The 55,217-nt window shown below is 65.2% G+C and carries 47 protein-coding genes; 28 read left to right on the top strand and 19 right to left on the bottom strand.

From position 1 onward, the window contains the following. Nucleotides 1–576 precede the first annotated feature (576 nt). On the top strand, nt 577–1,035 hold the full coding sequence (gene gvpU / locus GGR62_RS19460) for a gas vesicle accessory protein GvpU (RefSeq protein WP_184409484.1): 459 nt from the start codon (nt 577–579) through the stop codon (nt 1,033–1,035). Between the two features lie 39 nt (nt 1,036–1,074). On the opposite strand, the gene GGR62_RS19455 is transcribed toward gvpU, so the two are convergent. Both GGR62_RS19455 and GGR62_RS19450 read right to left on the bottom strand, forming a co-directional pair. After that, entirely contained in the window at nt 1,075–3,579 is a 2,505-nt protein-coding gene (locus GGR62_RS19455; RefSeq protein ID WP_184409483.1) for a prolyl oligopeptidase family serine peptidase, read from the bottom strand. 113 nt (nt 3,580–3,692) lie between these two features. Beyond that, nucleotides 3,693–4,580 (bottom strand): alpha/beta hydrolase, encoded by an 888-nt coding sequence (locus tag GGR62_RS19450; protein WP_326520279.1) that lies wholly within the window; start codon nt 4,578–4,580, stop codon nt 3,693–3,695. Nucleotides 4,581–4,973: 393 nt separating this feature from the next. Between GGR62_RS19450 and GGR62_RS19445 the strand changes: the two genes are divergently transcribed. The 11 genes from GGR62_RS19445 to GGR62_RS19395 all read left to right on the top strand — a co-directional run bounded on the left by GGR62_RS19445 (nt 4,974) and on the right by GGR62_RS19395 (nt 17,092). After that, the gene (locus GGR62_RS19445; RefSeq protein ID WP_184409485.1) at nt 4,974–5,864 is read left to right on the top strand and encodes a LysR family transcriptional regulator; all 891 of its coding nucleotides are present in this window, start codon (nt 4,974–4,976) and stop codon (nt 5,862–5,864) included. Nucleotides 5,865–6,442: 578 nt separating this feature from the next. Further along, nucleotides 6,443–7,714 carry an allantoate amidohydrolase gene (locus GGR62_RS19440; RefSeq protein WP_184409481.1) on the top strand — a complete coding sequence of 424 codons (1,272 nt, stop codon included), beginning with the start codon at nt 6,443–6,445 and terminating at the stop codon, nt 7,712–7,714. After that, nucleotides 7,704–8,960 carry an alanine--glyoxylate aminotransferase family protein gene (locus GGR62_RS19435; RefSeq protein ID WP_184409480.1) on the top strand — a complete coding sequence of 419 codons (1,257 nt, stop codon included), beginning with the start codon at nt 7,704–7,706 and terminating at the stop codon, nt 8,958–8,960. Before GGR62_RS19440 ends, GGR62_RS19435 begins: the two co-directional genes overlap by 11 nt. Next, nucleotides 8,957–9,847 carry an allantoinase PuuE gene (gene puuE, locus GGR62_RS19430; RefSeq protein WP_184409479.1) on the top strand — a complete coding sequence of 297 codons (891 nt, stop codon included), beginning with the start codon at nt 8,957–8,959 and terminating at the stop codon, nt 9,845–9,847. The genes GGR62_RS19435 and puuE overlap by 4 nt, the downstream gene beginning before the upstream one ends. Next, nucleotides 9,844–10,239: an oxalurate catabolism protein HpxZ gene (gene hpxZ, locus GGR62_RS19425; protein ID WP_184409478.1), complete on the top strand. Its 396-nt coding sequence runs from the start codon at nt 9,844–9,846 to the stop codon at nt 10,237–10,239. The genes puuE and hpxZ overlap by 4 nt, the downstream gene beginning before the upstream one ends. Further along, entirely contained in the window at nt 10,236–10,727 is a 492-nt protein-coding gene (uraD, locus tag GGR62_RS19420; RefSeq protein WP_184409477.1) for a 2-oxo-4-hydroxy-4-carboxy-5-ureidoimidazoline decarboxylase, read from the top strand. The genes hpxZ and uraD overlap by 4 nt, the downstream gene beginning before the upstream one ends. Further along, nucleotides 10,724–12,145, top strand: coding sequence for an FAD-dependent urate hydroxylase HpyO (gene hpyO, locus GGR62_RS19415; RefSeq protein ID WP_184409476.1), 1,422 nt, complete (start codon nt 10,724–10,726; stop codon nt 12,143–12,145). Before uraD ends, hpyO begins: the two co-directional genes overlap by 4 nt. Continuing rightward, nucleotides 12,115–12,474: a hydroxyisourate hydrolase gene (gene uraH, locus GGR62_RS19410; RefSeq protein WP_326520278.1), complete on the top strand. Its 360-nt coding sequence runs from the start codon at nt 12,115–12,117 to the stop codon at nt 12,472–12,474. Before hpyO ends, uraH begins: the two co-directional genes overlap by 31 nt. A 104-nt stretch (nt 12,475–12,578) precedes the next feature. After that, the gene (locus GGR62_RS19405; protein ID WP_184409474.1) at nt 12,579–13,052 is read left to right on the top strand and encodes a DUF1456 family protein; all 474 of its coding nucleotides are present in this window, start codon (nt 12,579–12,581) and stop codon (nt 13,050–13,052) included. 642 nt (nt 13,053–13,694) lie between these two features. After that, nucleotides 13,695–16,196, top strand: a complete 2,502-nt coding sequence (gene hrpB / locus GGR62_RS19400) for an ATP-dependent helicase HrpB (RefSeq protein WP_184409473.1) — start codon at nt 13,695–13,697, stop codon at nt 16,194–16,196. Between the two features lie 464 nt (nt 16,197–16,660). Next, nucleotides 16,661–17,092: a hypothetical protein gene (locus tag GGR62_RS19395; protein ID WP_184409472.1), complete on the top strand. Its 432-nt coding sequence runs from the start codon at nt 16,661–16,663 to the stop codon at nt 17,090–17,092. Nucleotides 17,093–17,446: 354 nt separating this feature from the next. Here the strand turns inward: GGR62_RS19395 and GGR62_RS19390 are convergent, their stop codons facing one another. Together GGR62_RS19390 and GGR62_RS19385 are read right to left on the bottom strand one after the other, a co-directional pair. Next, a complete protein-coding gene (locus tag GGR62_RS19390) occupies nt 17,447–18,019 on the bottom strand; it encodes a pseudouridine synthase (RefSeq protein ID WP_184409471.1) in 573 nt (190 codons plus the stop codon). A gap of 327 nt (nt 18,020–18,346) precedes the next feature. Then, complete coding sequence (locus GGR62_RS19385; RefSeq protein WP_184409470.1) at nt 18,347–19,201, bottom strand: class I SAM-dependent methyltransferase; 855 nt, start codon at nt 19,199–19,201, stop codon at nt 18,347–18,349. 232 nt (nt 19,202–19,433) lie between these two features. On the opposite strand from GGR62_RS19385, the gene GGR62_RS19380 reads away from it, so the two are divergent. The 4 genes from GGR62_RS19380 (at nt 19,434) to GGR62_RS19365 (ending at nt 22,877) form a co-directional block, all read left to right on the top strand. Then, entirely contained in the window at nt 19,434–20,405 is a 972-nt protein-coding gene (locus GGR62_RS19380) for an aldo/keto reductase (RefSeq protein ID WP_184409469.1), read from the top strand. Between the two features lie 117 nt (nt 20,406–20,522). Continuing rightward, nucleotides 20,523–21,551, top strand: a complete 1,029-nt coding sequence (locus tag GGR62_RS19375; RefSeq protein WP_184409468.1) for an NADP-dependent oxidoreductase — start codon at nt 20,523–20,525, stop codon at nt 21,549–21,551. A gap of 72 nt (nt 21,552–21,623) precedes the next feature. Next, nucleotides 21,624–22,427: a 2,5-didehydrogluconate reductase DkgB gene (dkgB, locus tag GGR62_RS19370; RefSeq protein WP_184409467.1), complete on the top strand. Its 804-nt coding sequence runs from the start codon at nt 21,624–21,626 to the stop codon at nt 22,425–22,427. Between the two features lie 147 nt (nt 22,428–22,574). Continuing rightward, entirely contained in the window at nt 22,575–22,877 is a 303-nt protein-coding gene (locus GGR62_RS19365; protein ID WP_184409466.1) for a hypothetical protein, read from the top strand. A 186-nt stretch (nt 22,878–23,063) separates the two neighbouring features. On the opposite strand, the gene GGR62_RS19360 is transcribed toward GGR62_RS19365, so the two are convergent. The 6 genes from GGR62_RS19360 to GGR62_RS19335 form a co-directional block, all read right to left on the bottom strand. After that, entirely contained in the window at nt 23,064–23,480 is a 417-nt protein-coding gene (locus GGR62_RS19360) for a hypothetical protein (protein ID WP_184409465.1), read from the bottom strand. Nucleotides 23,481–23,935: 455 nt separating this feature from the next. Continuing rightward, entirely contained in the window at nt 23,936–24,364 is a 429-nt protein-coding gene (locus tag GGR62_RS19355; protein ID WP_102580170.1) for an organic hydroperoxide resistance protein, read from the bottom strand. A gap of 105 nt (nt 24,365–24,469) precedes the next feature. Beyond that, nucleotides 24,470–24,931 (bottom strand): MarR family transcriptional regulator, encoded by a 462-nt coding sequence (locus GGR62_RS19350; RefSeq protein WP_184409464.1) that lies wholly within the window; start codon nt 24,929–24,931, stop codon nt 24,470–24,472. Continuing rightward, nucleotides 24,928–25,419 carry a hypothetical protein gene (locus tag GGR62_RS19345; protein ID WP_184409463.1) on the bottom strand — a complete coding sequence of 164 codons (492 nt, stop codon included), beginning with the start codon at nt 25,417–25,419 and terminating at the stop codon, nt 24,928–24,930. The genes GGR62_RS19350 and GGR62_RS19345 overlap by 4 nt, the downstream gene beginning before the upstream one ends. A 198-nt stretch (nt 25,420–25,617) precedes the next feature. Then, nucleotides 25,618–26,712, bottom strand: coding sequence for a cell division protein ZapE (gene zapE / locus GGR62_RS19340; RefSeq protein ID WP_184409462.1), 1,095 nt, complete (start codon nt 26,710–26,712; stop codon nt 25,618–25,620). 79 nt (nt 26,713–26,791) lie between these two features. Continuing rightward, entirely contained in the window at nt 26,792–27,454 is a 663-nt protein-coding gene (locus GGR62_RS19335) for an alpha/beta hydrolase (protein ID WP_184409461.1), read from the bottom strand. Between the two features lie 66 nt (nt 27,455–27,520). Between GGR62_RS19335 and GGR62_RS19330 the strand changes: the two genes are divergently transcribed. Next, the gene (locus GGR62_RS19330) at nt 27,521–28,402 is read left to right on the top strand and encodes an EamA family transporter (protein ID WP_184409460.1); all 882 of its coding nucleotides are present in this window, start codon (nt 27,521–27,523) and stop codon (nt 28,400–28,402) included. Nucleotides 28,403–28,477: 75 nt separating this feature from the next. On the opposite strand, the gene GGR62_RS19325 is transcribed toward GGR62_RS19330, so the two are convergent. Next, nucleotides 28,478–29,803 (bottom strand): GTP-binding protein, encoded by a 1,326-nt coding sequence (locus GGR62_RS19325; protein ID WP_184409459.1) that lies wholly within the window; start codon nt 29,801–29,803, stop codon nt 28,478–28,480. 60 nt (nt 29,804–29,863) lie between these two features. On the opposite strand from GGR62_RS19325, the gene GGR62_RS19320 reads away from it, so the two are divergent. Further along, the gene (locus GGR62_RS19320) at nt 29,864–30,241 is read left to right on the top strand and encodes a MerC family mercury resistance protein (RefSeq protein WP_184409458.1); all 378 of its coding nucleotides are present in this window, start codon (nt 29,864–29,866) and stop codon (nt 30,239–30,241) included. 677 nt (nt 30,242–30,918) lie between these two features. On the opposite strand, the gene GGR62_RS19310 is transcribed toward GGR62_RS19320, so the two are convergent. After that, complete coding sequence (locus tag GGR62_RS19310) at nt 30,919–32,637, bottom strand: ExeM/NucH family extracellular endonuclease (RefSeq protein WP_184409456.1); 1,719 nt, start codon at nt 32,635–32,637, stop codon at nt 30,919–30,921. 276 nt (nt 32,638–32,913) lie between these two features. Beyond that, nucleotides 32,914–33,432: a c-type cytochrome gene (locus GGR62_RS19305; protein ID WP_184409455.1), complete on the bottom strand. Its 519-nt coding sequence runs from the start codon at nt 33,430–33,432 to the stop codon at nt 32,914–32,916. A 279-nt stretch (nt 33,433–33,711) separates the two neighbouring features. On the opposite strand from GGR62_RS19305, the gene GGR62_RS19300 reads away from it, so the two are divergent. From GGR62_RS19300 to GGR62_RS19285, 4 genes are read left to right on the top strand one after another with little or no spacing between them, the layout of a single operon-like run. Then, nucleotides 33,712–34,356 carry a DUF4198 domain-containing protein gene (locus GGR62_RS19300; RefSeq protein WP_184409454.1) on the top strand — a complete coding sequence of 215 codons (645 nt, stop codon included), beginning with the start codon at nt 33,712–33,714 and terminating at the stop codon, nt 34,354–34,356. Nucleotides 34,357–34,381: 25 nt separating this feature from the next. Further along, complete coding sequence (locus tag GGR62_RS19295) at nt 34,382–34,693, top strand: DUF3649 domain-containing protein (protein ID WP_184409453.1); 312 nt, start codon at nt 34,382–34,384, stop codon at nt 34,691–34,693. After that, nucleotides 34,690–36,306, top strand: coding sequence for a PepSY-associated TM helix domain-containing protein (locus tag GGR62_RS19290; protein ID WP_184409452.1), 1,617 nt, complete (start codon nt 34,690–34,692; stop codon nt 36,304–36,306). The genes GGR62_RS19295 and GGR62_RS19290 overlap by 4 nt, the downstream gene beginning before the upstream one ends. Then, a complete protein-coding gene (locus GGR62_RS19285; RefSeq protein ID WP_184409451.1) occupies nt 36,303–36,638 on the top strand; it encodes a DUF3325 domain-containing protein in 336 nt (111 codons plus the stop codon). The genes GGR62_RS19290 and GGR62_RS19285 overlap by 4 nt, the downstream gene beginning before the upstream one ends. Nucleotides 36,639–37,061: 423 nt before the next feature. On the opposite strand, the gene GGR62_RS19280 is transcribed toward GGR62_RS19285, so the two are convergent. After that, nucleotides 37,062–37,682, bottom strand: coding sequence for a TetR/AcrR family transcriptional regulator (locus GGR62_RS19280; RefSeq protein WP_184409450.1), 621 nt, complete (start codon nt 37,680–37,682; stop codon nt 37,062–37,064). Between the two features lie 128 nt (nt 37,683–37,810). On the opposite strand from GGR62_RS19280, the gene GGR62_RS19275 reads away from it, so the two are divergent. The 4 genes from GGR62_RS19275 (at nt 37,811) to GGR62_RS19260 (ending at nt 45,061) form a co-directional block, all read left to right on the top strand. Then, nucleotides 37,811–38,974: an isovaleryl-CoA dehydrogenase gene (locus GGR62_RS19275; RefSeq protein WP_184409449.1), complete on the top strand. Its 1,164-nt coding sequence runs from the start codon at nt 37,811–37,813 to the stop codon at nt 38,972–38,974. 10 nt (nt 38,975–38,984) lie between these two features. Then, complete coding sequence (locus tag GGR62_RS19270; protein WP_184409448.1) at nt 38,985–40,595, top strand: carboxyl transferase domain-containing protein; 1,611 nt, start codon at nt 38,985–38,987, stop codon at nt 40,593–40,595. A 251-nt stretch (nt 40,596–40,846) separates the two neighbouring features. Continuing rightward, nucleotides 40,847–42,874, top strand: coding sequence for an acetyl/propionyl/methylcrotonyl-CoA carboxylase subunit alpha (locus GGR62_RS19265; protein ID WP_184409447.1), 2,028 nt, complete (start codon nt 40,847–40,849; stop codon nt 42,872–42,874). Between the two features lie 102 nt (nt 42,875–42,976). Beyond that, nucleotides 42,977–45,061 carry a S9 family peptidase gene (locus tag GGR62_RS19260; RefSeq protein ID WP_184409446.1) on the top strand — a complete coding sequence of 695 codons (2,085 nt, stop codon included), beginning with the start codon at nt 42,977–42,979 and terminating at the stop codon, nt 45,059–45,061. A gap of 210 nt (nt 45,062–45,271) precedes the next feature. On the opposite strand, the gene GGR62_RS19255 is transcribed toward GGR62_RS19260, so the two are convergent. Further along, the gene (locus GGR62_RS19255) at nt 45,272–46,432 is read right to left on the bottom strand and encodes a putative peptide maturation dehydrogenase (protein WP_184409445.1); all 1,161 of its coding nucleotides are present in this window, start codon (nt 46,430–46,432) and stop codon (nt 45,272–45,274) included. A 78-nt stretch (nt 46,433–46,510) separates the two neighbouring features. Here GGR62_RS19255 and GGR62_RS19250 point away from each other — a divergent pair, with 78 nt between their 5' ends. Then, nucleotides 46,511–46,822: an NHLP-related RiPP peptide gene (locus tag GGR62_RS19250; RefSeq protein WP_184409444.1), complete on the top strand. Its 312-nt coding sequence runs from the start codon at nt 46,511–46,513 to the stop codon at nt 46,820–46,822. 27 nt (nt 46,823–46,849) lie between these two features. Here the strand turns inward: GGR62_RS19250 and GGR62_RS19245 are convergent, their stop codons facing one another. The 4 genes from GGR62_RS19245 to aceB form a co-directional block, all read right to left on the bottom strand. Continuing rightward, the gene (locus tag GGR62_RS19245; RefSeq protein WP_184409443.1) at nt 46,850–49,342 is read right to left on the bottom strand and encodes a putative peptide modification system cyclase; all 2,493 of its coding nucleotides are present in this window, start codon (nt 49,340–49,342) and stop codon (nt 46,850–46,852) included. Between the two features lie 3 nt (nt 49,343–49,345). Continuing rightward, the gene (locus GGR62_RS19240) at nt 49,346–50,410 is read right to left on the bottom strand and encodes a GGDEF domain-containing protein (protein WP_184409442.1); all 1,065 of its coding nucleotides are present in this window, start codon (nt 50,408–50,410) and stop codon (nt 49,346–49,348) included. A gap of 295 nt (nt 50,411–50,705) precedes the next feature. Continuing rightward, nucleotides 50,706–52,001: an isocitrate lyase gene (aceA, locus tag GGR62_RS19235; RefSeq protein WP_184409441.1), complete on the bottom strand. Its 1,296-nt coding sequence runs from the start codon at nt 51,999–52,001 to the stop codon at nt 50,706–50,708. A gap of 192 nt (nt 52,002–52,193) precedes the next feature. Next, entirely contained in the window at nt 52,194–53,810 is a 1,617-nt protein-coding gene (aceB, locus tag GGR62_RS19230; protein WP_184409440.1) for a malate synthase A, read from the bottom strand. Nucleotides 53,811–53,929: 119 nt separating this feature from the next. Between aceB and GGR62_RS19225 the strand changes: the two genes are divergently transcribed. Then, on the top strand, nt 53,930–54,886 hold the full coding sequence (locus GGR62_RS19225) for a LysR family transcriptional regulator (protein WP_184409439.1): 957 nt from the start codon (nt 53,930–53,932) through the stop codon (nt 54,884–54,886). The last annotated feature ends 331 nt before the right edge of the window (nt 54,887–55,217 follow it).

Raw genomic sequence — 55,217 nt, 5'->3', positions numbered from 1 at the left:
CGGTGAATCGTGATGTCTTCATGGAAATCTCCTCAGGAAAGGTTACGAGAAAATTCCACTTTTGACGTCTGCTGATCTGAGGGGGGATTACCCTTCGACGCGGTTTGATTTTATCGGTGCCCCTCTAATGAAGAGACGGGCGTGAGTGGCGAGCGATCAAGGCTAACAAGTGTCAGAAAAACCATATCTAGTCGCGAAATTTCATCAGAAAATTTCATCCCTTGAGGCCTATACCAGGCCGTGGCGGACTGCTAAGGACATCGCCAAGCTGTGCCGCTACTCCCCGATGGCTCGGAACGAACGTTGACTGACAGCCCCAATCAAGCACCCGCGCGAGCAAAGAGCTTGTGCAACAGCACAAGCTAGCGCTGAGGATCAAGACTCCAACCAGAGCAAGCCGACTGGGGAAACATGTCATAGACTCAGAGCATGCTCTCCAAGGCGACCATGGCGGACTCAACCACGCCGATCACCGGACAGGACGCATTTGCTTTCTTGGGCATGCGGGGCGATGCGTAGGTACGTCGCTGCGCTTACTTCAACACACGCGTTACACCTTTCACCAAGGAGAGCCACATGACAGATCAAGACGACAATCAACCCAAGCTGGAAGACGTCAAGCTGGCGTTCGACGGCCAGAGCCTGGATTGGTATCTGCAGAAGCTGGTCGCGACCGTCAACACCTCGAACGTGCAGTTCGGCATTACGCTCTTTGTCGAAGGCATCATCATTTCAGGCCAGCTTGTCAGCGGGAAACAGTACTTCGAGGCGTTTGCGCAGGAATTTTCTGCTGCCTATCCAGGCAACGCCGAAGAAAAAGAAGATATCCGTCGCGCGTTTGCCAGCCACGCCAGCATCTACGACACGGAAGAGGACGCTCAGCAGAGCAGCACACCTCCGCAGTTCCTTCACCTGATCGAGTCGCGTTGCTTCTCGCCCGGCGGCCAGCCCCTGCCCAGCAACCGTGGTGTGCTGTGGCGCGGCAAGGTGAATGCCGTTTCCGGCTTTACCCTGGGATCGCTGTCGGCGGATTGAGCCTGGCAAGCTCCGCTTTGGTGTGAGGTGCTCGTCATCTCACATTTTCTGCTTACTGCCCGCATCGCGTGGCGCGGCGTTTTTCACGTAGCGGTCGAACCAGTCCAGCATCTCGGCGACCACGTCTTCGGTGGATTCGCGTGCGGTGTACCAATGCGGTTCGAACGGCAGCAATACCAGCCGCGCAGTGCCGCCGTTGCCACGGATCGCCTGGAACAACCGTGGTGCCTGGGTAGTTTCGGTCCCGGGGTTGGCGTCGTCCATGCCGTGCACGATCAACAATGGTTCGTTGATCTTGTCGGCGTGGAAGAACGCAGACGCCTGCGCATAGACCTGCGGCGCGGCCCAGAACGAACGGCGCTCGTTCTGGAAACCGAATGGCGTCAGCGTCTTGTTGTAGCTGCCGCTGGTGGCGGCACCGGCGCGGAACAGGTCGGTCTGTGCCAACAGGTTGGCCGTCATCAGCGCGCCGTGGCTGTGCCCGGTGACGCCGATGCGTTGGCGATCGACCACGCCCAGTTCAACCGCCTTGTCCACCGCAGCGGTGGCGTCGTCCACCAACTGCTGCAGGTAGGTGTCGTAAGCGGTCTTGGGGTCTCCCACAATGGGGAAGGCGGCATCGTCGATAATCGCGTAACCGGCCAGCAACAGCACCTGGTAGTAGCTTAGGCGGGTGAAGTCGCGCTCGCTGGCGCCGCTGACCTGGCCGGCCTTGGAAGGGTCGGCGTAGTCGAGAGGATAGGCATACAGGATCGCCGGCACGCGCGTGCCTTCTTTGTAGCCGGGCGGCGTGTACAGGGTGAACGACAGCTCCACGCCGTCCTTGCGCTTGTAGGTGACCAGCCGCTTCTTGATCTGCCGCACCAGCGGAGTCGGATCCGCAAAGTGGGTAAGCGGCGTGGCGGTCGAGGCAAGGGCCGCCTCGCCGGTAGCCGCCGTCGGCAGCGGCTGGCCAAGCGTGCGCACATACACGTTGGGCGGGTCGGTCAGCGACTGGTGCCAGGTCAACAGACGCGACACATCGTCGCCCGCAAAACCGAAGAACAGCTCGTCCACGCTGGCATCGCTGCGGAACAGCCGCTGGGTCTTGCCACTGGTCAGCTCATAGCGATCCAGAAACGGCCGGTCGCCCGCCGGCGAGGCGCCTTGGCCGCTCAGGAACAACGCACCCTGCTCTTCGCGCAGTACGGCTTGGCCGTTGGACAGCACACGCATCTTCGGCAGGCCCGGATCTGCGTACAGGTCGTCGGTGGAAAGGTCGAACAACACACGTCCGGCAGTGCCGGGGCGGTCGGCATTCAACAAAGTGGTGCGACGCCAGTGGCGGTTTTCGTCGTACTCGTCCAACAGCGCTTGGCCGCCTGCAGCAAACCAGGACAAGCCGGCATACCGCTGCTGCACGCGCGTGAGTTCACGCGGTTTGGCAGTGAACGGTGCAGCCAGCGTCATCAACTTGTCGCGTGCGGGCACGCTGGTTTTCCAATCGCCACCATCGAGCGCTTCGGCCCAGACCAGCGTGGCTGGTTGGTTGGCGCGCCAGGAATACGCACGCGGGCCAATCGACACACCTTGCACCGGCACCCGGTCGGCAACCGGCAGATTGGCCAGCATGCGCTCGCTGCCATTGGCCATATCCAACACCGCCACAGCGTGAGCGAAACGTGCGTAGGTAGTGACGTAGGAGTACGGCTGCTTCAACCGTTCCACCAACACGTGGCGGCCATCGGGCGCGCCATCCACGTTGCTGTAGACCGCAGGCGTACCGAGCTTGCGCTGGCTGCCGCTGGCCACATCCACCGTGAGCAGCTGGGAGGTGGCGTAGTAGGTGAATAAGGCCTCGTCTTCGGGGCTGGAGAGCGTATCGCGCGCTTCATAGGTGCTGCTTTCGCCCTTGCCCTGGATGGTTTCCTTGACCTCCGGGCCAGGCGGCACCGCGGCCTTGCGCGGGGCGGCGCCCAGGTCTTGCGGTACCGTCTTCAGCAGCAGGGTGTCGCTGCCGCCCAGCCACTGGATCTCGCCACCCAGCACTGGGTTGAGCTGCACACCGTCGATCCTGCGCACGTTGCCAGTGGCCACCTCGCCCACCCATAGCTCGACGCGGTCCGCGGCTGTGTTGTTGAAGGCGAAGCGGCGCCCGTCCGGCGACCACACCGGCGATGCCGGACAGGCACCAGCCGGCAGGCGCACGGCGGTCTGCTTGCCGCTTGCAACATCCACCAGGCTGAAGCCTTCCAGGCAGGAACGAATGCCGTAGCCGTTGGACATGTCGTGGCGGCTATGCGTGCGCGGCTCCACACGTACACCGGCCAGCTTCAGATACGGCTCGGCAACGCGTGCGATCGGCGGGTACTGGGTGCGCTGCACCAGCAACAAGGTCTTGCCGGTGGGGTCCAGGCGCGGCGATGGATTGAGCGGAGCGCGTAACACGCTCAGCAATGGCTCCGGTGGCTGCCGGTAACCGCCATCGGGCGTACCGGCAACCGCAGACACCGGCAAAAGGCTGGCAAGCACCAGTAACCCGCTCCATCGGTACGCGCTGAGCATCTCGGCATTTCTCGGGGAATGATCCCAGTAACCTAGCACGCCGACACAACGACTCAGATGCGCGCGGACGCAGCCCTGTCGCCGCGTCCGCAGTCCGCGTGCAAACGACGCAGTTACGCCGATGACTTGAGCGTGCGCGACAGGAAGTCGTGGATGTAATCCGCAATCTCCACCGCATGCGTTTCCAGCGCGAAGTGACCGGCATCCAGCAGATGCACTTCGGCAGCCGGCAGGTCCTTGCGATACGCCTGCGCACCCGGCGGAATGAAGGCGGGATCGTGCTTGCCCCACACCGCCAACAGCGGCGGCTGATGCTTGCGGAAGTACGCGTGGAAGGCCGGATAGGCCGCGACATTGCTGCGGTAGTCGAGAATCAGGTCGAGCTGGATCTCTTCGGCGCCCGGGCGCGCCATGTATGCGATGTCCAGGGTGTAGCCATCCGGCGACAGCCTGCTCGGGTCGGCACCGGTACCGTACTGCCAGTCGCGAATGGCCTGCGGCAGCAGCGAGGCACGGCATGCATCGCGGTTGGCTGCGGTTGGCTCACGCCAGTAGGCCTTCCACGGACCCCATTGGTCGCTGAAGCCTTCCAGATAGGCGTTGCCGTTCTGGCTGATGATGGCGCTCACCTTGTGCGGGTTTGCCGCCGCCAGGCGAAAGCCGACCGGCGCGCCGTAATCGAAGACGTACAAACTGTAGCTGGTCAGCCCCAGTGCTTCGGTAAAGCCTTCGATGACCTTGTAGAGGTGTTCGAACGTGTAGTCGAAGCGTCCACGCGGTGGCGCGGTGGTGTTGCCGAATCCCGGCAAGTCGGGCGCGATCAAGCGGTACTGGCTTGCCAGCAGCGGCAGCAGATCGCGGAACATGTGGCTGGCGCTCGGAAAGCCGTGCAACAGCAACAGCACCGGCGCATCTTTGCGTCCTGCTTCACGGTAGAACACATTGACCTCGCCGACCTGTTGGGTTTTGTAGGCCACGTGCAGGGTGTCATCGTTCGACATGGTATCTCCTTTGCTCGACGTCTTCTGTTTGGAAAGCTCGCTTGCACCGACAGCGCCCGCGCCCAAGGCGACTGCGGTACCCACGCATGAGGCGAGCAATATCCTGCGGCGACTCGGGTCTGCTGCCGCGTTGCGGGCGTTGGCCGCGTTGGGTGAATCGGGGTGGGCCATGACAAATCCAGTAGGAGATCAGTGACCGGCAATGCTAGGTGGCGAGCGGCATCACCAGAACCACCAACCGGATCAATTCACCATTGCTGTCGCTGCAATGCTGTATGCCTTGCCGGATAGCACCAACGCGAGCAAAGGGTGGAAGTCGCGTGGCCGCGACAGTCGGACTGCTACTCTCGCACCACACTTGATCGTGAGACGTCCGTGGATCGCATCCAGGAAATGACGCTGTTCGCCGCGCTGGCAGAGCAAGCAAGCTTTGCCGGGGTTGCGCGGCGTCTGGGCATTTCCACCGCAACGGTCACCCGCGCCATCGCGCAGCTGGAAAGCCGCCTGGGCGTGCTGCTGGTCGTGCGCACCACACGCAACATGCGGCTCACCGAGGCCGGGCAGCAGTACGCCATCGACTGCCGACGCCTGCTTGCCGATCTGGACGATGTCGAACACAGAGCGGCAGGGTTGCATGCGCTTCCCAGCGGCTTGCTGACGGTGACGGCGCCGCAGATGTTCGGCGCGCTGCATGTCACGCCGGTATTGACCAGCTTTCTCGGTCGCTATCCGTCGATGACCGCGCGCGCCATCCTGGTCGATCGCGTCGTGCCGCTGCTGGACGAAGGCATCGATGTGGCGGTACGCATCGGCGCACTGCCGGACTCATCACTGACTGCCATCCCGGTCGGCAGCGTGCGCCGCATGGTCTGCGCCTCGCCCGGCTATCTGGCAGAACACGGTGCGCCGCAGCAGCCGGACGATCTCCCGCAGCACGCCACCATCTCGACCTCATCGGCCGAACGCTCGCACAAATGGCCGTTCCGCATCGGTGGGCGCGAGCATCTGGTCGAAGTGGCATCCCGCCTCCACGTGACCTCGTTCAATGCCGCCATCACCGCCGCAGTGCAGGGCTGGGGACTGACGCAGGTGCCGTCCTACCAGATCCGCGAACACCTTCAGGGCGGCAAGCTCGCTTGCGTACTTGAGCCCTTCGAGATCGCGCCAGAGCCGGTGCATGTCGTCTATGTGCAGGGCCGCCGGGGTTCTGCCAAGGTGCGTACGTTTGTCGACTATTGCGTGGACGCACTGCGACAGGACCTGGATGTCGACAGCAGCGTTTGAGCTGGCGACTCGAAGGCCACCTGCCCATCAAAAGCAGCGCTCGGGATTGATCGTGTGTTGCGATGACATGCGATGCATGTGCATCCATGTTGCCTGCGAGGCTCGGCAGCAACGGCGACGAACGGGAGATACGCAGGCATAGGGCGCTTTGGCGACGCGCAACCGACCACACACGCCTTTGCTACGCCTGCACCGCAAGCGCGGTCCGGGCACGGAGCGTGGGTTGGGGCAAGGGCTGCGGCCACTCAGTAGTCTGGACCCAGCCACTCTCGTCCACCTCTGCCGGTCACCTTCTCCCGGCGGGAGAAGGAACCAAAAGCGCAGCCACCGGCTGCCCCGTCGCATTTTTTGCAACGCACGACCCTAAAAAAACTGCTTTGGGGTGACGGGGGCGATTCGTATAGTCGATGCAACGCCGCCGCCCCCTGCGCACGTGCGTGTCGCCCCCTTCACCGGGAAACCCATCGCCCGGCGTTGCCTCACCCTTTCCACACCGCCTGCGGAGGCTCCATGCACCAGTCCCTGTGGCATCGCGGTCCTGGCGGCACCGGCAGAACAGAACATCCACCCGGCGCTACATGCTGAGCGCGCAGCGTCCCTCACCCGCCAGCGCCTCGGGCGCACGCGCAGTCGCGCGCTGCGATGCGTTGGGCCTTCCGCCCTACAGCGACGCGCCGAGCGGGCTGTTCCGCGCCTGGCTCAGCCCGGCGCATCGCGCCGCCACCGCGCAGGTGAGCGCGTGGATGCGCGAGGCCGGCATGCAGGTGCGACTGGACGCGGCGGCCAATCTGATCGGTCGCTACGAAGGCGCACGCGCCAACGCACCGGTGCTGCTGATCGGCAGCCATCTGGACAGCGTGCGCGATGCCGGCTGCTATGACGGCCCGCTCGGCGTCCTGCTCGGTATCGAATGCGTCGCCGCGCTGCATGCGTTGGGGCGGCGCCTGCCGTTCGCCATCGAGGTGATCGCCTTTGGCGACGAGGAAGGCTCACGCTTCCCCGCCTCGATGTTCTGCAGCCGTGCGGTCGCTGGCACGCTCGACCCGGCCACGCTGGCCGTCACCGATGCCACCGGCACCGACGTGGCCACCGCGCTCGCCGACTGGGGCCTGGAGATCGCGCACATCCAGCAAGCCGCACGCGCGCCCGGCAGCGTGCTGGCCTATCTGGAAACCCATATCGAACAAGGCCCGGTACTCGAGGCCAACGGCATGCCGGTCGGCGTCGTCACCGCGATTGCCGCGCAGCGACGCTTCGCCCTGCGCTTCGACGGGCGCGCCTGCCACGCCGGCACCACCACCATGACGCTGCGCCGCGATGCATTGTGCGCAGCCGCCGAAGCGCTATTGGCGATCGAACGCATCGCACGCGCCGGCAGCGCCGGTCTGGTCGCCACCGTTGGCAAGCTGCAGGTCGCACCCGGCGCCACCAATGTGGTGCCGGGCCGGGTGGACTGCACGCTGGATGTACGCGCCGGCGATGACGCCAGCCGCGATGCGGCGGTGCTGGAGATCGAGCACGCGCTCGCACAGATCGGCGCACGCCGCGGCATCGCCATCGCCATCGACCCGTTGCAGACACTCGCTGCCAGCCCTTGCGCACCGGCATTGGTGACGCGTCTGGAACACGCCGTCGCCGCACAAGGCATCGCGCCACGCCAACTGGTTTCCGGCGCCGGCCACGACGCGATGGTGATGGCCGCGCTGTGCCCCACCGCGATGCTGTTCGTGCGCTGCGCCGGCGGCATCAGCCATCATCCGGACGAACACGTCGACCCGGCCGACGCCGAGGTCGCCCTGGCGGTCATGCGCCACTTCATCGAACACCTGGGAGACCCCCTTGTCACCTGATCTGCGCCACCTGCACACCTTCGGCGAACTCGACCCGCCACAGCGCCTGTTGATGGGCCCCGGCCCGGTCAATGCGCACCCGCGCGTACTGCGCGCGATGGCGGCCGATCTGCTGGGCCAGTTCGACCCGGAAATGACCACCTACATGAACGAGGTGATGGCGCTGTACCGGCCGTTGTTCGGCACCGAAAACCGCTGGACCTTCCTGGTCGATGGCACCGCGCGCGCCGGCATCGAAGCGGCGCTGGTATCGCTGGTGCAGCCGGGCGACCGCGTGCTGGTGATCAACTTCGGCCGCTTCGGGCTGTTGCTCACCGAAATCCTGCAACGCCTGGGTGCCGACGTGCACAGCGTGGATGCGCCCTGGGGCGAGGTGGTGCCGCTGAGCGCGATTGCCGACGCCATCGAGCGCGTGGCACCCAGGCTGGTGGCTACCGTGCATGGCGACACCTCCACCACCATGGCGCAACCGCTGGATGGCCTGGGTGCGCTGTGCCGCGCGGCCGGCGCGCTGAGCTACGTGGATGCCACCGCCACCATCGGCGGCATGCCGATCGCCAGCGACCGCTGGGGCGTGGACGTGGTCACCGCCGGCCTGCAGAAATGCCTGGGCGGGCCGTCCGGCTCGGCGCCGATCACCATCTCCAACGCAGCGGCCGAGGCGATCTTCGCGCGCCGCCATGTCGAACGCGGCATCGTGCGCGAGGACATCGTCAATGGCAGCGGCCCACGCATCGCGTCGAACTATTTCGACCTGGCGATGATCATGGATTACTGGTCGGACAAACGCCTGAACCACCACACCGAAGCCACCACCATGCTCTACGGCGCACGCGAATGCGCACGCGTGGCGTTGCAGGAAGGCCTGGACGCCCGCTTCGCCCGCCACGCCGCCGCCGGGCGCGCGGTGAGCGCCGGCATCCGCGCGTTGGGGCTGGAGGTCTTCGGCGACGATGTGCAGCGCATGACCAACGTCACCGGCGTGGTGATTCCGCACGGCATCGACGGCGATGCCGTGCGGCGACGCATGCGCGAGGATTTCGAGATCGAGATCGGCACCGCGTTCGGGCCGTTGCAAGGCAGGATCTGGCGCATCGGCGCGATGGGCTACAACGCGATGAAGCACAAGGTGCTGATCACCCTGGCCGCGCTGGAAGCGGTGCTGCGCGCCGAAGGCTACGCCTGCACACCGGGCCTGGCGGTGGAAGCCGCATTGGCCGCCTGGCATGCGGAGCCACATGCATGAGCACAGCGCGCGACCTGGTCGGCTATGGCGCCACCCCGCCTGCGGCGCAGTGGCCCGGTGGCGCACGTGTCGCGGTGCAGTTCGTCATCAACTACGAAGAGGGCGCGGAACACTGCGTGCTCAACGGCGATGCCGGCTCGGAAGCCTTTTTGTCGGAAATGGTCGGCACGCAATCGCAACCCGGCGCACGCGCCATGGCGATGGAAAGCCTGTACGAATACGGCAGCCGCGCCGGCTTCTGGCGGTTGCATCGGCTGTTCGCCACGCGCAACGTGCCGGTGACCGTATTCGGCGTGGCGCAGGCACTGGCCTCCAATCCAGACGCGGTGGCCGCGATGCAGGCCGCCGGCTGGGAAATCGCCAGCCATGGGCTGCGTTGGATCGACTATCAACACGTGGATGAGACCACCGAGCGCGCGCATATCTCAGAAGCCATCGCGGTGCACACTCGCGTCACCGGCAGCCGCCCGCTGGGCTGGTACCAGGGCCGCACCAGCCCCAATACCGCACGCCTGGTTGCCGAAGAAGGCGGCTTTGTCTACGACGCCGACAGCTATGCCGACGATGTGCCGTACTACGACCATCGCCACGGCCGCGCGCAGTTGATCGTGCCGTACACCCTGGACGCCAATGACATGAAATTCGTCGCCTACAACGGCTTTGCCGATGGCGAGCCGTTCTTCCGCTATCTGCGTGACAGCTTCGAGCAACTGCGCAGCGAAGGCGGGCGTATGCTCTCGATCGGCCTGCACGGGCGCATCGTCGGCAAGCCGGCGCGCGCGGCCGCACTGGCGCGCTTTGTCGATCACGTGCTGGCCAGCGGCGATGCCTGGATTGCGCGCCGCATCGATATCGCACGGCATTGGCAGCAGGTGCACCCGGCATGAGTATCTCCATAGCCGACATCGACCTGCCCGAGGTGATCGCGCAAGTGACCGCCGCCTTCCACGCCTACGAGAGTGCGCTCATGCGCGACGACATCGCCGCGATGGACGCGCTGTTCCACGCTGCGCCCAGCACGGTGCGCTACGGCGTGGGCGAAGTGCTGTACGGCATCGAAGCGATCCGCGCGTTTCGCAGCGGCCGCGGCGGCTCGCCGCAACGCCAGCTCATGCACGTGGAAGTACACAGCTACGGCCACGACTGCGCCACCACGCATGCCGAATTCATGCGCGAAGGCAGCAGCGCGCGCGGCCGCCAGAGCCAGAGCTGGGTGCGCTTTGCCGATGGCTGGAAAGTGGTGGCCGCGCACGTTTCGCTGCAAGGCACGCACGCATGAGCGTGATCGATGCCAATGTGCTGGACGATGCAGCCTTCGTGGCGCGTTACCACGCGCTGTTCGAACATTCGCCGTGGGTGGTCGAGCGTGCCGCGCAACGGCGTCCGTTCGCCGAGGTGTATCGCGGGCTGATGCAGGTGGTGCTGGATGCCTCGCCGGAGGAGCAGCTCGCCTTGATCTGCGCCCACCCGGAGCTGGCCGGCAAGGCGGCGATCGACCGCACGCTCACCGCCGCATCGGCGGCCGAGCAGGCCTCGGCCGGATTGGACCGGCTCAGCGAAGACGAGTTCCAGCGCTTCCACGCGCTCAATCGCGCCTATCGCCACCGGTTCGGATTTCCGTTCGTCATCTGCGTGCGGCTGCACGACAAGGCCGGCATTCTGGCCGCGCTGGAACGCCGGCTGGCGGCCTCGCGCAGCGAAGAGATTGCCACCGCCCTCGCCGAGATCGGCAAGATCGTGCACCTGCGCCTGGAGGCACTGCCATGAGCCTGGCCCAACTCGAACGCGAGCTCCACCACGATCTGCAACGCCTGGCCCACGGCGGCGACGCATGGACGCAGCCGCGCGTGCATCCGGCCGGGCATGTCTATGACGTGGTGATTGTCGGCGCCGGCCAGAGCGGCCTGGGCGCGGCGTTCGCGCTGCAACGCGAGCGCGTGCACAACGTGCTGGTCATCGACGAAAACCCAGCCGGGCAAGAAGGTCCGTGGGTGACCTACGCACGCATGCAGACCTTGCGCACGCCCAAGCAGATCACCTCGATCGACCTGGGCGTGCCGTCGTTGACCTTCCGTGCCTGGTGGGAAGCGCAGCACGGCGTCGCCGGCTGGGACGCACTCGACAAGATTCCGCGCGGCAGCTGGATGGACTATCTGCGCTGGTACCGTGCGGTGCTGCGCCTGCCGGTGCGCAATGCCACGCAGCTGGCACGCGTGGAGCCGGACGTGGCGCCGGGCATCCACCGCCTGCATCTGGCAATGGGCGCACCGCTGCTGACGCGCAAGCTGATCCTGGCAACCGGCATCCAGGGCGGCGGCCAATGGATGGTGCCGGACTGGATCAGCCGCGCCCTGCCCGCGCAGCGCTATGCGCACACCTCCGGCCCGATCGACTTCGCCGCGTTGGCCGGCAAGCGCGTGGGCATTCTCGGCGGCGGCGCGTCCGCGTTCGACAACGCCTGTTTCGCGCTGGACCAAGGCGTTGCCAGTGCCGAGGTGTTCGTGCGCCGCAGCGCATTGCCGCGCATCAATCCATTCCGCCACATGGAACAGGCCGGCATCATTCCGCGCTTTCCAGCACTGCCCGATGCGGACAAGTACCGGATGATGGCCAGCTTCTTCGCGCACAACCAGCCGCCGACCAACGACACCTTCCAGCGCGCCTGCGCGCACGCCGGCTTCGCGCTGCACCTGGGCGCTCCGTGGCTGGAGGTGGCCGAACGCGAGGGCGAGGTGGTGGTGCGCACGCCGCAGGGCGAGCACCGTTTCGATTTTCTGGCGGTGGCCACCGGCCTGGTCACCGACCCGCAGCTGCGCCCGGAACTGGCCGCGCTGTCCGGGCGCATCGCCTGCTGGGCCGACCGCTATCAGCCACCGCCGGGCCAGGCCAATCCGGTGCTGGATGCGCACCCGTATCTGGGGCCGGGCTTCGAGCTGCTGCCGCGCACGCCCGACGACGCCGCGCTGTTGCACGGCTTGTTCGCGTTCAACTATTCGGCGCTGATCAACCACGGCCCCTCGGCCGCGGCGCTGTCCGGACTCAAGGTCGCACTGCCACGACTGGCCCGCGCAGTGGCCGATCAACTGTTCCTGGACGACCGCCAGGCCATCGTCGACAGCTATCTGGCCTACGACCAGCCCGAATTCGTCGGCCAGTGGCCGCAACCGACCCAGGCGGTGGCATGAGCACCCTATCCACGCACGTACTGGATACCGCCAGCGGCCGCCCCGCCGCAGGCATCGCAGTGCGCCTGTTCGCCGGCACCACCCTGCACTTCGACGGCGTCACCAACCAGGACGGGCGCTGCCCCGCACTGGCCGCACTCACGCTGCAGACGGGACGCTACCGGCTGGAATTCGAGGTGGCCGGCTATTGGCGCGCAGCCGGCCTGGCGCTGGCCGACCCACCGTTCCTGGAACAGGTGCCAATCGCCTTCGGCATCGCCGATGACGGCCATTACCACGTGCCGCTGCTGCTCTCGCCGTACGGATATTCCACCTATCGCGGCAGCTGAGCGGCCGCCGGTTCGGCAACGGATCGGCCCTGCAAACGCCGCGTTGCGCATCGCCCCCGTAGAATGGCGCCTTTCCGGCGACAGGCCGGGGCCCCGGAATTGCCATGATCCACAACGATGTACTGCGCAGCATCCGCTACATGCTCGACCTCAGCGACGACAAGGTGGTGGAAATCGTCCACCTGGCCGACCCGGAGTTCGCGCTCGACAAGCCGCAGGTACAGACCTGGCTGAAGAAGGAAGACGAGCCCGGTTTCGAGCCCTGCACCGATGCGATGCTGGCGCGCTTTCTCGACGGCCTGGTGTTGCGTTTCCGTGGCCGCGACGAAAGCCAGCCGGTGCGCCCGCTGGAAACCCGCGTCGGCAACAACCTGGTGTTGAAGAAACTGCGCGTGGCTTTCGAGCTGAAGGACGTGGACATGCACGCCATCTTCGCCAGCGCCGGCTTCCCGCTGTCCAAGCCGGAACTGTCCGCGCTGTTCCGCCAGCCCGGCCACAAGAATTTCCGCCCCTGCGGCGACCAGCTGCTGCGCGCCTTTCTCAAGGGCCTGACCGCCCGGATGCGCGAAGCGGGGTGATGGTGAGATTGGCTTAGAGCAGCTAACAAAACCTGGCGAGCGAGCGCCTGTCAGTGAGTGCAGTGGTTTTGTCGGCCGTATCTTGGTGGATGCCGTCAGAAGTCCAGATCAAACACGGAGTGGGTCGAATGCGCGGTGCCCTCACCGCTCGCGGGACACGCCGTGAACCCGTCCCTGGGGACTCGGTGGCGGCATCCATGCCGCCACACGGTCCCGCAAGCGGCGAGGACACCGCACCAGAGACTCCGCTGGTTGCTGTGTTTAAACCCATGCATGCCGACCATCTCGACTGGCCCTTGCCCGCCCAGCCAGGCCGCAGATGGCCGGCCTGCAGTAGGCTGACGCAAAGTCGTTTTGTTAGCCGCTCTTAGCCGTCTAACGACGCGGCGAGTGGAAGTCTCGGTTGTTTGGTCTCTTGAAATGGGTGGTCCGTGCGGATAGCCCCGTCGTAGAGCAGTTGATCCGGTGTTTGGTTGCAGGGTGCTTGCCGCTTGCGGGACCCTGCGGCGGCATGAATGCCGCAACGGAGACTCCAGGGACGAATTTCCTGCGTGCCCTGTGAGCGGCGAGGGCACCGAGCCCTCGACACACCACGCTTCTGTCGGTCGCACCGCTTGCATGGGAACCGTATCCTTCCCGCGCATGACCGAGCCCGTTTTTCCGATTTCCCCGTTGTTGCCGCAGATCCGCGACAGCCTGGCCGCGCATCCGCGGCTGGTGCTGGAAGCCCCGCCCGGCGCCGGCAAGACCACCCAGGTGCCATTGGCGCTGCTGGATGCGCCGTGGCTGGCCGGGCGCAAGATCGTGATGCTCGAACCGCGCCGCGTGGCCGCCCGCAGCGCCGCCGTGTTCATGGCCCGCCAGCTCGGCGAGCCGGTCGGCGAGACGGTGGGCTACCGCATCCGCTTCGAGAACAAGACCTCCGCGCGCACCCGCATCGAGGTCGTCACCGAAGGCATCCTGACCCGGCTGATCCAGGACGACCCGATGCTGGAAACCATCGGCGCGCTGCTGTTCGACGAATTCCACGAACGTCATCTGGCCGGCGACCTCGGCCTGGCGCTGGCGCTGGACGTGCAGGCGCAGGTGCGCGAGGACCTGCGCATCGTGGCGATGTCGGCCACGCTCGATGGCGAACGGCTGGCCGGCTTTCTCGACGCGCCGCGCCTGAGCAGCGCCGGGCGCAGTTTTCCGGTGGACGTCACGCATTTCCCCGCACGCCGCGACGAAGCGCTGGAGCCGCAAACGCGGCGTGCGGTGGAACAGGCCTTGGCCACGCATCCGGGCGATGTGCTGGTGTTCCTGCCCGGCCAGCGCGAGATCGCACGCGTGCACAGCGCGCTGCAGGACGTGCTGGATCCGGCGGTGCAGGTGCTGCCGCTGCATGGCGAGCTGGCGGTCGAAGCGCAGAGCCAGGTGCTGCAGCCCGATCCGCAGGGACGCCGCCGCGTGGTGCTGGCCACCAATGTCGCCGAATCCTCGGTCACCCTGCCCGGCGTGCGCGTGGTCATCGACAGCGGGCTGGCGCGCGAGCCGCACTACGACCCCAACAGCGGCTTTTCGCGGCTGGATATCGCCACCATTGCGCAGGCCTCGGCCGACCAGCGCGCCGGCCGCGCCGGGCGTGTGGCCAGCGGCTGGGCGTACCGGTTGTGGCCGCAATCGCAACGACTGGAGCCGCAGCGCCGCGCCGAAATCACCCAGGTGGAACTGACCGGCCTGGCGCTGGAACTGGCTGCCTGGGGCAGTACCGCACTGCGTTTTGTCGATGCGCCGCCGGCCGGCGCACTGGCCGCCGCACATGAGCTGCTGCAACGGCTGGGTGCACTGACCGAGCGCGGCGGCATCACCGCGCTGGGCCGGCGCATGCTCGCGCTCGGCACCCATCCGCGCCTGGCCGCGATGCTGGCGCTGGCCGGCGATGCAACGCGCGTGGCGCTGGCCTGCGATCTGGCCGCACTGCTCGAAGCGCGCGACCCGCTGCGTCAGGGCGGCGATGGACTGGCCGCACGCTGGCGCGCACTGGCTGCGTTCCGGCAAGGCCGCAGCGCGCACGACGCCAACCGCAGCGGACTGGCGGCGATCGACAGCGCCGCCAAACAATGGCGACGCCGGCTGCGCTGCGACAGCGCCGCGCCGGCCAGCGTGGAAGCGCACGCGCTCGGCGATCTGCTCTCGCACGCCTTTCCCGATCGCATTGCCGCACGCCATCCCACCGATCCGTTGCGCTACCTGCTCGCCAACGGCCGCAGCGCACGCCTGTTCGACCACAGCGATCTGCGCGGCGAGCCGTGGCTGGTCGCCAGCGAATTGCGTTACGAAGCCAAGGACGCGCTGCTGCTGCGCGCCGCCCCGGTGGACGAAGGCTATCTGCGCCGCAGCGTGCCCGAGCGCTTCGTGCAGCAGGATCTGGTGCAGTGGGACGCCGACAAACGCGCCCTGGTCGCGCGCCGGCAATCCAGCTTCGACCGCATCGTGCTCGACAGCCGCCCGGCCGGCCGCGTCGATCCGGCGCAGGCGGCCGGCGCACTGACCGAGGCAGTGCGTCAGCTGGGCCTGGATGCCTTGCCCTGGACCGACGGCCTGCGCCAATGGCGCGCACGCCTGCAATCGCTGCGCGCCTGGATGCCGGAGCTTGCGCTGCCCGACCTGTCCGATCCCGCGTTGCTGGACACGCTGGACACCTGGCTGCGCCCGGCCTTCGCCGGCAAGACCCGCCTGGACGCGCTGGACGAAGCCAGTCTGGGCGACGCGCTCAAGGCTGCCTTGCCGTGGGACCGGCGCCAGCTGATCGACCGCCACGCGCCCACCCGCATCAGCGTGCCCTCGGGCATGGAGCGACAGATCGTCTACGCCCTGGACCATGCCGAGCAGCCGTTGCCGCCGGTGCTGGCAGTCAAACTGCAGGAACTGTTCGGCCTGGCCGACACCCCGCGCATCGCCGACGGCCGCATTCCGCTGACCCTGCATCTTCTCTCGCCGGGTGGGCGCCCGTTGCAGGTCACACAGGACCTGAAGAGCTTCTGGGCAACCACCTATCCGGACGTGAGGAAGGAGATGAAAGGGCGATATCCCCGGCATCCGTGGCCAGATGACCCGTGGACGGCGACGGCGACGCACAGGGCGAAACCGCGCGGCACCTGATCGTTTTTGGCCGCAGCGGCGGCGAACCATGGCAGGTGCTCAACGGCTTGTGCGGCGCCGCCCAACCATCCATGGGACAGCGACGGCACAGGACGCAACCACGTGGCACTGGCAGCCTCTTGCTGCCGGGCGACAAGGCGCCCCTTGCGCGCCACTGGCGGGCGCGCCGTTGACGCCCGCGCTGTCAGCGCGGACCAGGACGCGTGAGGGGACGCAGCCGAGCCACTCAGCACTGCACGACACGAGGTTTCGCTCGCCCCTGATCCGCGCCTTTGGACACTTTCTTCCAAGGGGGGAAGGCACAGCCGCAGCCGAGATCGTCGCCGTGCCCCATGCGCTCACCATCGAAGCGGGCCTGCATTGCTTCCTAACCGCAAGCCAAACAAGTCCCGGCGCCGCTAACACCGTCTATACGCACCAGACCACACACTGCAGCCCACGTACTCGGAAAGGAAACGCCTCCAATGAGCAAGCTGACTGTGATCACCGAACGCGCCCTGGAGCGTGCCCTGGAGCTGGCGGGCAATGCGGGCGACCATCTGCGTCACGCTGCCTCCAATGCAGGCGACCAGGCCCGCAACGCCGGCAGCAGCCTGCGTCATCTGCGCCCGGGCGCCGGCGACTGGCTGAAGACCGGTGCTGCGCTGGGCGCCGTGCGCAGCGGCGGCAAGGCCGCCAGCAAGCTGGTCAAGCGCAATCCTGCGATCACCGTGGCGGCTGCCGTCGCAGGTCTCGGCCTGATCGGTTATGCGGTCTATCGCAAGCGCCAGCGTGACCAGCAGGTGCTCGGCGGCAACGTCCATCGTCTGGACCGCGAACATGCCGGCAACGCCAATGCACGCCGCGCGGCCTATCAGCGTCGCGGTGCGGTGACCCCGAGCGACGGCATCGAATAAGCCGCCGGTCTGACGGAAAAAACCGACAACGCCACGGCCCCGCGCCGTGGCGTTGTCGTCTGTGGATGGCGCCCGGTCACCCGGCAAATCACAACGGCATCGGTGCGGACGTGCGTGGCCGAACGATGTGGCGCGGCCCGCGCGCGTGGCGGGCCACCATCGATCAAGTGTCATCGCCGCTATCCACTGTGGCGTCACTGCGATCACCACGCATCGCAGAACACGCGGCTTGATACGCATCGCTGGGTGGCCGGGCGATCCAGGCACGCACGGGGTGCGGCGCTCTGCGTAACGGATCCCCGCGTGATGTCCGTGCACTGCGCTGAAGCGACGCAGGTAGCGAATGCATCGGGCTCAGCGCCGCGTCCTGCTCGGACGCGCACCATGGCCATCTTCCCTGCGCCACTGACCGGGTGCGAGCGTGTCCAGTCTCCAGTCGCCGATGGCCACGCGCACCAGGCGCAAGGTCGGCAAACCCACCGATGCGGTCATGCGCCGTACCTGGCGATTGCGGCCTTCGGTGATTTGCAGTTCCAGCCAGGCATCGGGCACGGTCTTGCGCACGCGTACCGGCGGATCGCGCGGCCAGAGGTCCGGCGCCGGGTCGAGCATGCGCGCCTTGGCGGGACGGGTCGGGCCGTCATTCAGCAGCACGCCATCGCGCAAGGCCTGCAGGTGTGCAGGCTCCGGCGCGCCTTCCACTTGCACCCAGTAGGTCTTGGGTTGCTTGTGGCGCGGGTCGGTCAAGCGGTGCGCCAGTGCACCGTCGTCGGTGAGCAACAGCAAGCCTTCGCTGTCGTGGTCCAGACGGCCCGCCGCATACACGTCGGCAGGCAAGCCGAATTCGGCCAGTGTGCGCCTGGGCGGCTGCGAGCGGTCGCTGAATTGCGACAGCACGCCATAAGGTTTGTTCAACAGCACCAACATGCGAATCCTGTAGCGCGAGTTCACGGACACGCACGACAGCTGCGCATGGCCTCGTGCGGATGATGGATGCAGCGTACCGATAACGGAGCGAGGCGCGCAGCGCATTCGCTCGGCGGTTGCACTCTTGCGTGGTCAGCGCAGATCGCAGGCGCACCTGCGCATTGGATGCAGGCGATCGGCACCAGCTGCGATGGATGCACCCTCCACGACGCACGCGCCTGGATGGCATGCGCGCGCGTGCATGCGGCCATCATCGGTTACCCGGCACCACGTTGCGGCCCCTGCATGCCGGACGCGCCGTGTGCGCGCCGGCATGCAGGCAATCGATCACCGTTTGACGAACTTCAAGGTCATGCGGTCGCTCTCGCCGATGGCCTTGTACTTGGCATCGTCGGTGGCCTCGTGCTTGTTGCTCGGCGGCAACGTCCACACGCCACCGGGGTAATCCTTGGTGTCGCGCGGGTTGGCATTGAGCTCGCTCTTGCCGGCCAGGGTGAAGCCGGCAGCTTCGGCCATCGCAATCACCTGCGCCTGACCCACATAGCCGCTCTTGTCGTCGGCCGGCACATCGGTCTTGGCGCGATGCTCGACCACGCCGAGCACGCCGCCGGGCTTGAGCACCTTGTAGAAGCCGGCAAACATCGCTTCGGCATTGCCGGCCATGCGCCAGTTGTGCACGTTGCGGAAGGTCAGCACCAGATCGGCAGAATTGTCCACGCCGAACGACGGCGTCTTCGGCACATAGGACACGATCGACGGCTTGCCGTAGATCGCCGGGTTGGCTTCCAGCTTCTTCTCCAGCTCGTCGCGCGCGCTCTGCGCATAGTCGCGGCTGCGACCCTCCGGCGCCGATGCCGGGTCGACCACGGCTGCGACATACTTGCCCTTCTGGCGCAGATACGGCGCCAGGATTTCCGAATACCAGCCGCCGCCCGGGGTGATTTCGATGACGGTCTGGGTGGGCTTGATGCCGAAAAACGCCAGCGTCTGGCCGGGGTGGCGATAGACATCGCGCTGCACGTACACCCGATCGCGCCAGCTGCCATTGATGGCCGCCTGCAGCGCCTTATCCGGTGCCGGCAGGGTTGCGCTATCTGCCGGTTTCATCGCCATCGCCAGCGGCGCGCTCATCGCCACCACCAGACTCATCACACACGCACAGGCCAGCTTGTTGCGGATCATTGCAGTGCCCCTCTTCCGGGAAAAGTAGCGCGAGCCTAGCATGCGGTCCGGGGACTGCCGTGTGCCCGCGTCGGCCACGCATGACACCGTGCGCCACTCGACACATGGCGACATGTTCAGATCCTGTGAGCCGATGAGGGCGATCGGCAGAACGCAGAATCCACATCGATGTCACACGCAACATCGGTGCGGATGACTATCCTGTGGGCAGTTCGAATCAGGAACATCCGCGATGACTCAAGCCCGTGCGTTAGGCCGCTCCGGCCTGCAGATTCAACCGATCGTGTTCGGTGGCAATGTGTTCGGCTGGAGCGCCGATGAGGCGACCTCGTTCGCATTGCTCGACGCCTTTGTCGATGCCGGCTTCAATCTGATCGACACCGCCGATACGTACTCGGGTTGGGTGCCGGGCAACCACGGTGGCGAATCGGAAACCATCATCGGACGTTGGCTCACGCGCAGCGGCAAGCGCGACAAGGTATTGATCGCCACCAAGGTGGCCAAGTGGAGCGAGCATCCAGGCCTGTCGCCGGACAATATCGCAGCGGCGGTGGAAGATTCGCTGGCCCGTCTGCAGACCGATGTGATCGATCTGTATCAGGCCCACGAGGACGACGAATCGATTCCGCTGGAAGCCACGTTGGCCGCGTTCGGTCGGTTGATCGAACAAGGCAAGGTGCGCGCGATCGGCGCCTCCAACTACAGCGCCACGCGCCTGCGCGATGCGCTGGATATTTCCGAGCAATACAAGCTGCCGCGTTACGAAAGCCTGCAGCCCGAATACAACCTCTACGATCGCGCCGGCTACGAAACCGAGCTGGAGCCGCTGGTGCGCGAACGCGGGCTCGGCGTCATCAGCTATTACTCGCTGGCCAGCGGTTTTCTGACCGGCAAATACCGCAGTGCCGCCGACGCCGGCAAGAGCAGTGCGCGCGGCGCCTCGGTGGTCAAGCAATACGTCAATCCACGCGGCCTGCGCATTGTTCAGGCATTGGATGATCTGGCTGCCACCCATCACGCCACGCCCGCACAGATTGCATTGGCCTGGTTGATCGCGCGGCCGAGTGTGACCGCCCCGATCGTCAGCGCCACCAGCGTGCGCCAGTTGCACGACGTACTGGCCGCGGCACGCGTGTCGCTCAGTGCCGATCAGGTTGCGCAGCTGGATGCGGCAAGCGCGCCTGAGCCATCCGACGCCGCCTGACGCAGCCCGCCTGCAACCCGGGCGAACGCGCGTCGCGTCCCCGCACACCCTCGCGCAGCCGCCATCGCGGCTGTGCTTTCCGACCCCACGCGCGGTTTTTTCCGCGAGGAATCTCCCATGACATCCATCACCAACCGCCGCATCGTGCTGGCCTCGCGCCCGCATGGCGAACCCACGGCAGACAACTTCCGTCTCGAAGACGTCGCCTTGCCGCCGACCGGCCACGACCAGATCCTTGTGCGTAACCGCTTCCTGTCGCTGGACCCGTACATGCGTGGACGCATGAACGACGGTCCCTCCTACGCCGCACCGGTCGAGATCGATGCGGTGATGGAAGGCGGCACGGTGGGCGAAGTCATCGAATCGCATCATCCCGACTATCGCCCCGGTGAGTTGCTGGTGCTGTCGGGCGGCTGGCAGACGCATACCCTGCTTACCCCGGAGACACCCTTGCGCAAGCTGCCCAAGGACGACGGCTTACCACCGAGCACAGCGCTTGGCGTGTACGGCATGCCGGGCTTCACCGCGTATGCGGGCCTGCACGAGATCGGCAAGCCGCAGCCGGGCGAAACCCTGGTGGTGGCGGCCGCCAGTGGCCCGGTCGGTGCAACCGTGGCGCAACTTGCGCGCCTGCAAGGGTTGCGCGTGGTCGCCATTGCCGGTGGCCAGGAGAAAGTGCGTTACCTGCGCGACACCCTGCGCGTGGATGCGGCCCTGGACCACCGCGCCGACGACTTTGCCGACCAGTTGCGTGCCGCCACCCCGGACGGCATCGACATCTACTTCGAGAACGTCGGCGGCAAGGTCTTCGATGCGGTCGTGCCGCAATTGAACGCCTTTGCGCGCATCCCGGTGTGCGGCGTGGTCGCCACCTACAACAGCCGCGGCGAGGCGCTGCCAGGGCCGGACCGCCTGCCCGATTTCATGGGCCAGGTGCTGCGCAAGCGGCTCACCGTGCGCGGCTTCATCCAGCACGACTTCCTGCGCCTGATGCCCGCCTTCCTGCGCGAAATGGGCCAATGGCTGCGCGAAGACAAGATCCACTACCGCGAGCATGTATTGCACGGCCTGGACAGCGCCCCGCAAGGCCTGATCAGCCTGCTGCGCGGCGAAAACTTCGGCAAGGCCGTGGTCGCACTCGACTGACACCGCGCCCGCCATGCAAACCGTCCGCTTTTATTGATCCCTACTCCCCAATCCCGTCACTCAAGGAAACCAATGACTGTCCCCGCATTCGGCCTCGGCACCTTTCGTCTCAAGGACCAGGTCGTCATCGACTCGGTACGCAACGCACTGGAGCTGGGCTATCGCGCGGTCGATACCGCGCAGATCTACGACAACGAAGAACAGGTCGGGCAGGCCATCGCCGCATCCGGCGTGCCGCGCGATCAGCTGTATCTGACCACCAAGATCTGGGTCGACAAATTCGAGCGTCATGCCTTGCTGCCCAGCCTGCAGGAAAGCCTGCGCAAGCTGGGCACCGACGACGTCGATCTGACCTTGATCCACTGGCCTTCGCCAAAGGATCAGGTACCGATGCGCGAGTATCTGGAAGCCTTGAACGAGGCCAGGCAACAGGGCCTGACGCGCGCGATCGGCGTGTCCAATTTCACCATTGCATTGATCAGGCAGGCCATCGAGATCCTGGGGGCCGACGCCATCGCCACCAATCAGATCGAGGTGCATCCGTACCTGCAGAACCGCAGCTTGATCTCGTTCCTGCGCGAGCAAGGCATCCATGTCACCTCGTACATGACCCTGGCGGTGGGCGAGGTGTTGAAGGATCCGGTGATCCAGGCCATTGCCGCGCGTCACCACGCCACCCCGGCGCAGGTCACGCTGGCCTGGGCATTGCAGCAGGGGTATTCGGTGATCCCGTCCTCGACCAAGCGCGAGAATCTTGAAAGCAACCTCAAGGCGCAGACGCTGCAACTGAGCGCGCAGGACATGGCCGAGATCGCCACGCTCGACCGTGGTCAGCGCCTGGCCAACCCGAAGGCCATCGCCCCCGACTGGGATTGAGGTCGCGGTTTTGGCGACGGATCGCCAACGCTCGGCCCGTGGCAGCGCAGCCGCGACGACCGCCGGTCGTCGCGCGCTGGTTGCATGCGGCAGGCGCTGCTACGGTGCGATGCACAGGGGGGTAGTCTCGACAACGGAGTCCTGCCCATGCACACCGCATCCGTGTTGACCGGCCGCGTCGTCAATCTCGACGCAGAGATCGCCTACTGGCGCGATCTGCATGCCGAAGGCCATCTGGGTGGTTACGATTTCGCCGATTATGCGCGACTGCTCACGCTTGGCTACGACATCTATCTGGCCTATCCACGCGCCACCGAAGCGCAGCTGTATCGCGTGTTGCAGGACGGGTATTACCACTACCAACCGATGCTGTCAGTGCCCTGGGATCAGGCGCGCTGGCTCGTGCGACACGCCTGGCGGCATCTGGAAGAGGCCGCCGTTCGGCATTGAGGCGCCCATCGACGCAGTGCCCAGCCGCCCGGCGCTTGGATAAAACGCTGGGCGGCCAATGAGGCAGCAAGCAGCGATCAGAAAGGGATAGACCCGCGACGCAATGCAGCGCCTGACTGGCGGCACCTGCCATTCCGGACACCGGCGCGCCCACCGGACGATCAGCGCAGTCGTCAGTCGACTGCTTTAGTTCAATTGCCCCGATGCCATCGCCTGGCGATCGATGCGGTGTTTCTCGGCCAGCGCCTGCATGCCTTGCAGCGTGGCGGCGATCAGGCTGGCATAGCGCACACGCCACAGATTGGCGCGGTCGTTGTCGTCGCGCGTATTACCCAGGCCATCGAGCACCTGCGGCAGACGCCGATCGGCCAGGGCGGAAGCCGCCAGATAGGGCTTCTCCGGGGCGATCACGTCCACCGGTGCGCGCCAGTCGTTGGCGACCTGCTGGGCGATACCGGCCAGGTGCGAAAGCTGGTGCATGCCGATCAGCGTCTCATGCAGCATCTCGCGGCACGCCCATTGCCAGAGCGCCACCTTTTCCGATGGGTCCTTGGCAATCTGGGTAAGGGCCAGATCGACCTTTTCGATGCGTGAGTCGCGCATTACTGAGCTCCGATGCTGCTGTGCAACATAATTCACACCATACCCTGTGAGAATCAAGTGAGCCAGTCGTTGGAAAGATGTCAGCGTTAATGCCGGACCCGGCTCACGCCTTGCACCGGAACTTGATCCGCGTGTGACTGCGGCACCCTGACTTCCTGCCCATGGCGGCATGCAGATGGCCCGGCACGGGCTCTGATCGCCACCGGAAGCGTGCGCAAGCGGATACCGCCTGTATCAAGGCGCGCGCATTGCGGGCGGCTGCAACCGTGCCTGCTGGCGTTCTTCGTGTCATCTCCTACGTATCGAAGTGCCAGCAAGCGCTGGCACTTCGGCGCGGGGCGTCTCCCGTTCTTCCAGGACCGCGCGCCTGCGCCTGCAACAAAAACGGCCCGACGCATGCGCCGGGCCGTTGCTGACGTCACCGCACGGCTTGCGCGTGGTGATGCTGGCGTGGATCAGGCCAGGGTCAAGGTGACGTCGATGTTGCCGCGAGTCGCGTTGGAGTACGGGCAGACCTGGTGGGCCTTGTCGACCAGCGCCTGCAGTTCGGTCTGGTCCATGCCCGGCACCGCGATGCGCAGTTCAACCGCAATCCCGAATCCGCCCGGAATCTGGCCGATGCCGACGCTGCTGTCGATGCTCACTTCGCCCGGCAGCTTGAGCTTGTCTTGCGCCGCGACAGCCTTCATCGCGCCGATGAAACAGGCCGCGTAGCCGGCAGCGAACAACTGCTCCGGGTTGGTGCCGTCGCCGCCAGCGCCGCCCAGCTCGCGCGGGGTGGACAGCTTGGCATCCAGCGCCTTGTCGGAAGACACAGCGCGGCCTTCGCGGCCGCCCGTGGCGGTGGCATGGGCGGTGTAGAGGACTTTTTCAGGTGAGGCCATGGTGGTTCTCCAGAGTGAGCGCTGTCAGCGCGTGGTGTAGTTGAATAGTTGGCGATTGAATCGTGTACGACTTGTTGAAGAGGCTGCAGGTGCGCAGGGATGCGCTCACGCGTTACCGAGGTTGGAGCGTAGCGTTTCCAGTTGCTGTTTGAGTTGACGCAGTTCGTCCAGCGAGCATGCCGAGGCGCAAAACACCTGCTCGGGCACCGCGCCAGCCTTGGCGCGCAGAGCGTGGCCGGCATCGGTCAGTTCAATGATCACCTGCCGTTCGTCTTTGGCGGCGCGGGTGCGGGTGACCAGGCCGGCAGCCTGCAGGCGCTTGAGCAGCGGGGTCAGCGTGGCCGAATCCAGATAGAGGCGCTCACCGATCTCCGACACGCTGCGGCCATCGGTTTCCCACAGCACCAGCAGCACCAGGTACTGCGGATAGGTCAGGTCCAATGCCTTCAGCAGCCCACGGTAGAGCTTGTGCATCGCCAGGTTGGCCGAATACAGCGCAAAGCACAGCTGATGGTCGAGCTGCAGCAGCGCGTCGGTCCGGGCAGTGGTGGCTGTGGCGGTGTTCATGGCTGTAAATTACATCGTGCGCTATTTAATTGCAAGCGATCTTTACCGCCGTGCCGGAAGTGCGTGGCGAGATGCAGTAGCCGGCCCTGAGCAATGTGCGCATCAGGATTACGCAGCGTGTAGATCAGCACAGACGCATCGCAGGCATGCACAACGATGCCGCGTGTTTGCGTTTTCGACAGATCGCACGCGCACCGCCGTGTCAGCGATGCCGGTCCGCTGACACGCCAGCAAGCACGTGATCGCTTGCAGCCAGCGAAGCTGCAGGCAAGCGAATACATCGCCACGACATGCGCGTGTGCTGGACGCTGCGCGCGGACGACGCCAGCGTCGCGTACCGCGCCGGTTGCATGGAAGCAGCCGGCCAAGACACTGCAGACAGGCAGGACCAGCGGATCCACGGGAAGGGCCAGGCCTCTTGATCCCTTGATGACATCGCACAGGCGTGCAGCCAGGAACCGATCCAGCGCCCGCGTGCGCCGGGACATGCATGCCGACCTATCGCCGACCAATCGCCGCTTTCCCGACGGCGATGCCGAAGTCCTCGACGTTGTCGCGCGCCGCAGCAAGTGGGAAATCCCCTGACCGCCACGCTACGCAACGATGACGTGGCTGCATCCGCGAGATCAACCGGCCAGCGACGCAATCCATGCGGGACGGTCGCCCTCGCATGTCCTGCAACTCATTCACGCCCGATGCGCAGTGGCCAGGTAGTCGGCGCTCTGCATCTCGATCAGGCGCGAGGCGGTGCGCTCGAAGGCGCCTGCCAGGCGCTGGCCGCTGTACAACCCCGGCGGTGCATCCTGCGCGGTGCAGACCAGGTTGACGTGGCGGTCGTACAGCTCGTCGATCAGATTGACGAAGCGGCGCGCCGCGTCCTCGTTCATGCGGTCGAAGTGCGGGATGCCGCCCAGCAATACCGTCGTAAACTCGCGCGCGATCTCGATGTAGTCGCCCGGCCCACGCGGGCCTTCGCACAGCGCTGCAAAGTCGAACCAGGCAATGCTCTTGCCGCGTGCGCGCACCGCAATCTTGCGCGATTCGATGTCGATCGTGCCGCTGCGTGCCTCGGCATTGCCGCTCAATTCGCTCCAGCGCTGCAGCAGCCAGTCGTCGGCCTGCACATCCAGCGGCGCGCGATACACCGGCGAGCGCGTCAACGCGCGCATGCGGTAATCCTCGGTGCCTTCGGCATACAACTCCACGCAGAACTTCTGCAGCAAGCCGATCGCCGGCATGAAGCTATCGCGCTGCAGGCCGTTGGCGTAGAGATTTTCCGGTGCGGTGTTGGAGGTGGTCACCAGGGTCACGCCTTCGGCGAACAGGCGTTCCAGCAAGCGCGCCAGCAGCATCGCATCGCCGATGTCGGTGACGAAGAATTCGTCCAGCACCAGCACGCGCAGATTTTCGCGCCACTGCTGCGCGATCCTGGCCAGCGGATCGCTCTGCCCGGCATGCTCGCGCAACTGCTCGTGCACACCGCGCATGAAACGGTGGAAATGCGTGCGGTATTTCTGCTTGATCGGCAGGCCGTCGTAGAACAGGTCGACCAGAAAGGTCTTGCCACGCCCCACGCCACCCCAGAAATACAGGCCACGCACCGGCTCGGGCTTTTTCCAGAACGCCGACAGCCGATCCAGCCAGCCATCCTGCGCGCTGTCCACCAGTGCTTCGTGGATACGGTCCAGCTGGGCCAACGCGGCTTGCTGCGAGGGGTCGGCGCGCCAGTCGCCGCGTTGTACGCCGGCAGCGTAGCGCTGCGACGGGGTCATCTCACTCATCGTAGTTCTCCGCAGGCCGGCTGCTGCCTTGCCCGCTCAACGGCGCATCGCAAGACGATACGCGTGGACCGAGCCGCAGTCAGGCGGCGGCCGGTAGCCAGCGCCGGACACCATGCTGGATCGCACCGCGCAGGTCGATCAATTTGCGGTGGAAGAAGTGGCTGGTATCGGGCATGCGCACCAGTTCGGGCTGCTGCTCCAAGGTCTCCAGCCAGTCGTACACCGCTTGCGGATCAACGATCTCGTCGGCGTCGCCCTGGATCACCAACCACTGTTGCGGCGGCTGCATGTCGCTGAAATCCCAGCGCCCGGCCGGTGGCGCGATGGAGATCAACGCCTGCGGTTCGAGCGATCCGGCAGCACGCAACGCCACATAGGCGCCGAAGCTGAAACCGGCCAACCACAGCGTGTCGCCCGGGCGCTGGCTGCGCACCCAGGCGGCCACGGCGCGCAGATCGTCCTGCTCGCCATCGCCATGATCGAAACTGCCGGCCGAGTTGCCGACACTGCGGAAATTGAAGCGCACCACCGTGATGCCCAGCTCGCGCAGCGCGCGTGCGGCCATGGTGACAACCTTGTTGTGCATGCTGCCGCCCTCGGTGGAGAGCGGGTGGCAGACGATGGCGGTAACCGCTTGCGCAGCGACATCGGGCTCGGGCAGATCGACCGCGACATCGAGCGGACCGACCGGCCCCTCCAATGTCAACGCGGCCGATTCGGTGGGGAATGGGGGATTGGACATGCGCTCATAATAGCCGTCCCGCCGGCCGCGTTCATCGCCCTGCCTGCACACCTCGTTGCGTTGCCCATGCATTTTCTACTGGTTGCCGTCGTTTGCAGTGTCCTGGTGTCGGTGCTGTTGAAGCTGGCGCCGCGTCGGGATATCGACGTGTTCCAGGCCATTACCTGGAATTACGCCACCGCCAGCGTGTTGGCCGTGGCACTGCTGCACCCTGCATTTTCCAGCCTGAGCGCGGCGACCACGCCGTGGCTGGCGCTGCTGAGCCTTGCAGTTGCACTGCCGAGTATTTTTCTGGTGCTGGCGCGCTCGGTGCGCGTGGCCGGCATCGTGCGCAGCGACGTGGCGCAGCGGCTGTCGCTGCTGTTGTCGCTGGCGGCGGCATTTACCGTCTTCGGCGAAGCTGCCGGGCCCTGGAAGCTGGCCGGCCTGGGCGTTGGATTGCTGGCCATCGTCGGCATCGTGCAGCGCACGCACGCTCCATCGGCGGTCGCGCCTGCATCGACGACCGGCGCGCCGGCACGCGCGTGGCCCTGGCTGCTCGGGGTGTGGGTGGGCTTTGCGCTGATCGATATCCTGCTCAAGACGATTGCGCTGTCGGGCACGTCCTCGCTCACTGCGTTGACGCTGTGCTTTGCCATCGCGTTCGGGTTGCTGCTGTGTGTGCAGTTGGTGCGCATGCAGCGTGGGCATCGGCTGCATCCGCGCAGCATTGCCGCCGGTCTGCTGCTGGGCGTGCTCAACTTCGGCAACATCCTGTTTTACGTGCGCGCCCACCAGAGCCTGCCGCATAGCCCTGCCACGGTCTTTGCAACGATGAACATCGGTGTGGTGGCGCTCGGTGCGTTGGCCGGCATCACGCTGTTCGGCGAACGCACCACGCGTTGGACGCGCGTGGGCCTGGCATTGGCGGTGCTGGCGATTGCGCTGATTGCGTGGGGATCGCGCTGAGGCGCCCGCTGGTTGGCCACGCCATGCCGTCATGCGTGCGCAACCGGCGCGCATGCATGACGGCGTGCGAAGACCTCAACGTTCCCAGTGCGGGAACGGATCGTCCAGCAGTTGCCACTGCGCCGGGCCCTGGCGCAATTCCTGATCGCTCAGCAGGCAGGCATCCAGCGCAGCGCGCGTGCGCGGCGCATCCATGTCCACACCGATCACCGCCAGCTCCTGGCGACGGTCGCCCCACAACGGGTGCCAGAGCCGCTGCATCGCCGCGTATTCGCTGGCATCGCCCACTTCGTGCAATTGCGGCAGCGGTGCGGTCCAGCATTGGGTCTGCTGACGCTGCCAGCCGATGTCGGTATACGGCAGCGGGGTGATGCTGGTCTGCAGCGGCTCGCCGATCGCGTGCGCATCCACGCGATGGCGTGCGGCGAACCAGAAGCCGGCCGCATTGGTCTGCGTGGCTCCGCCGACGCTGGACAGTTCGCCGACCCAATCCATACGGCTGGCCAGCCAGAAAAAGCCCTTGCTGCGAATCACCTGCGGCAGCCCGCTTTGCACCATGCGCGCAAAACGCTGCGGGTGAAACGGCCGACGCGCACGATAGACGAAGCTGCTGATGCCGTATTCCTCGGTCTCCGGCGTGTGCTGACCGCGCAGTTCCTGCATCCAGCCCGGCGCCAGTTGCGCACGGATGAAGTCGAAGCGGCCGGTGTCGAGCAACTGACGCAGCGGCACCTCGCCATGCACGGCGTCCACCAGCGCCGCTTCGCGGTTGAGCGCACGCAGCACGGCGCGCAGGCGTTGCAACTGCTGTGCGTCGATCTGATCGCACTTGCTGATCACCAGCACGTCGGCGAACTCCACCTGCTCGCCCAGCAACTGCACCAGCCCACGGGTGTCGTCCGGCCCGGCCTGCTGCCCCAGCTCGGCCAGCGTGGCCGCCGAGCCGAAATCCTGCAGAAAGCGAGTGCCGTCCACGACCGTGACCATGGTGTCGAGCCGGGCGATGTCCGACAGGCTGAAGCCGTCGGCATCGCGCACCGCAAAGGTGGCCGCCACCGGCATCGGCTCGGCGATGCCGGTGGATTCGATCAGCAGATAGTCGTAGCGTTTCTGTTCGGCCAACCGCCGTACTTCCTGCAGCAGATCGTCGCGCAGCGTGCAGCAGATGCAGCCATTGCTGAACTCCACCAGCGTTTCCTCGGTGCGTCGCAATGCCGCACCGCCGTCGCGCACCAGCTGCGCGTCGATGTTGACGTCGCTCATGTCGTTGACGATCACCGCCACGCGCAAGCCGTCGCGGTTGTGCAGGATGCGGTTGAGCAAGGTGGTCTTGCCGGCGCCGAGAAAGCCGGACAACACGGTGACGGGAAGACGCGGATCGCGGGCGATGGACACGGACATCCGGAAAACCTCGTGGAAGGAAGTGTTACTGTATAACATTACTTCGACAAGGCACGCCCGATGCGCGCGACCGCTTCTCTACTGGACAGCTCGGCCATCGCCCTATCGAGCCTGTGCCTGCTGCATTGCCTGGCGCTGCCGCTGCTGGCGGCCGCACTGCCGCTGCTGGGCGCCTGGAGCCGGGCCGAATGGGTGCATGTGGTGTTCGCCACTGCGGCAGTCCCACTGAGCGGCTATGCGCTATGGAGCACGCACCGGCAGCGGCCGCTGCCGGCAGCGGTGTGGGCATTGGCGATCGCCGGGCTGACCGGACTGGTGGTGGGAGCAAGCGGGTTGGTCGGCGCTGCGCTGGAAGCGCCGATCACGGTCGCCGGCAGCCTGCTGCTGGCCAGCACCCATCTGGTCAATTTGCGGCTGCGTCGCAACGCGCACTGCTAGACCTGGCAATCAACTCTATACAAATGCATAACGCCTGAGTCAGGAAGACCCAAGAAGCAGGTTCGGCTTGAATGAATTCTTAGCCTTGCACTCAGTTGCCCAAGCGTTTCTTCTTCTCGGCATCGTACTCGGCCGGCGTAATCGCACCAGCATCAAGCAGGGCTTTGAGTTTTGCGAGATTCTCATACCTCACCGCGCTATCTGAAACTGATGCTACGGGCTCAGGTGCATCACACTGAAAGTAGATGGTTCCCGTTGCTCCGCGAGCGACCTGCCTTAGAGAGGCTAACAAAACGACTTCGCGTCAGCCTACTGCAGGCCGGCTGATCTGCGGCCTGGCTGCAGGGCCCTTGCCCGCCCAGCGTCGCGGGACACGCTGCAAGTACGTCCTTGTAAGCTCTTACGCGGCATCCATGCCGCGTAAGGTCCCGCGACGCTGGGCGGGCAAGAACCAGTCGAGATGGTCGGCATGCATGGTTTAAACACAGCAACCAGCGGAGTCTCTGGTGCGGTGTCCTCGCCGCTTGCGGGACCGTGTGGCGGCATGGATGCCGACACCGAGCCTCCAGGGATGGATTCACGGCGTGTCCCGCGAGCGGTGAGGGCACCGCGCCCTCGACCCACTCAGCGTTTGAGCTGGGCTTCTGACTGTATCCACCAAGACGCACCAGATCGTGCTACAGCGAAAAGCCCAGCAGCACCGGGTCATGGTCGGAACTGCGCCACGGCCCGGGCAGGTCGCGTTTGGCGTATCCGGCATCGTCCATGAGATCGGCGTTGATATGCCATTCGGCCGCGCCACGTAGCTGCTTGGCCATCGCCGGACTGAGCAGCGCGTGATCCAAGCGCCCGCTCATGCCGTTGTACACGTAGCTATAAGGCTGCTTCACGCCAGCCACTGCGAAGGCATCCTGCCAGCCGCTGGCGCGCAGGCTACGCATCGGGGTTTCCATTGCGTAGGCATTGAAGTCGCCCAGCAACACGGCCAGCTTGGTCTGCGCGCCGGTGGGGTCGGTCTGCAGCCACTGGTGCAGGCGCTTGGCCGACTCGCTGCGGGTCGCGTTCCAGCACGCCTGGCCGTCCTGCTGGTCGGCATCGGCGCCGCTGGCGGTGCCGCAGCCCTTGGACTTGAAGTGATTGGCGACCACCACGAAGGTGGCGCCACGGGCGCTGCGAAACGCCTGCGCCAACGGCACGCGGCTATGACTGTCGAACGGCCCACCGGTCAGCGTCGCCGGCTTGCCGACCGGAGTGACCTGCGAACTGCGATACACGATGCCGACCCGGATCGCGTCGTCGCCCGGACCGCTGCCGGTGTCGACGAACTGCCAGTCCTTGTCCTTGCCAGCGCCATTGAGCGCGACCACCAGTTGCGCCACCGCCGCATCGGCATCATTGCCATCGTTTTCCAGCTCCATCAGCGCAGCCACATCGGCCCGCAACGGCATGATCGTGGCGACCAACTTGGTCAATTGCGCCTGGAACTGCTCGGGAGTCCGCGCGCCGCGCTTGGTCGGAAAACCGCCGCCACGGCCATTGCCGTTGAAGAAGTTTTCCAGGTTGAACGCCGCGATACGCAGATCGCCTCCCACCTGCGGGGCGACCGCAGTCGGCAGCGCCGGCAGCGTCAGCGGATTGAGCACCTGGATGCGGTAATTGCCGTCGTAGCGCTGGTCGACAATGCCGTCCACCGATTTGAGCAGGCTGCCCGCGCGCAGCACCGGATCGGCCGGCAGATAGGACACCGTCTTGGGGCTGCGCCCATTGCGCGCATCGTCCAGCAGCACGCGGCGGCGCGCGTTGTCGGCCTCCACCTGTGCGAAGGCCGGAGTGCCGGCAGCGGCCACTTCGCTCGGCTGCCACAGACGTCCACCGAAGGCGGCGACCAGTTCGCCGTAGGTATCCAGGCGGTCGCTGCCGTTGAGCGTGAGCGCGGCGATGCGCACGTGCTCGCCTTCCAGCGCTTCCCAGTTGGCCGGCGGGCCGCTGAGCATGCGCAGCGGCACCGGCTGGCCGCTGGCGAGTCGCTCGATGCTGCTGGCATCCACCGTGGTCAGGCTCGCCTCACCGCCTGCGGACACTTCACGCACCGTGCCGACGATGCGTACCCGGTCGCCCACCGCCACCTCGGCAGCGCCGGCACCGGTGACGAACACCCCGTGGGAGCGGCGCGGCTCAAAGCCGGGCTGCTGCACGAACAGGCCAGCCAGGCCGGCGCGGGTATCGGCAGTGACGATGCCCTCCACCTCCACCACGCGGCCGTCGTGCGGGCTGCGGGTGTCCTCCCCCTGCACATCGGCGATCGACAGACGTTGCGGCGCGCCATCGGCAGCGCTGCCGAGCAATGGCACCAGCAGACCGAGCAAACCGAGCACAACAAGCGGACAACGCGACATCGACACTCTCCCTACTGAGCTGGACCAAATACAAACGCCGCCCGGAAGGCGGCGCGTGGCGACGAGGCGCAGCGGCAGGCTAACAAAAGGCGGTCAGCAGCTGCCAGCCAATTGACGAACGAGACGGCCGATGCGACCGCCGGCAGCGTCGCCGCTCCCGCTTGGCACGCACGGCGCACGTGCCGAGGCAAACAAACCGAGATGGCGCCTCGACCGGATGCGTCTGCCGTCTGTCAGACGTACGCCAGGCATAACCGTGTGGCGGCGCGCGGACCGCTATTTCAGATTGGCCAGCATCCAATCCACCGTCGCGCGCACCTGTTCTTCGGTCAGCGACGGGTTGCCGCCCTTGGCCGGCATGATGCCGCCATCAGGGCCGGTGTAGCCCTCGATCGCGTGCTTGTACAAGGTGTCCTTGCCCTGGGCGATGCGCGCGTCCCAATGCGAGTGGTCCAGCGTCGGCGCCTTGCCCACGCCGTTGGTGTGGCAGGCGGTGCACAGGTTGTCGAAGATGACCTTGCCGTCGGTGGTACCGCCATAGGCGGACTGCGAAGCCGCCTTGGCCAGTGCCGCCGCCTGGGCAGCGGCTTGTGCGGATGCGCCAGTCGTGCCGGCATACACCGCGCCAGCCGGTGCGATGCGTTGCTGCACGCGCTTGGCCGCTGTCGGTGAGACTTCGTCGGGAACGGCGCGTTGCAAATAGGCTGCCAGGGCGATCAGGCCCAGGGTGATCACCACCAGTAGTCCGATCACCATCGAGAATTTTTTCAGGAACTCGAGGTCGTAATTCCGCACGCGCTCACCCCTGGCTGTTGGTCGAAGACCTCTGCTAGCGCCGGAGTATAGAGCACAGTTCGCGCCAGTCTGACCACTGTGCATGACACTTTTCGCAGCGGTGCGCGCTTCGCCCCCGCGCGCTATGACTCTTGTCCGCGCATACGCTTGCGCCCGCCACTGAATTGCCGCAATGCCGCATGGCGCGTTGGTGTGGCTCGCCGAATTGCGTATCATTCCCAACAACCTGGGGTGACGCGGTTCTCGCCTCGCCCTGTCCGCCTACGAGGAGTCGCCGCGATGAAATCCTTCCTGCTGTCCTGCCTGGCCTTGGCCAGCCTCAGTCTGTCTGCCCAGGCCCACGAGATCTGGATCGAACGCGACGGCAGCGGCCCGGTGCGCATTTTCTTCGGCGAACCGGCGCAGGAAACGCTCGATCACGGCGAAGACGAGATCAAGCGCGTGGTCAAGCCAACCGTGTTCGGCACGGCGGGCAAGGCCGGCGCACTGCAGCGCGGCAGCGAGTTCCTGACTGCACCACTGTCGGGCACTGGCGATGCCTGGCTGAGCGACGACAGCGTGTTCGAGCCGTGGAAGGGCGAAGCCGGCACCTTCGAGACAGTGAGCTACTACGCGCGCGCCGGACGCACCACGCCATCGGCCAAGCTGGATTTCGAACTGGTGCCGACCGCCGCCAACGCCAACACCCTGACGGTGCTCTACCGCAACAAGCCGCTGCCCAAGACCGAAGTCACCCTGATCGACCCGCAGAAGTGGCAGAAGACGCTGACCTCCGATGCCAAGGGTCAGGTGACGCTGCCCACGCTGCGCACCGGCCGCCACATCATGGTGATGACCAACAAGGAGCCGGTGAAGCGCGAGATTGGCGGCAAGCAGGTCACGATGATCCACCACATCAGCACGCTGACCTTCCTGGCCCAGTAAGTCGACCACCCGCGTCGTTGATCCGATGTCCATCGCACCGTCCATCCCGCTTCCCTGGTTCAGGCGTCCCTGGCTGGGCGTGCTTGCGCGCACGCTGGCAGCGATGTTTGGCGGCTATGCGCTCGCCAGCGCCACCAATCTGCTGCTGGCGCTGGTCTTGCCGATGCCACGCAGCGAGGCGGTGTTGACCAGCATGCTGGTCGGCATCGTGGTGTGCGCCTGCGCGCCGCTGTGGGCGTTCGCCACCGCCAGCGTGTGGCGGGCATGGGCCGGCATTGCCGTGCCGGCGGCGCTGATGTTCGCACTGGCCGCATGGCTGCAACGGAGTGCGGCATGAAACAGGGATTCCGCCAGTCGATGGCGTGGCTGCATACCTGGACCGGCCTGCTGGTCGGCTGGGTATTGCTGCTGATCTTCATGGGCGGCACGGCGAGTTATTACCGCGATGAAATCAGCCGCTGGATGCGTCCGGAGCTGCCCACCACCACGGTGAGCAGCGAAACCGCATTACGCAGCGCCGAGCGCTATCTGCAAACGCATGCGGCCGACGCGCAGAGTTGGAACATCACCTTGCCGGACACGCGCAATCCGGTGGTGAGCATGTACTGGCAAAATCCCGCGCCGGCGGCGGGCAAACCGGCCGGTCGTCGCCAGATGTACGGCAGCGCCATCATCGACCCGGCCACCGGCAAGGAGATCGCCGCACGCGATACCCTGGGCGGTGAGTTCTTCTACCGCCTGCATTTCGATCTGCATTATCTGCCGGTGCTGTGGGCACGCTACATCGTCGGCTTCTGCGCGATGTTCATGCTGGTGGCGATCATCAGCGGCGTCATCACCCACAAGAAGATCTTCAAGGACTTCTTCACCTTCCGCCCCGGCAAGGGACTGCGGTCGTGGCTGGATTTCCACAATGTCAGCGCCGTGACCGCGTTGCCGTACCACGCGATGATTACCTACACCGGCATCGTGACCTTGATGTTCATGTACCTGCCGTGGGGCATCAAGGCACGCTACGCCGACAACGAAATGCGCTTTTACGATGAGGCGGCCAATCGCGTGGCCGATACCCGGCAAGCGGCCGGCACACCGGCGAACATGCTGCCACTGGAGCAGTTCGTGGCGCGTGCGCGTAGCCAGTGGCGCGGCGGCGATGTGGGCAATGTGGCGGTGTCGCTTCCCAACGATGCGCATGCCGCCGTGGGCGTGACCCAACTGGCCAATGCCTTGTCCACCGATGCGCCATCCATCCTGTTTGATGCGGTCAGTGGCCAGCGCCTGCAGCGCAGCGGGCCGCCAGGTGGCGCCAGTCAGACGCGCGGTGTGATGGTGGGTCTGCATATCGCCCACTTCGCCGGGCCGTGGCTGCGCGCGCTGTTCTTCGGCTCGGGCTTGCTCGGCTGTTTGATGGTGGCCAGCGGGGTGGTGATGTGGGCGGTGAAGGAACGGCCCAGGCATCTGAAGGCCGGGCGCATCGGCGTTGGTCTGCGCCTGGTCGATGCGCTCAACATCGGCACGGTGGCCGGACTGCAGATCGCCTTCGCCAGCTTCTTCTGGGCCAACCGGCTGCTGCCGGTGACGCTGGAGGCACGCGCGGCGATGGAAGCCAATGTGTTCTTCGCTGCCTGGGTCGCGGCGCTGTTGGCGGCGTTCGTGTGGCCGCGTCGCGCGATGTGGAGCTGGCAGCTGACTCTGGGCGCGGCGTTGTTCGCGTTGGTGCCGGTGGTCAATGCGATCACCACCGAGGTGCATCTGGGCGCGACGTTGCCGGCCGGGCAATGGGCGTTGGCGGGGGTCGATCTGGTCTGCCTGGGCCTGGGCGTCTGCCTGGGCATCGCGGCGTGGCGCCTGCAGCGCTGGAAGGCACCGCAACCCGCGTCGGCACGACGTGCACGCGCCACAGCCGCCGCGCCTGCGCAGGACACCGCAGCGATGCAGGAAAGCGCATGAACGTGCTGCTGTTGCTGGCGCTGAATTTCTCCGGATGTGCCGCGTTATGCCTGGCGATGGACAAGCATCAGCACGAGGTCCGCGGCCGCGTGCTGGGCGCCGCGCGCTCACGCCAGTTGCGTGCGCTGGGCTGGCTGTTGTTGCTGCTCAGCGGTGGGCTGGCGGTGCACGCACAAGGTTGGGGCATCGGCCCGGTGCTATGGCTGGGCACGTTGACCGGCGCGGCGGCCCTGCTGTCGCTGTGGTTGCTGCCGTATCGGCGCGGCTTGATTTTGCCGACGGCGGTGGCGGCACCGGTGCTGACCGGCGTGATGCAGTTGCTGGTGGGGTGAGGGGTGAATGTCTGCGCGATCCAGTGCGCGGCGTGTTGAGTAAGCCACCGCGTGAGTCGCAGTGCTGCATGCTGCGATTGCGCCACTGATGCTGGTATGGCGTGGCGCATTCTCGGCATCGGCCTGCCGTCGCGTCGAGTGCGGCGTCATGCATCGCATGCGCAGGTCGCTACGTCACCACCAGCGGATCGCCCAATACCGTCGGTCGAGGCATACAGTGATCGTCGAACACACACACTGCTTGCCCGGACTGCGGCATGCCCGGCAAACCACGGCAGGATGATGCGCCAGGCCAGCGCCATGCGCGTCAACTCACATGGGCTCGCACCACATCGGCAAATGCGTGTGTAGACATGCAGTTGCACGGCCATCCCTTGCCGAGCGCGGCCTCTCAGCAGGGTTGGCGCCTTGCTCGGCGCACTGTCAACCCGCCGCCTGCCGTGCGCCCACCGCGCGCAGGCAAAAGCCGCAGATCGCTTCGACCAACTGCTCGCCCTGTTGTGGGTCGCCCCGGCTGGGCGCGATCGGTCCCACCAGCGCCTCGGTGAAGGCCCCGACGATGCAGGCGGCCGCTGCATCCAGCGACTGCTCGGGGAACTCGCCTGCCGCCACACCTTCGGCCAGCAGCTGGCGAAACACCTCGCCGAACAGGCGTCGGCCACGGATGCGCTCGGCATCCACCTCGCTTTCCACCGGTTCGGCGATGAAGGCGTAGGCCAACGCGGGGCCGGCCAGGGCACGCCGCACGAACGTGGCGATCGCGCTGCGCAGGCGCTCGGCAGCGCTGGCCTGGGTGGTGGCGATGGCGCGCAGGATGGTCATCTCGCGCTGCACGGCTTCATTGAGAACTTCCACGAAAAGCTCGGCTTTGGATGGGAAGTGTCGGTAAATCTGCCCGGTTGACACGCCAGCGGCGGCGGCGACGGCGGTCACCGGCGCATTGCGGTAGCCGCCGGCGGCGATCAGGGCGCGGGCCGCGTGCAGGATGCGTTCGCGGTTGCCGGCCAGGCGTTCTTCCATCAGGGCGGAGCGTCGATAAGCCATGGTGTGATTCTGGGTTCAATAGTTGAATTTTAGTTCACTTTTTCATTGCGGACCGTTAGTCTGGTCACACACGCCGCGCGGTCCGCCCGCTCCCACCCGGCACATCCCGATCCTTGTGGAGTCGTTTCATGCATGTGCCGTCGTTGAATTTTGCGCTTGGCGAAGAGATCGATCTGCTGCGCGAAAGCGTGGCGGCCTTCGCCAGCCACCATATTGCCCCGCTCGCGGCCACCGCCGACCAGGACAATGTTTTCCCCGCGCAACTCTGGCGCCTGTTCGGTGAGCAGGGCCTGCTCGGGTTGACCGTGGAAGAGGACTACGGCGGCAGCGGCATGGGCTACCTGGCGCACGTGGTGGCGATGGAAGAGATCTCGCGGGCCGGCGGGGCGATCGGCTTGTCGTACGGCGCGCACTCCAACCTGTGCCTCAACCAGCTGCGCAAGAACGCCACACCTGAGCAGAAGCAGCGCTACCTGCCCAAGCTGTGCAGCGGCGAACATGTTGGCGCGCTGGCGATGAGCGAGGCAGGCTCGGGCTCGGACGTGGTGTCGATGAGGCTGCGCGCCGACGCACGCGGCGACCGCTTCGTGCTCAACGGCAGCAAGATGTGGATCACCAATGGCCCCGATGCCGATGTGCTGGTGGTGTACGCCAAGACCGATCCGGACGCCGGCTCGCGCGGCATCACCGCCTTCATCGTCGAAAAGGGCATGCCCGGGTTCTCCACCGCGCAGAAACTCGACAAGCTGGGCATGCGCGGCTCCAACACCTGCGAACTGGTGTTCACCGATTGCGAGGTGCCGGCCGAGAACGTGCTGGGCACGCTCAACGGTGGCGTGCGCGTGCTGATGTCTGGGCTGGATTTCGAACGCGTGGTGCTGGCCGGCGGCCCACTCGGGTTGATGGCCGCAGCGATGGATGTGGTGCTGCCGTATGTGCACGAGCGCAAACAGTTCGGCGAGCCGATCGGCACCTTCCAGTTGATGCAGGCCAAGCTGGCCGACATGTATGTCGGGCTCAACGCCTGCCGCGCCTACGTGTATGCGGTGGCGCGCGCCTGCGATGCGGGGCAGACCACACGCCAGGATGCGGCCGGCGCGATCCTGTATGCCGCCGAAAAAGCGACCTGGCTCACCGGCCAGGCGATCCAGGTGCTGGGTGGCAACGGCTACATCAACGACTATCCCACCGGCCGCTTGTGGCGCGATGCCAAACTGTACGAAATTGGTGCAGGCACCTCGGAGATCCGACGCATGCTGATCGGCCGCGAGCTGTTCGACCGTACCGCCTGACGGAGCCAACATGAGCGTGATCACCAGCCAGCTGCAGGTCAGCGGCGAGAGCTTCCAACACAACGCCGCCGCACTGCGACGCGTGGTCGATGATCTGCGCAGCACGCTGGCGCGCACTGCGTTGGGCGGCACCGAGGCTGCGCGTGCAAAACACACCGCACGCGGCAAGCTGCTGGTGCGTGATCGCATCGATGCCTTGCTGGACCCGGGCAGTGCGTTGCTGGAGATCGCACCGCTGGCCGCGCATGGCCTGTACGACGATCAGGTGCCCTGCGCTGGTGTGGTTGCGGGCATTGGCCGCGTGTCCGGGGTCGAATGCGTCATCGTGGCCAACGATGCCACCGTCAAGGGCGGCACCTATTACCCGATGACGGTGAAGAAACATCTGCGCGCGCAGGAAATCGCGCAGCAGAACCGTCTGCCATGCATCTATCTGGTCGATTCCGGCGGCGCGTTCCTGCCGCTGCAGGATGAGGTGTTTCCCGATCGGGATCACTTCGGGCGCATTTTCTACAACCAGGCCAATCTGTCGGCCAACGGCATCCCGCAGATCGCCTGCGTGATGGGTTCGTGCACCGCTGGCGGCGCGTACGTGCCGGCGATGAGCGATGAAACCGTGATCGTGCGCGAGCAAGGCACCATCTTTCTCGGCGGCCCGCCGCTGGTCAAGGCGGCCACCGGCGAAGAAGTCAGTGCCGAAGAACTCGGCGGTGCGGATGTGCATACGCGCATCTCCGGCGTGGCCGACCACTTCGCCGACAACGACCTGCAGGCCCTGGCACGCGTGCGCGCCATCATCGCGCAGCTCAATTGGCGCAAGCCGGCCGCTTCGCTGGCACTGCAGGCACCGCTGCCGCCGCGCTACGCCGCCGACGAACTGTACGGCGTGATTCCCGCCGATACGCGCAAGCCCTTCGATGTGCGCGAGGTGATCGCCCGTATCGTTGACGACTCGCAGTTGGACGAATTCAAGCCACGTTACGGCAGCACCCTGGTTACCGGCTTTGCGCATCTGCACGGCTACCCGGTCGGCATCATCGCCAACAATGGCATCCTGTTTTCCGAGTCCGCGCTCAAGGGCGCGCACTTCATCGAGCTGTGCACGCAGCGCGGCATTCCGCTGATCTTTCTGCAGAACATCACCGGCTTCATGGTCGGGCGCAAATACGAACACGGTGGCATCGCCAAGGACGGCGCCAAGCTGGTGATGGCGGTGGCCTGCGCCAAGGTGCCGAAGTTCACCGTGGTGATCGGCGGCTCGTTCGGTGCCGGCAACTACGGCATGTGCGGCCGCGCGTATTCGCCCAACTTCCTGTGGATGTGGCCGAATGCGCGCATCGGGGTGATGGGCGGCGAGCAGGCGGCCAGCGTGTTGGCGACGGTGCGTCGCGACGGTATCGAGGCCAAGGGCGGCGCGTGGTCGGGTGAAGAAGAGGACGCGTTCAAGGCGCCGATCCGCGCGCAGTTCGAGCAGCAGGGCCATCCGTACTACGCCAGCGCACGGCTCTGGGACGACGGCATCATCGATCCGGCCGATACCCGTCGCGTGCTCGGGCTGGGATTGTCTGCGGCATTGAATGCGCCGATCGCGCCGACACGCTTCGGCGTGTTCCGGATGTGAGGCGATGATCTGCGCCTGTCCTTGCGTTGCTGCATCGTCCGATGGCCGGTGTGCCCGTGCATGCGCGTCGCTGCACACCGCACGGTGCGCTGCATGAAGACAGCCCTGGGAACCTGCAGTATCGATCTCCGCGGTAAGCCGTGTGCCGCTTCTGTATCACCTGGCGCCATCGTCGCTGGCTTGCCGCCAACGCAATCGTTTTTTCAACGCCGCACCAGCCGCCACCATGGCGACGTGCCCGGAGATCACCCATGACCCAGCGCGAACCCGTCGCCGCCGTAAAACTGCCATATTTCGACAAGATCCTGATCGCCAATCGCGGCGAGATCGCATGCCGCGTCATCGCAACCTGCCGCACGCTGGGCATCGCCACCGTGGCGGTGTATTCGGATGCCGACCGCGATGCGCGACACGTGCGCCTGGCCGATGAGGCGATCCATATCGGTGCGGCACCGGCGCAGCAAAGTTATCTGCGCAGCGACGCGATCCTGCAGGCGGCACGCGCGAGCGGCGCGCAGGCGATCCATCCCGGCTATGGTTTTCTGTCGGAAAACGCCGCGTTTGCCGATGCCTGCGCGCAGGCCGGCATCGTGTTTATCGGCCCGCCCGCAGCGGCCATCCGCGCGATGGGCGACAAGAGTGCGGCCAAGGCGCTGATGGAACGGGCTGGTGTACCGCTGACGCCGGGTTACCACGGCGACGAACAGGCGCCTGCCTTCCTGCGCGCGCAAGCCGATGCGATCGGCTACCCGGTGCTGGTCAAGGCCAGCGCCGGTGGCGGTGGCAAGGGCATGCGTCGGGTGGACGCCAGTGCCGCATTCGAAGAAGCGCTGGCCAGCTGCCAGCGCGAAGCGCAATCGGCGTTCGGCAACGCGCATGTGCTGGTGGAAAAGTACGTCGAGCGCCCGCGTCATATCGAGATACAGGTATTCGGCGATATGCACGGCGAGGTGGTGTATCTGTTCGAACGCGATTGTTCGGTGCAGCGCCGTCATCAAAAAGTGCTGGAAGAAGCGCCCGCTCCCGGCATGACCGAGCAACGCCGCGCCGCGATGGGCAAGGCCGCCGTGGATGCCGCGCGTGCGGTGGGCTACGTCGGCGCAGGCACGGTGGAATTCATCGCCGGCCCGGACGGCGATTTCTATTTCATGGAAATGAACACCCGACTGCAGGTCGAGCACCCGGTGACCGAACTGATCACCGGTACCGACCTGGTCGAATGGCAACTGCAGGTTGCGGCGGGTGCGCCGCTGCCGCGTCGCCAACACGAACTGAGCATCCATGGACATGCGCTGGAAGCGCGCCTGTATGCCGAAGATGCCGAGCGCGGATTCCTGCCCTCCACCGGTACGCTGCGACAGCTGCAATTTCCCGCTGCCAGCGCGCATGTGCGCATCGATGCGGGCGTCGACCAAGGCGATACCATCGGCCCGTATTACGATCCGATGATTGCCAAGCTGATCGTGTGGGACGTCGATCGCCCCGCGGCACTGGCCCGCATGCGCGATGCGCTCGCTCAGTTCCATGCAGCCGGCGTCACCACCAATAGCGCATTCCTTGCGCGCCTGATCGGCACGCACGCATTTGCAACTGCCGATCTGGATACCGCATTGATCGAACGCGAACATGCGGCGCTGTTTCCAGAGGCTGCCGTGCCGGACAACCGGTGGTGGTGTCTTGCTGCGGTGCTGGTTGCCGAATCGCGGCCGACGGCGGTTGCCGATCCGGCCGACCCGTTCTCGCCGTGGCAACAGGCAGACGGGTGGCGCGTCGGCGCGCATGCCGCGCACAGCGTCATCCTGGAGGCGGCTGGTGAGCGTCGCCAACTCGATGTCCGCCCGCATGCCGATGGCTGGCAGGTAAGCATTGCAGGCGACACGCACGTATTGCGCTATCAGCGCCACGACACGGCATTGCGGGTGGAAATGGATGGCCGCCAATGGCGTGCGCACGCACTGCGCGATGCCAACGCACTGACCTTGATCGGCGCCATGCAGCGCGCCGTGTTCCATCACCACGATGCGCTGATCGAAGCCGATCAACCCGCACACGACACCGGTGGCCTGCTCGCTCCCATGCCTGGCCGCATCGTGGCGCTGGTCGCCCCGGTGGGGCAGCCGGTGGTGCGTGGGCAAGCCTTGGTGGTGCTCGAAGCGATGAAGATGGAACACACCCTGCACGCGCCCGGCGATGGCACCGTGCAGGCCTACCTGGTCGCGGAAGGCGATCTGGTCTCCGACGGTGTTGCGTTGGTGGAATTCGTGGCCGCGCCTGCGTAGTGCCGCAGGGCAGCGTGACCATCGGCACGTACGCACGCACCGGTATTGCCTCTAGCGTGAAGACAGCGGCCGGAGTGGCCGCGATCCCGCCCGGAGCCTTCCATGCAACGCCTGCTTCTTGTGTCCAGCATGCTGCTGGCGCTGTCTGCCTGCAGCGACAACACCGCACCCGCCACCGACACGGCCGCAACGCCCGCATCTGCTACGCCAGCACCAGCGGCGCCGCCCGAGCTCATCACACGCGATGCGTTGTTCGGCAATCCCGAGCGGTCGAACGTGAGCATCAGCCCTGACGGCAAGTACCTCAGCTGGGTGGCACCGCTGGATGGCGTACTCAATGTGTGGGTCGCATCGGTGGACGCACCGGATCAGGCCCGCGCGATCACCAAGGACACCGCACGCGGCATCCGCAGTTATTTCTGGACCCATCAACCCAATACGCTGCTGTATCTGCGCGACAACGGCGGCGATGAAGACTTCCATCTGTATGCGGTCGATCTGACCGATGGCAGCAGCAAGGACCTCACACCTTTCACGAAGACCAACGCCGAGGTGGCTGGGGTCAGCGCGCAACACCCCGACGCGATCATGGTCGGCATGAACGACCGCGACGCCAAATGGCATGACCTGTATCGGGTGGACCTGGCCACGGGAAAGCGCAGCCTGGTGCATAAAAACACCGAAAGCCTGGATTCCTATCTGCTCGATGGCAACTACCAGCTGCGCTACGCCACCCGTGCCACCGACGATGCCGGCATAGAGCTGCTGGTGCCCGATGGCAATCGCTGGAAGAGCGTGGACCGCATTCCATTCGAAGATGTCAGCAACACCTCGCCAGACGGGCTGACCGACGACGGCAAGACGCTCTACATGCAGGATTCGCGCAACCGCGACACCGCCGCGCTGTATGCCATCGACACCGCCAGCAACGCGCGTACGCTGCTGTTCGAAAACGCGCGCGCCGATGTCGGCGCCACCTTGAACGACCCCAAGACCGGCGTGGTGCAAGCGGTGTCCACCGACTACCTGCGCGAGGAATGGAAGGCGCTGGACAACGGCATTGCCGCCGATCTGCAGAAACTCAAATCACTTGGCGCCGGCGATGCCAACGTTACGGCACGCACGCTCGACGACCGCATCTGGATCGTTGCCTATTCGGCAGCAGAAACACCGCTGACCTACTACCGCTACGATCGCGCCGACGGCGGCAAGCTGACCAAACTGTTCTCTGCCCGCCCGGCGCTGGATGGCAAGCCGCTGGTCCCGATGTGGCCGCAGGAGCTCGCCGCACGCGACGGCCTCAAGCTGGTCAGCTACCTCACCCTGCCCGCCGAGGCAGATGCAAACCATGACGGCAAGGCCGACAAGCCGGTACCGTTGGTGATGTTCGTACATGGCGGCCCGTGGGCGCGCGACAGCTATGGCTACGGACCGTACGAGCAATGGCTGGCCAATCGCGGCTATGCGGTGTTGTCGGTCAACTTCCGCGGCTCCACCGGCTTCGGCAAGGCGTTCACCAATGCCGGCAATGGCGAGTGGGGCGCCAAGATGCACGACGACCTGCTCGATGCGATGCAGTGGGCGGTCAAGCAGGGCGTGACCAAGCCCGACGACGTCGCGATCATGGGCGGCAGCTACGGCGGCTACGCCACGCTGGCAGGCCTGACCTTCACCCCGGACGCATTCAAGTGCGGCGTGGACATCGTCGGCCCGGCCAACCTCAATACCCTGCTCGGCACCGTGCCGCCGTACTGGGCCAGCTTCTACAAACAGTTGACCAAGCGCATGGGCGACCCGGCCACCGCCGCCGGCAAGCAGTGGCTGACCGAACGTTCACCGCTCACCCATGTCGACAAGATCAGCAAGCCGCTGCTGATCGGCCAGGGCGCCAACGACCCGCGCGTCAAACAGGCCGAGAGCGACCAGATCGTCAACGCGATGAAGGCCAAGAACATCCCGGTGACCTACGTCCTGTTCCCCGACGAAGGCCACGGCTTCAAGCGCCCGGAAAACAACAAGGCCTTCAACGCCGTGACCGAAAGTTTCCTCGGCCAATGCCTGGGCGGCCGCGTGCAACCGATCGGCGAAGACCTGGCCGGCTCCAGCATCACCGTACCGGAAGGCGCGGACAAGGTGAAGGGTCTGAGCGAAGCGTTGAAGACGCATACGCAGGCGATTCGGCGCTAGCGCTGGGAGAGACGTCGGGTGCTGGGAGGCGTCGTTGCGATTGGCAGCGGCGTCTCCCCCATCCGATTCAGGCGTGAGGATGCAACCCAGATAGCCGCGATAGCGTTTTTTTGGAAGCGCGCTATCACAACGGCCCGGCCATCATCGGAAACGCATCCGTTTGGATCATCTGGCATCGCTCGCTGCCAGGCGCTCTCGCACTCCGCCAGGCTAGGGGCGCGCCCATACTTCATTGTTCGGATCGAGCTCCATGGTCTGCATGACCTCACCGCGGACGCCGAAGCCGCAGATCGCCAGCACACCTTCCATGATCGGCTCCAGTCCAAACAGTGCTTCCACCTGGATCTCGTTGATCGCACAGGTGACGAAGGCACCCAGCCCCATGTCGGTCGCGGCCATGTACAGCGTTTGAGAGAAATGCCCCGCTTCCAGCGCCAGTGCGCGATACGCTTTTGCGTGCGCGCGGTACTTCCAGAAATTGCGGTAGTAGCGCGGACACAGCGCCACAATCACCTGTGCATTGGCGAACCAATCCTGTCCCGCCAGGATTTTCAGGGCGGCTTGCTGCAAATCCACTGCATCGAGCTGCAACGGCTCCAAAGCATGGTCGATGGGCAGATAGTGATACACCCCATCTGCAAGGCCCGACACGTTCCTGACCAGGAGATAGGCATCCAGCGGATGCAGGCCGCCGCCCGACGGGCTGGAGCGCTTGAGAAAAACGGTTTGTGCATCGGCCTGCAGCACGGCATTCGCAGCGAAGGTGCGTTCCATGATTTTCGCGAAAACCGCGTACTCCATCTGCGCGTCGGTTTCGAAGTTCCTGCACGTCGTGCGCCGCCGCAGGATGCCGTCCAGATACTCTTCTTCGCCACGCGGCAGGCGAATCTGCCCAGTCGCACCACGCAGGATCTGCTCGGGTGGTGGAGGCCCGAAGGTCTTGAGCAAGGCGGCCGCCGTCTCAGCGCCAGCATCCTTGGAGGCCTTGGCAGAGTCCACATCGTTCCAGCGCGTGAATGCGTGATACGTCGCAGCCAGTGGGTGCCACTGGCTACTGCGCTGCACGGCATCACGCTGTTGAGCCGGATGCGCGCTCGCATCGTCGCTCACCAACAGCCCTTTTTCCAGCAATGAACGAACGGCCGAGGCGTCATCAACCATACTTCCGTCCTGCCACTGGCTCGGACTGAAACGACCAAGCGCAATGACATCGGCATCGGTCAGCACACACTCGGACTGCAGATGCGGAGCCAGTGCGATCCAACACTGCGTTCGCGATGCACCCGAACCTCCTGCGCATAGATCGGCCAGGTCGATCCCGACAGATTCCCTTGGCTCAAGGTAGACAACCGCACAACGCCTCACCCGCATGCTTCTATGCTCATCTTTAGATTGATCTTCTAACGGTCAGGAACTAGATTTCTTGAACGCACCCTACCGTTGAAGACCATGACCGAGACCGACAAGCGCCCCACCCCACTGCAACCGGACGTCGCACACAAGCTGTTGGACCTTCTGGCAACCGACGACGGATTTCGCGAGCTATTCAAGAAAGACCCGAAGGCCGCTCTCGTGCAGGTAGGTCACCCCACGGAAGATGCCGAGCTGCTTGCCTCGCAGCTCAAGGTGGACGCACTGGCCGACAAGACCGCCATTGCGCAGGCACGCGATGACATCCACACCAGCCTGACCTCGTCGGCCAATATGCAGCCGATCCGCCTGAATGTTCCGTCAGGCTCTTCGCCTCAGCTCAAGAAGTGACGGCATGGCGGCAGGTAAGACGTTGCTTTATTTGCCGCCAGCCATCGCCGCATCGAAGACATTCATCGGCTGCTGGCACCACCCGCATCCCCCGAACTCCGCATAGGCTCGTCCATGCGCATTCTTCAACCATCTGGTTTCGGCCGATACAGCACGCTGATCGTCCAGGGCCATATAGGCCTCCTTGAGAACGACATGGGCCTGATATGCCTCATTCCCGTCCAGATGCGGCTTCAATAGTTGGACGGCCTGATTGGCATGCCCTTCCAGAAGCGCGGTGCGTGCTTGCAACAGCGCGATCAACTCGCTGATGGGCGGCATCCTGCTCAACTCCGGGCGTGTCATCACTACCTGCAGCACCGCGTTGGCAGCAGTGTCATCTCCTAGCCGCTGCCCGAGCAGCGCCAGAGCTGCGGCGACCACGGCATCGGAACGCTGGCTACTTCTATTCTCACTGGTCGCAATACTCGACAACACGGCAGGAACCGTTGCATTGATGGTTGCCAGCGCGGCGGTACGGTTACCCAGCGCATACTGCGTCGCCGCTTTGGCAACCAGCGACTGCCGGTAGCGGGTCGAGCTGCGATCGATGCCGCCGGAGATGCGCTCGATCTCTGGAAGCGCCCTGTCGCTGCGCCGTTCGTCCAGGTAGATGGACACCTGATCGAAGTAGGCCACATCCAGGCGCTCGTTTGCAGGCCAGATGGCGTGGGCGGCCGAGAAGTCGCCCAGTACTGCAAGGCTCACTGCCTCCCAGACTGCTGCCGATGCCAGGCCGGCACTTCTTGCGGCACGAAAGGTCGACAAGGCTTCCTTGGTTTCTCCCAGCGCCAGCTGCATCCGGCCGACCAGCTCCAACGACAGCGGATCGAAATCGTAGCGCGACGATGCCGCACGCTTGGCGTAGACAAGCGCCTCACTGTAGCGATTGCGCGCTTCCAGTGCGTACGCCGTATTTTCGGCCGCAGCGAAATCGTCCGGATACAGATTGGCCATCTGCATCCATTTTTCGTAGGCGTTGGCAGGGTCCTTGATCTGTGCGTACCAGGCATCGAGATACACCTGCTCGCGCGGAGGCAGCCTCCCTCTCTGCGAAAAGGCCTTCTCCAGATACGGCAGGCCAAGCTGGATATTGTCCAGATAGAAGTAACAGCGCGCTACGCCGACATGTGCCAACGCAAATGTCGGATCAAGCTCGACGGCCCTGAGGTAGTAATCCCGCGCGCGCAGATAATGTCCGACGCCAAACTCGCGCTGCGCAAGTGCGTAGGCGTTCAATGCATCCATGTTGGCGGTGGACACGCGCGGTAGTGGGGCAGAGTTGGCCTTGATGGATGCGAGCGTTTCGCCGAGTCCTTCTCGCAGATTGGAGCTGACGGCGTCGATCGAGGAAAGAAGGGAACGCTGCCCCCTGCCTTCCGACTTGTACATGTACACCGTTGCCTGCGTGACCGGGTCGATCACCTCCACCGTAACCCGCAGGTTCCCGCCGACATCGGCCACGCTCGGCAATATCAGTGCCTTCGCCCCAGCGCGCATTGCGATCTGCGCACCCAGCGCGCGGTCGACCTTGGCGCGGTCGCTTTGCTTCATCAACTCCAGCATGTCGTGCGCACGTTTCTCCGAAACCAGATTGACGTGCTTGGACTGTTGAAGACTGAGCCGCAAGGCTTGCTGCAACGGCTCATCCAGCATTGCGCTGTCGGTGAGGTTATGCAGATCGCCAACCACGACCCAATCACGTTCGGCAAATGCGATGGCGGGTTCTGAACGTCCAGAGAACCAGAGAACACCTGCAGTGACGAGGATCAACGCGACCTCGGTCATCAACGCCGCCGGCCGCCGCCATAGCGGGATATCGCGCCACGCCTTGGCTGAGTTCTTCGGCAAGCGCAACGGCGTCAGACCGATTTCGCCAACCTCGTAGATCTCCATCGGCGTCGGCACGCCCTTGAAGCGCCAACGGCCGTGGGATTTCCAGAGGATGCGCTCGGCGCGGTTGCCCAGCTCGCGGGCGGCGCGGTGGGTCAGCGACTCGGCAACGGCCGAGACCAGAATCTGACCCGGCCGTGCCATCGACATCAGGCGCGCGGCGGTCGGCTTGGCCAGGCCTTCCACTTCCAGCGGCTTGGCGCCGATGCTGACCGCTTCGTCGCTGTTGCGCCAGGTCAGCACTTCGCCGACATGCAAGCCCTGGCGCGCACGCAGCGTCAACGTGTGAGCCGCGCCCATCGCGCTGAGCCCGCGCGCGTAATCCAGTGCGAAGCCCAATCCATCGATGGGCCGATCGAACAACAGCAGCAGACCGTCGGAGCGGTCGATCAATCGGCCGCGCCAGTGCTGCTGCAGTTTGACCACCAGCCGATCGTGCTCGCGGAACAAGGCTGCTGCGGCGTTGTCGCCGATGCGTTCGACCAGGGCGGTGGAATCGCATAGATCGGTCAGCAGCAGGGTGCGCAGACGCGGTGCATTGATCGCCTCCGACGACGCGTCCTTGCGTGCGTGGGTGCGTGCGCTCATTGCTCAGCTACCGTCCGACGCGAACAGGTTGCCCGTGCCCGAGACGGGCGCTTCATGCATGCACAGCATATTGCCGCCCTGCCGCTTGGCATCGTATAGCGCGCTGTCGGCCAGCGTGTACCAGTCGTTCCAGGCCGCATCGGGATCGATCATGCACAAGCCCACGCTGACCGAGCAGCCCTGCTCGCTGGGCCCATTGCATAACCGCGCATCTACCGCGCGCACAAGGCATTCGCCGATGTGATGCACCAATTCCCTGGTGCCCTGCGCGACCAGCACGCAGAACTCGTCGCCACCCAGGCGACAGGCGAGATCGCCTTCGGCGATGACCGAACGCAGCGCGTGGGCGACGTTCTGCAGCATGCGATCGCCGGCCAGATGCCCGAACTCATCGTTGATGCGCTTGAAACGGTCGCAGTCGATCAGGATCAGCGCCACGCCGGGCACGTTGCCTGCGCGCCGGCATTCCTGCAGATGCAGGGCCAGGCCACGCCGGTTATGCAGGCCGGTGAGCTCGTCGGTCCGGCTGAGTTCTTCGGTGTGGTTGAGCTGGTGCGAGGTGACGTAGAGGTTGTCCAACGCCGCTTCCAGATCATGGTTGCGGCGGCGCAGTTGGCGGATCAGCAGTTGCTCGTTGTTGACCACGCGCACGATGGTGCGGCGCAGGAAATGCGCCACCATCGACGGGTCGTGATCGACCAGACGCTGGAAATCGGCGTGCGCCAGTTCGATCAAGCGGCTGTCGGTCGCGGCGCTGGCACCGGCACTGCGGGCGTGGTCGCCGATCAGCAGGCCAAGCTCGCCAAAGAATTCGCCCGGACCCAGGTGCTTGAGCATCAGATCCTCGCCGAAATCCAGGTCGATCTGGCCACTGACCACGATGAACATCTGCGTGCCGACCGCACCGCGCTCGAACAACGCCTGGCCTGCGGCTAACGTACGGGCACGGCCAAAGCGGGCGAAAAACGCCAGTTCCTCGGCGCTCATCAGTGCATGCAGCCCGTCCGACAGCGTCTTTGCGATGCCCCCCGTCGGCTCGACTGCGCCCGCAGCATTGTGGCAAGTCATTCCGGTTTCCTTAGGCCGACATACAGCGTTAGCCCACGGACAAATCCTACAGGAGCGCCTTGTTCAGTACCAGGTCACATCGCTTCTCATTTATTGTGAGACAAGCTGTCGGGTATTGCAGTAAGAAGTAGGGCTGGGTTTCCCGAGCCCGTCGTGACGGCGTGGTGAACCATCGGGGCATGCTGCGGGCCCACGCTGCCGGTCCACCGGCGGCAATACACAGATGCTTGAAACAACTGGCGCAGGCAGGATGCCTGCCATATGCGCGGCGGACGGTCGCGCATATGGCAGCTGCTCAGGCCGCTTTGTCCCCATGAAACTGCTCTTCCTCGGTGGAGCCACGCAGTGCCGTGGTGGACGACTGGCCCTGCTGAATTGCCTGCGTCACCGCATCGAAGTAACCGGTGCCTACCTCGCGTTGATGCTTGACTGCGGTGAACCCCATGTCCGCTGCGGCGAATTCCGCCTGCTGCAACTCGACGAAGGCGCTCATCTGACGGCGGGCATACCCGTGGGCCAGATGGAACATGCCGTAGTTCAGCGCGTGGAAGCCGGCCAGGGTGATGAACTGGAACTTGTAGCCATAGCTTGCCAACTCGGTCTGGAACTTGGCGATGGTGGCGTCGTCCAGGTGCTTCTTCCAGTTGAAGCTGGGCGAGCAGTTGTAGGCCAGCAATTTGCCGGGAAATTTTGCATGGATGGCCTGCGCAAACGCACGCGCGAATTCCAGGTCCGGCTTGCCGGTCTCGCACCAGATCAGATCTGCATACGGTGCGTAAGCCAGCCCGCGGCTGATCGCCTGATCCAGCCCGTTGCGGGTCTTGAAGAAGCCTTCGACGGTGCGCTCGCCAGTGGTGAACGGCTGATCGTTTGTATCGACATCGCTGGTGATGAGATCGGCCGCTTCGGCATCGGTGCGTGCAATCAGCAAGGTGGGCACGCCCGAGACGTCGGCGGCCAGACGTGCGGCATTCAACTTTTCGATCGCCTCGCGCGTGGGCACCAGCACCTTGCCGCCCATGTGGCCGCATTTTTTCACCGACGCCAGTTGGTCTTCGAAGTGCACGCCGGCCGCGCCGGCTTCGATCATGGCTTTCATCAGCTCGAAGGCATTGAGCACGCCGCCGAAGCCGGCTTCGGCATCAGCCACGATCGGCTGCAGGAAGTCGATATCGTCGTTGCCTTCGGCGTGATGCAGCTGGTCGGCACGCAACAAGGTGTTGTTGATGCGCTTGACCACGGCCGGCACCGAATCGGCCGGGTACAGCGATTGGTCCGGATACATCTGCCCGGCCAGATTGGCATCGGCCGCCACCTGCCAGCCGGACAGGTAGATCGCCTTGAGGCCGGCCTTCACCTGCTGCATCGCCTGGTTGCCGGTCAGTGCGCCCAGCGCATTGACGAACGGCGTGGCATGCAGCGCGGTCCACAACTTGTCCGCGCCCAGCCGCGCCAACGAATGCTCGACATGCACGGTACCGCGCAGGCGCACCACATCGGCGGCGGTGTAGTTGCGGGTGATGCCGGCCCAGCGCGGGTTGCTGGCCCACTCTTTCTGGATCTGTTCGGCGGTCTGCAGTGTGTTGCTCATGGTGCGTTCTCCTGACAGGAATACGGCGGATGCAACGAGCAAGGAATTGCGCGTTGAGGTCTGTTCAAGACATGGCAAGGCCGTCGTTGCACGTGGGCGCAATCGGGCGGTGTGCGGTATTGACGTAGTGCGTTGCGTTGATGGGTTGCAGCGACAGCAAGCGTGCTGTGGCGTGTCGCTGCAGCGTGTCGATCAGTCGATCAAGCGATATGCCGGCACGGTGAGGAAATCGGCCAGTTCATCGGCGCGGCTGAGTGTTTCCAGCAAGTCGATCGCCTCGTTGATCCGCGTCGCACCGGGCAGCGTGTCGGTCGAACCCAGGCGTGCAGGCAGCGCACGCAACGCGGACTGCAATAACTGCTGATCGATGACAGTGCCGTCGTCCAGGTGCGTCCGGTGATGCAACCACTGCCAGAGTTGTGCGCGGCTGATTTCGGCAGTCGCGGCGTCTTCCATCAGGTGATGGATCGGCACACAGCCATTGCCGTCCAGCCAGGCGGCCAGGTACCGCACGCAGACTTCGACATTGCCCTCGAAACCGGCGCGGGTGACGGTGCCCGGCGAAGGTGCAATCAGCATATCGCGCGTCACCTGCACATCGTTGCGCAACACATGCTGCTGATGGGCGGTGGGCATATGTTCGTCGAACAGGGCCATCGCCACCGGAATCAAGGCCGGATGCGCCACCCAGGTGCCATCGTGGCCAGCGGTCACTTCGCGCAACTTGTCGGCACGCACGCGCGCCATCGCCTGCTCGTTGGCGGCTTCGTCGTGATTGATCGGGATCTGCGCCGCCATGCCGCCCATCGCATGTGCACCACGCCGATGGCAGGTCTTGATCAGCAGCTCCGAATACGCCTTCAAGAACGGCTGGGTCATGGTGACCTGGCCGCGTTCGGGAAGAACGCGGTCGCGGTGCGCACGGAAGGTTTTCAGATACGAAAAGATGTAGTCCCAGCGCCCGCAATTGAGCCCCACGATACGGTCACGCAGCGCGTGCAGGATCTCGTCCATCTCGAACACCGCCGGCAGCGTTTCGATCAGCACGGTGACCTTGATCTGGCCATGCGGCAAACCGAGCATCGCCTCGATATGCGCCAGCGCGGTCTCCCACAGCGCGGCCTCTTCCATGCTCTGCAGCTTGGGCAGGTACAGATACGGGCCTATGTCCCTGGCCAACAGCGCGCGTCCGTTGTGGAAGGCGAACAGCGCCGCGTCAAACAGCCCACCGGCCAGCGGCTGGCCATCGATGCGCACGTGCTTCTCATCCAGATGCCAACCGCGCGGGCGCACGATCAACACGGCGCGCTCGTCTTCGGGGCGCAGCGCGTAGTGCTTGCCGTTGGGCGCATCGAATGTCAGATCGCCGCGCACGGCGGCGGCCAGGGTGCGCTGACCGGCCAGCAGATTGCGCCAGGTCGGCGCGGTGGAATCCTCGAAGTCGGCCATGAACACCTTGGCGCCGGAGTTCAGCGCGTTGATGACCATCTTCGGATCGGTGGGGCCGGTGATTTCGACGCGACGGTCCTGCAGCGCCGACGGCAGCGCGGCCACGCGCCAGTCGCCCTCGCGGATGGCGCGGGTATCGGGGCGGAAGTCCGGCAACTGGCCGGCATCGAAGTCGGCCTGACGGGTTTGCCGCTGCGCCAGGCAGCGTTGGCGGCCGGGTTCGATCGCACGGTGCAGCGACACCAGTAAGGCCAGCGCTGCCGCCGGCAGCAGTTCTGCCTGGCCAGACACCTGGGTGGTCAGCGCCAGCCCGGGGGTGGCGTGTTCGTTGGAGCGGGGAGCCAAAGCGGTGGCAGACATGGTGGAAGTCCTAGTGCGTCCGGAACCCCACCGTGCGCCGACGGCAGCTATTTGACAAAACAGTTTTATCAATGCAGTAAATAAGCTGTACTTATAGTTATCTGGATTTAACCGCACCCATGGCGCCAACCCCTCGATTTTCCTACAAATCCGACCGTCTCAAGCCGCTGCGTGCGTTTTGCCAGACCGTCCGATTGGGCTCGGTCTCACGGGCAGCTGAGGCGCTGTACGTCAGCCAGCCGGCGGTGACCTTGCAGTTGCAGGCGCTGGAACGCGACCTCGGCGTCGCCTTGTTCGAGCGCTCCGGGCGGCGGCTGGCACCCAGCCGCGAGGGCCAGCTGCTGTACGACATGGCGCTGCCGCTGGTGGAAAGCCTGGACGGGTTGGAGGCGAGCTTCCGCGAGAAGGTCCGCGGGCTGGATGCCGGTGAACTCACTATCGCCGCCAACAGTTCCACCATCCTGTACCTGCTGCCGCGCATCGTGGAAAACTTCCGCGCACGTCACCCGGAGGTGCGCCTGACCCTGCACAACGCGATCAGCGCCGATGGCACCGACCTGCTGCGCGAAGACGCGGTGGATCTGGCGATCGGCTCGATGCTGGACGTCCCGGCCGACCTCAACTACGCGCCGGTGTATCGTTTCGAGCAATTGCTGATCACCCCACCCGATCACCCACTGGCCAGCAAAGCCAGCGTCTCGCTGCAGGACCTGTCCCCGTATCCGTTGATCCTGCCGCCGCGCCGGCAGGTGACCTATCGCCTGGTCGATCTCATCTTTCAGCAAGCGCGAGTGCCCTACACCGTGGCGCTGGAAGTGGGCGGCTGGGAAGTGATCAAGCAATACGTGGCGATGGGCATGGGTATCTCCATCGTCACCGCGATCTGCGTCACCGATGCCGACCGCGACAAGCTCGCCACGCGCTCACTCAAGGATTATTTCCCGACCCGCAGCTATGGCGTGGTGGTGCGCAAGGGCAAGTATCTGTCGCCACAGGCACGCGCGTTTATCGAACTGATCCAACCGGACCTGTTTACACCGCGTGGTTATGACGAGGGCGGGGATTCGGAGCGGTAAACGTGCGTGTGACCATTGAGCGAACGCTTGGAGACAAGCACGTTCAACACCTGCAGATTACGGATTTCTTTTCACTGCGGTTGCTCAGAAAATTGCAGATCCGCCCTTGGTCACCTTCTCCCGCATACGGCAGTAGGACACGCTTGCGTGCAGGAATAAAGCGTTGCCTGCGCGCAGGATGCAAATCGCTTGCGCGGCGGTAACAGATCATCCGAATGCCTGCTTCCCTCTCCCTCCCGACGTCCCCCCGATTTTGAGTAGCGCCTCAGTTTGGAGTCCAATTCCCTACCCCGAAGGAGATTGGACGTGAAGAAGCGTTTTACTGACGAGC

This window comes from Xanthomonas sp. 3075 (genome assembly GCF_014197275.1).
Classification (GTDB): Bacteria; Pseudomonadota; Gammaproteobacteria; order Xanthomonadales; family Xanthomonadaceae; genus Xanthomonas; species Xanthomonas campestris_B.
The sequence above is the reverse complement of the archived record's forward strand: the minus strand, read 5'-3'. Positions and strand labels throughout refer to the sequence as shown.

Excerpts from the sequence above, each read along its gene's own strand:
- aceA (WP_184409441.1), bottom strand. The coding sequence starts at position 52,001 with ATGAGCAACACACTGCAGACCGCCGAACAGATCCAGAAAGAGTGGGCC.
- GGR62_RS19450 (WP_326520279.1), bottom strand. The coding sequence starts at position 4,580 with ATGTCGAACGATGACACCCTGCACGTGGCCTACAAAACCCAACAGGTC.
- GGR62_RS19390 (WP_184409471.1), bottom strand. The coding sequence starts at position 18,019 with ATGTTGGTGCTGTTGAACAAACCTTATGGCGTGCTGTCGCAATTCAGC.
- GGR62_RS19375 (WP_184409468.1), top strand. The coding sequence starts at position 20,523 with ATGACATCCATCACCAACCGCCGCATCGTGCTGGCCTCGCGCCCGCAT.
- GGR62_RS19405 (WP_184409474.1), top strand. The coding sequence starts at position 12,579 with ATGATCCACAACGATGTACTGCGCAGCATCCGCTACATGCTCGACCTC.
- gvpU (WP_184409484.1), top strand. The coding sequence starts at position 577 with ATGACAGATCAAGACGACAATCAACCCAAGCTGGAAGACGTCAAGCTG.
- GGR62_RS19350 (WP_184409464.1), bottom strand. The coding sequence starts at position 24,931 with ATGAACACCGCCACAGCCACCACTGCCCGGACCGACGCGCTGCTGCAG.
- GGR62_RS19395 (WP_184409472.1), top strand. The coding sequence starts at position 16,661 with ATGAGCAAGCTGACTGTGATCACCGAACGCGCCCTGGAGCGTGCCCTG.
- GGR62_RS19365 (WP_184409466.1), top strand. The coding sequence starts at position 22,575 with ATGCACACCGCATCCGTGTTGACCGGCCGCGTCGTCAATCTCGACGCA.
- GGR62_RS19310 (WP_184409456.1), bottom strand. The coding sequence starts at position 32,637 with ATGTCGCGTTGTCCGCTTGTTGTGCTCGGTTTGCTCGGTCTGCTGGTG.
- GGR62_RS19445 (WP_184409485.1), top strand. The coding sequence starts at position 4,974 with ATGACGCTGTTCGCCGCGCTGGCAGAGCAAGCAAGCTTTGCCGGGGTT.
- dkgB (WP_184409467.1), top strand. The coding sequence starts at position 21,624 with ATGACTGTCCCCGCATTCGGCCTCGGCACCTTTCGTCTCAAGGACCAG.
- hpxZ (WP_184409478.1), top strand. The coding sequence starts at position 9,844 with ATGAGTATCTCCATAGCCGACATCGACCTGCCCGAGGTGATCGCGCAA.
- GGR62_RS19260 (WP_184409446.1), top strand. The coding sequence starts at position 42,977 with ATGCAACGCCTGCTTCTTGTGTCCAGCATGCTGCTGGCGCTGTCTGCC.
- GGR62_RS19295 (WP_184409453.1), top strand. The coding sequence starts at position 34,382 with ATGTCCATCGCACCGTCCATCCCGCTTCCCTGGTTCAGGCGTCCCTGG.
- GGR62_RS19325 (WP_184409459.1), bottom strand. The coding sequence starts at position 29,803 with ATGTCCGTGTCCATCGCCCGCGATCCGCGTCTTCCCGTCACCGTGTTG.
- GGR62_RS19225 (WP_184409439.1), top strand. The coding sequence starts at position 53,930 with ATGGCGCCAACCCCTCGATTTTCCTACAAATCCGACCGTCTCAAGCCG.
- GGR62_RS19440 (WP_184409481.1), top strand. The coding sequence starts at position 6,443 with ATGCTGAGCGCGCAGCGTCCCTCACCCGCCAGCGCCTCGGGCGCACGC.
- GGR62_RS19270 (WP_184409448.1), top strand. The coding sequence starts at position 38,985 with ATGAGCGTGATCACCAGCCAGCTGCAGGTCAGCGGCGAGAGCTTCCAA.
- GGR62_RS19360 (WP_184409465.1), bottom strand. The coding sequence starts at position 23,480 with ATGCGCGACTCACGCATCGAAAAGGTCGATCTGGCCCTTACCCAGATT.
- GGR62_RS19250 (WP_184409444.1), top strand. The coding sequence starts at position 46,511 with ATGACCGAGACCGACAAGCGCCCCACCCCACTGCAACCGGACGTCGCA.
- hrpB (WP_184409473.1), top strand. The coding sequence starts at position 13,695 with ATGACCGAGCCCGTTTTTCCGATTTCCCCGTTGTTGCCGCAGATCCGC.
- GGR62_RS19335 (WP_184409461.1), bottom strand. The coding sequence starts at position 27,454 with ATGTCCAATCCCCCATTCCCCACCGAATCGGCCGCGTTGACATTGGAG.
- zapE (WP_184409462.1), bottom strand. The coding sequence starts at position 26,712 with ATGAGTGAGATGACCCCGTCGCAGCGCTACGCTGCCGGCGTACAACGC.
- GGR62_RS19290 (WP_184409452.1), top strand. The coding sequence starts at position 34,690 with ATGAAACAGGGATTCCGCCAGTCGATGGCGTGGCTGCATACCTGGACC.
- GGR62_RS19355 (WP_102580170.1), bottom strand. The coding sequence starts at position 24,364 with ATGGCCTCACCTGAAAAAGTCCTCTACACCGCCCATGCCACCGCCACG.
- GGR62_RS19385 (WP_184409470.1), bottom strand. The coding sequence starts at position 19,201 with ATGATCCGCAACAAGCTGGCCTGTGCGTGTGTGATGAGTCTGGTGGTG.
- GGR62_RS19330 (WP_184409460.1), top strand. The coding sequence starts at position 27,521 with ATGCATTTTCTACTGGTTGCCGTCGTTTGCAGTGTCCTGGTGTCGGTG.
- GGR62_RS19320 (WP_184409458.1), top strand. The coding sequence starts at position 29,864 with ATGCGCGCGACCGCTTCTCTACTGGACAGCTCGGCCATCGCCCTATCG.
- GGR62_RS19345 (WP_184409463.1), bottom strand. The coding sequence starts at position 25,419 with ATGTCCCGGCGCACGCGGGCGCTGGATCGGTTCCTGGCTGCACGCCTG.
- GGR62_RS19255 (WP_184409445.1), bottom strand. The coding sequence starts at position 46,432 with ATGCGGGTGAGGCGTTGTGCGGTTGTCTACCTTGAGCCAAGGGAATCT.
- GGR62_RS19285 (WP_184409451.1), top strand. The coding sequence starts at position 36,303 with ATGAACGTGCTGCTGTTGCTGGCGCTGAATTTCTCCGGATGTGCCGCG.
- GGR62_RS19280 (WP_184409450.1), bottom strand. The coding sequence starts at position 37,682 with ATGGCTTATCGACGCTCCGCCCTGATGGAAGAACGCCTGGCCGGCAAC.
- GGR62_RS19275 (WP_184409449.1), top strand. The coding sequence starts at position 37,811 with ATGCATGTGCCGTCGTTGAATTTTGCGCTTGGCGAAGAGATCGATCTG.
- GGR62_RS19455 (WP_184409483.1), bottom strand. The coding sequence starts at position 3,579 with ATGCTCAGCGCGTACCGATGGAGCGGGTTACTGGTGCTTGCCAGCCTT.
- hpyO (WP_184409476.1), top strand. The coding sequence starts at position 10,724 with ATGAGCCTGGCCCAACTCGAACGCGAGCTCCACCACGATCTGCAACGC.
- aceB (WP_184409440.1), bottom strand. The coding sequence starts at position 53,810 with ATGTCTGCCACCGCTTTGGCTCCCCGCTCCAACGAACACGCCACCCCC.
- GGR62_RS19240 (WP_184409442.1), bottom strand. The coding sequence starts at position 50,410 with ATGACTTGCCACAATGCTGCGGGCGCAGTCGAGCCGACGGGGGGCATC.
- GGR62_RS19300 (WP_184409454.1), top strand. The coding sequence starts at position 33,712 with ATGAAATCCTTCCTGCTGTCCTGCCTGGCCTTGGCCAGCCTCAGTCTG.
- uraD (WP_184409477.1), top strand. The coding sequence starts at position 10,236 with ATGAGCGTGATCGATGCCAATGTGCTGGACGATGCAGCCTTCGTGGCG.
- GGR62_RS19245 (WP_184409443.1), bottom strand. The coding sequence starts at position 49,342 with ATGAGCGCACGCACCCACGCACGCAAGGACGCGTCGTCGGAGGCGATC.
- GGR62_RS19380 (WP_184409469.1), top strand. The coding sequence starts at position 19,434 with ATGACTCAAGCCCGTGCGTTAGGCCGCTCCGGCCTGCAGATTCAACCG.
- GGR62_RS19265 (WP_184409447.1), top strand. The coding sequence starts at position 40,847 with ATGACCCAGCGCGAACCCGTCGCCGCCGTAAAACTGCCATATTTCGAC.
- puuE (WP_184409479.1), top strand. The coding sequence starts at position 8,957 with ATGAGCACAGCGCGCGACCTGGTCGGCTATGGCGCCACCCCGCCTGCG.